Below are 57,671 nucleotides of genomic sequence, written 5' to 3' on the forward strand. Positions count from 1 at the left end.
GGGTCGGGTCGGTGGTCGTCGATGGGCTGGAGGGCGTCGGACCAGGAGTCGAGGCCGAGGTCGCTGAGCCGCTCCAGCTGGCGTGCGCCGTCCGGGCGGTGCTGCCCGACGACCAGGGTGAGCCGGAGCAGTCGCACGGTCTCGAGGGCCACCAGGTCGGGCAGCGGGTCCGGTCCGTCCACGACCTCGCGGTCGATCGACAGCCGGGCGTCGGCGTGGTCGACGCCGGCGACCCGGACGAAGACGTCGATGCCCGGGCTCGTCCCGAGGCGGAGCACGTCGCCGGGTCGCACACCTACCGTGGCGCCGGGGGCGAGGTCCACGGTCCCCGGTGCGTCGGCCGCCGGCCGCCGGTAGTCGCCGGCGACGGGGAGGAACTGGCCCAGCAGGTCGGCGCGGACCGTCGTGCCCGCCGACCAGGCCCCGGGCCAGGCCGACTCCACCAGGACGGGTGCCTCGGTGCCGTCGGGCTGGCGGACCCGGAGCCCGGGCACGGCCCACCGGGCCGGTCGCGCGCCGGGACCGGCGACGCGGACGACGTGGCAGCGGCGTCCGCCGTTCGCGAAGAAGGCTCGTACGGCGTCGGGCAGCTGGGCCCGGACCGGCACCCCCTCCTCCTGCGCGACCAGCAGGTCGCCACCGAACACGGCGGCGTACGCGAGCTCGTCCTCCACCGCGACCGGCAGGTCGAGCGGACCGCGCTCGGCCAGCCCGACGAACCCCGCCACGTCGAGCCGGACGGGCTGCTCGACGGGGGGCAGGGTCGGGTCGGTCGCGACCCCGGGGAGGCGACCTCGGAAGGTGAGCGTGCTGGTCATCGGCCGGTCGTCACTCGAGGACGAGGTCCTCGATCGAGAGCACCAGCTCCTCGATCGCGACGTCGGTCCCGGTCTTCGCGTTCAGCGACGGCGCGGTGTAGCGGATCGGCCGCGCGTTGGTGAGGATCCAGGTCATCACCGGGCCCTGGTGGGCCTCGTCCTGGAGGCTCACCGTCACCCGCGGGATGACCTTGTGCTGACCGGTGCGGACCGCGTCGACCCACTCGTAGAGGTCCATCGAGCCGATCAGGCCGCGCTTGAACGTCACGTCGCCGACCTTGTAGACGCCGTTCACCTTGACCGGGTGGTTGAAGGGCGAGTTGCCGTTGCGGTAGTCGGCCGAGGTCACCTCGATGTTCATGCCGCCGACCTCCTGGAAGCCGCCACGGACCGTGGTCGCGTCCCCGGTCGCGAAGTCGACGAGGAAGTTGAAGCTCCCGTACGGGTTGTCTCGTTGCGTTGCCATCACTGCTCCTGAGCTGGGTCGTGGGGGGGGTGCGGACGCACTCACGCGCTGGTCGTCGCGGTCATCTGGCTGATCCGGAAGATCACGAACTCGGCCGGCTTCGCGGCGCAGATGCCGACGATGCAGATCAGCCGGCCCTGGTCGAGGTCGTCGCTGGTCATGGTCGAGCTGTCGCAGCGGACGAAGAACCCCTCCGACGGCTTCGCGCCCAGCAGCGCGCCCGAGCGCCACTCGTTGAGGAGGAACCCCTCGATGGTGTGCCGCACGGAGTCCCACAGCGCCGGGCCGTTGATCTCGAACACCGCCCACTGGGTGCCCTCGTCGATCGACTTCTCGACGTAGTCGAAGTAGCGACGGATGTTGAGGTACTTCCACTCCGGGTCGTCGGAGATGGTGCGGGCGCCGTACGTGAGGAAGCCCGGGCCGGGGAAGAACCGCAGGCAGTTCACGCCCTCGGGGTTCAGCAGCGCCTGCTGCGCCTTGTTGACGCGGGTCTCCAGGTCGAGCGCCGAGCGAACCACCTCGTTGGCGGGCGCCTTGATGACGCCCCGGTCGTTGTCGGTGCGGGCCCACACGCCCGCCATGTACGCCGCGGGCGGCACGTCGATGCGCGCGTCGTCGACCGGGTGGGAGACCGTGATCCACGGGTAGTAGATCGCCGCGTGCGTCGACGAGCGCAGGTTGCGGAAGTCCAGGGCCTCGCCGGGCAGCAGTCCGGGCGGGGTGTCGAGCGAGGCGACGCGGTAGAGCATCTTCTCGCAGTGGGTGGACAGTGCGCCGTTGATCGCCTGCGCCGCCTGGGCGCGCGCGTCGGCGGTGCCGCCGACTCCGAGCCAGCCGGTCGAGGCACCGGGTGCGGCGACGATCGAGATGTCGTCGACGACCTCGAAGCCGAGCAGTCCGTTGAAGACCAGGTCGGTCGCGACGTTCTGGTAGTCCTCGAAGGTCAGCGGGTCACCTTCGTAGTCGCCGACCCCGGGCGCGTTCCCGTCGCTGCCGCCCGAGAGCATCATCGAGACCTGCCGGTCGGCCAGGACCGCGGTGGGGTCGGGGGCCGTGGCCAGCACGTCGGTGCCGAGCAGGGCCTCCGCGATCGCCAGCGGCAGGTCGTCGGCTGCGGTGCCCAGACCGTCGACGCCCTCGATCGCGACCGGGATCGCCAGCGCCTGGCCGCGGGTCGGCGGGTTGATCGCGAGCACCGTGCTCACCCCGGTGCCGATGGCACGGGGGTCGAATCCGAACTCGCCGAGCGCCACCTGGGGCCCGAGGGTCGGCAGGCCCTGGTTGTTGCGGGTCGGTCGCTGGGCCTCGACGACCAGGGTGAGCGGGTAGGCAGCGGTGACGTCCGCGAGGTCGGGTGCCCCGGCGCCGGCGAGCTCGAGGGCGCCGGTCCCGAGGTCGCGGCGTACGACGAACGCACCGGCCGTGAAGGCCGGGGCAGCCGAGTCCGGCTCGACCCACACCAGGTCGTACTCGTGGACGCGGGTCAGCAGCACGCCGGCGTCCGTGCTGGCGAGCACGTTGTTGCCGACCTTGAGGGTGAACGCGACGCGCATCCGACCCGCGGCGCCCGGGAACCGGGCGCGGATGGTGAGGCCCGGGTCGGACGGGGTGGACCCGTCCAGCTCGAATGCCGCGTGGTCCTCCTCCGGCCCGTCGCCGGTGAAGGAGAACGTGCGCATCACGTAGAGGCTGGTGCCGCCCTCGTCGAAGAAGCCCTTCACGCCGAGCGCGAGGTAGTTGGGGACGGCACCGGTGTCCTCGAGCTCGAGGTCGACGGCGTCGCCGAAGATCCGGGCGAACTCCAGGTACGACGTGAGCAGCTGGGGCCGGCCGCTGGTGGGGCCGTAGCGGCACGGCCCGACGAAGGCGGCCGTGCTCGTGCCGACGGCCTGGATGGTGCGCGGGCCGGGGATCTCCTCGACGTACACACCTGGCGCTAGGTACTGGGCCATGGTTCTTCTCGCTTCCACATCTGCTGGACTGGATCGGACTTGAGTTCGGCTGAGCTCGCCTGAGCCCGAATCTGGGGGGACGGGACCGGTCAGGTCGGGACCGCCGTGAGGGTCAGCACGAGAGGCGCGCCGAAGCGCAGGGACTCGGTGAGGTCGGGGTGGGTGCCGCCCTCGACGAGGTCGGCGAGGCTCTGGCCCGTGATCGACGCGAGCTGCGGCGGCTCGCCCGGGTGTGCGCCGGGCGACCAGACGAGGGCGTCCGGCTCGGCGCGGACCGACACGGTCACCGGCCAGCTGACGGCCGAGAGGCCGGGCCCGGCAGGCGGCGAGCCGAGCAGCGCCGGCAGGGCCTCCGGGTAGGGGACGTGCAGCCGGAACCGCCCGCGGTCGTCGGCCACCGTCTGGTAGGTGTCGGTGTCGGTCGCGACGCGCACCAGCGCCCACGCCATCGGCTCGTCGGTGCCGTCACGGTGCACCTCGCCGCGGATCACCGCCGTCGCGGCACCGGTCGTCCGGGTCGGACCGGAGGACAGCGGGACCCGCACCGGTGTGGCGACCGGGACGTCGACCGCCATCGAGACGGGCAGGTAGCGGCCGCCGAGGTCGCGGACGAGCAGGCAGTAGGCCTCGACGTTCGGAGCCGGCCAGGTCAGCGGCTCGCCCGGACGGACCCGGGTGTGCGTCGACTCCCACTGCCGGGGGAGCGCGCCGAAGCCGAGGATCGTGCTCACGGGGGAGCGCCGCGCGGTGAAGCGGACGTCCGGGTCGACCTGGCGCCAGACCTCCGCCACCAGCCCGTCGCCGACCGGCGCGCCGGTGACGCCGTCCTCGCACTGCACCGCGAACGGCGCGCGGTAGCCCAGCCGCTCGACGACCCGGATCTCGGGTTCGCTCGAGACGCTCATGGGGTGAGCACCCCCAGGTCGAGGATGCGCTCGCCGACCGGTGCCCCGACGGGCTCCACGACCTCGGACTCGATCCGGATCACCCGCGCGACGTACGGGACCGAGAGCTGGAGGCTGCTCGGCAGCACCTGCCAGAGCTGGAAGATCTCGTCGTTGGAGAGCTCAGCGGGCGTCAGGTCGACGGTCTCGTCGACCGCGAAGACGCCGGCGGTGCTCGCGTTGAGGAAGCCGGCGGAGAGGTTCGGGTAGTCGGCGATGGCGCGCATCGCCCAGCCGAGCAGCGCGTGCTCGCTGGACGCGTCCTTCGCCCAGGCGGTGAGCAGCAGCGACATCCGCACCGGCAGCGGACGCTTGTGGTCGGGCAGTGCCGGTGGCAGCGTGCGCTGCACGGTGTCGACGCAGACCTGGTAGACGAACACGGAGACCCCGGCCGCCATCGGGGTCGAGAAGTCCTTGCCGTGGTAGACCTCGAACTGCGGCTCGATGCCGCTGAGCAGGTCGGCGTGCCAGGACTGCTCGAGCAGCCGGGTGACCGCCTCGGCCACGGCTCCGATCGCCTGATGGTTCGCCACGACGAGGACGTTCCAGGACCGTCGTGATCCCGGCGTCCCGGCCACGTGCCGGTGTCGTCACCGGCCCGTCACCGCCCGGCGTCCTACGATGCGTGCATGGCGGGAGTGGGGGCAGCGCCGGGACCTCGGGGACGGCCGCCGAGCATGGCCGACGTGGCCGCCCTGGCGGGCGTGTCCCACCAGACGGTGTCGCGGGTCCTCAACGACGCCTCCCTCGTGAAGGAGGCGACCCGCACCCGCGTCCTCGACGCGATCCGGGAGCTCGGCTACCGCCGCAACTCGGCGGCCCGGTCGCTCGCGACCAACCGGTCCGGACGGATCGGGATGATCTCGGCGCACCTCGCCCTGCACGGCCCCAGCATGATCGCCGTCGCGGTGCAGGAGGCCGGTCACGACGCGGGGTACGACGTGTCGCTCGTCGGCGTCTCGGACTTCGCGCCGGAGTCGCTCCAGGGGGCGGTGGACCGGCTGCTCGACGAGGCCGTCGAGGCGCTCGTGGTGGCCGTCGCCCACCGCGACGCGAGGGAGCGGGCGCTCTCGCTCGACCTGCCCGTCCCGATGGTGCTGGTCCAGGGGGTCAGCGCCGGGCAGGCCCTCGCCGCCGGCATCGACCAGGAGGCCGGCGCGCGGCTGGCCACCGAGCACCTCCTCGACCTCGGGCACCGGCACGTCGCCCACGTCACCGGCCCCCTGGCGTGGGTCGAGGCCGGGCAGCGACGGGCCGGCTGGCACCAGGCCCACGAGCGTCGCCAGCTGCTCCCCGGTCCGGAGCTCGCCGGTGACTGGTCGGCGGGCAGCGGCTACCGCGCCGGGCAGCGGATCGCGGAGGACCCGGAGGTGACCGCGGTCTTCGTCGCGAACGACGCGATGGCCCTCGGCGTGCTCAAGGCGCTGCACGAGCACGGGCGCGCGGTGCCGGGCGACATCAGCGTCGTCGGCTTCGACGACGTGCCCGAGGCGGCGTACTTCTGGCCCGGGCTGACGACGGTCAGCCAGGCCTTCTCCGAGCTCGGCCGCAGCGCGGTCGCGCTGGCGCTGCGGGCCCTGGGCGGGGAGTCCGGACCGGCGACGCAGCTGCTCGAGCCGACCCTCGTCGTCCGCGGCTCGACGGGGTCCCCGCCGACCCGGTGATGTTAACGTTCACATCATGACGCAGGTGCCGACCGGACGCCGCTACGACCGACTTCCGGACGGCCGGGAGGTGCACCTGCTGAGCATCGGATCGGCCCCGGGGCCGGTGCTCGAGGTGCTCACCCTGGGCGCGACGGCGCACCGTCTGGAGGTGGCCGGCCGGGACGGGCGGCGTCGCAACGTGGTGCTCGGGCACGCGGACGCGGCCGAGCGGCTCGCGAGCTCCGACTACGTCGGCGGCACCATCGGCCGCTACGCCAACCGCATCGCCGGTGGGCGGTTCGTGCTCGACGACCGCGAGGTCGTGGTCGGCGTCCACGACCGCGGCAACAGCCTGCACGGCGGGCCGGACGGCTTCGACCGGCGGCTCTGGGACGTCGTCGAGCACGGGCCGGACCGGGTGGTGCTCGCCCTGGTGAGCCCGGACGGCGACCAGGGGTTCCCCGGGGAGGTCAGGGTGCTGGTCCGCTACCAGGTCAGCGGCGACCGGGTGCGCATCGAGATGGAGGCCACCACCGACGCGCCGACCGTGCTGAACCTGACCAACCACGCCTACTTCAACCTCGACGGCGAGGGCGACGGCACGGTCGACGACCACCTCCTCATGGTGGCGGCCGACGAGTTCACCCCGGTCGACGCGACCGGCATCCCGCTCGGCGGGCACGCGCCGGTGGCGGGGACGCCGTTCGACTTCCGGGACCCGGCGCCGATCGGCCCCGCCGTACGCGCGGAGCACCCGCAGGTGGTCGACGCCCGGGGCGTCGACCACAACTACGTCGTCCGCGGGGAGGGCCTGCGCACGCACGCCGTCCTGGTGTCGCCTCGGTCGGGCATCCGCCTCGAGCTGCGCTCGGACCAGCCGGGGCTGCAGGTCTACACCGGCAACGTCCTCGACGGCACCCGGCGCTCGACGCGGGGCGGTCGCTACCGCCAGGGCGACGGGATCGCGCTGGAGCCCCAGCTGTTCCCCGACTCCCCGAACCGCCCCGGGTGGCCGTCGGCGCGGCTCGGGCCGGGGGAGACCTACCGGGCCTGCCTCGAGTGGGGCTTCGCGGCGTTGGATCGTTCCGATCCCGCGCCCGGGAAGTGAGCGTTCACATTTCTTGGTCGCAATCTGGTCACAAGGGTTGACGGGCCGGAATGTTAGCGCTCACACTCATCGCTCAGTGACACCGGTCACAGGGTGGAGAGCCCGACGATCTGGAGGAAAACCAGTGCTGAAGAAGACCCTGATCGCGGCGAGCGCGATCACCTTGAGCGCATTCGCGTTCACTGCTTGCGGCAGCGACTCCGAGGGCGGCAGCTCGACGGCCTCGGACGACGGCTCGATCACGATGGGCTTCGCCCAGGTCGGCGCCGAGAGCGGCTGGCGCACCGCCAACACCAAGTCGATCCAGGAGTCCGCCAAGGACGCCGGCATCGACCTGAAGTTCACCGACGCCCAGGGCAAGCAGGAGAACCAGATCCAGGCGATCCGCTCCTACATCCAGCAGAAGGTCGACGTGATCGCCTTCAGCCCCGTGGTCGAGACCGGTTGGGACGCCGTGCTCAACGAGGCCAAGGCCGCCGGCATCCCGGTGATCCTGACCGACCGGGCCGTCGACTCCAAGGACACGTCGCTCTACAAGTCGTTCCTCGGCTCCGACTTCGTCGTGGAGGGCCAGAAGGCAGGCCAGTGGGTCGTGGACAACGCCGCCGACGCCGACACGGACGGCGACGGCGCCATCAACGTCGTCCAGCTCGAGGGCACGACCGGAGCGGCACCCGCGATCGACCGTGGCGAGGGGTTCGCCGACGCGATCTCGGCCGATCCCTCCATCAAGGTGGTGGCCTCCCAGACCGGTGACTTCACCCGCGACGGCGGCAAGCAGGTGATGGAGTCGTTCCTGCAGTCCGGCGACCACATCGACGTGCTGTTCGCCCAGAACGACGACATGGGCCTGGGCGCGATCGAGGCGATCGAGGCGGCGGGCCTGACGCCCGGCAAGGACATCAAGATCATCACGGTCGACGCCGTGCACGACGGCATGCAGGCGCTCTCCGACGGCAAGATCAACTTCATCGTCGAGTGCAGCCCGCTCCTCGGGCCGCAGCTGATGGACATCGCCAAGAAGGTCCTCGACGGCGAGGACGTCGAGCCGCGCATCCTCACCGAGGAGACGACCTTCGACCAGGCGCAGGCCACGGAGGCCCTGCCCGACCGTCAGTACTGATCCACCGACGCCGCGACGACGTCGTACGACGACGCACCGTCGCCGCGTCATCGGGCCCGTCCGGTCACCTCCGGGCGGGCTCGATGACTCAGCGGGTGGGTCCCGCCCGGGTGGACCATGCAGCATGGAGAGGAACGAGATGACCCAGATGGACCTCGAGTCGTCCGCGTCGGGCACCGTGGTGCCGGCCGACCGGGCCCCGGTGATCGAGATGCGCGACATCTCCATCACGTTCGGCCGCGTGCGCGCGCTGGACGAGGTCTCGCTGCGGCTCTACCCCGGTGAGGTGCACGCCCTGATGGGCGAGAACGGCGCCGGGAAGTCGACCCTGATCAAGGCGCTCACCGGTGTCTACAGCATCGACTCCGGCACCGTGCTGGTCGGCGGCGAGGAGCACCTGTTCGGCTCGCCCGCGGCCGCCCAGGCCGCCGGCATCAGCACGGTCTACCAGGAGGTGAACCTGCTGCCGAACCTCACCGTCGCCGAGAACATGCTCCTGGGGCGCGAGCCGCGGCGGTTCGGCTCGATCAACGTCCGGGCGATGAACCGGCGGGCGAAGGACCGGCTGGAGAGCCTGGGCATCGACATCGACCCGACCTCGGACCTCGGCGAGCACCCGATCGCGATCCAGCAGCTGGTCGCCATCGCCCGCGCGGTCGACGTCGAAGCACGGGTCCTGATCCTCGACGAGCCGACCTCGAGCCTCGACGCCGACGAGGTCGCGAAGCTCTTCGAGGTGATGCGGCGGCTGCGCGACCAGGGCGTCGCGATCGTCTTCGTCTCCCACTTCCTCGACCAGGTCTACGAGATCGCCGACCGGATGACCGTGCTGCGCAACGGCGCGTTGGTCGAGGAGCGGATGGTGGCCGACACCAGCCAGCTCCAGCTGGTGAAGCTGATGATCGGTCGCGAGCTGGAGGCGCTGGAGCGGCTCGACCGCGAGGTCAGCGCCACCGACGCCGACGAGTCGGGCACCCCGGTGCTGCGGGCGATCGGCATCGGTCGCAAGGGCTCGCTCGAGGCGACCGACCTGGAGGTCTACGAGGGCGAGGTGGTCGGACTCGCCGGCCTGCTCGGCTCCGGTCGCACGGAGCTCGCCCGGCTCCTCTTCGGCGCGGACACCGCCGACACCGGCGAGGTGGCGATCGGGTCGTCCCGTCGCAAGCTGCGCAGCCCCCGGCACGCCATCGACCGCAACGTGGCGTTCTCCAGCGAGGACCGCAAGGCCGAGGGCGTGGTCGGTGACCTCACCGTCGGCGACAACATGCTCCTGGCGCTCCAGGCCTCGCGCGGCTGGCTGCGGCCGATCCCGCAGGCGACTCGGACCCAGCTCGTCGACCAGTACATCCAGGCCCTCGACATCCGACCTGCCGACCCGACCGCCCTGATGCGCAACCTCTCCGGCGGCAACCAGCAGAAGGTGCTCCTCGCGCGCTGGCTGATCACGCAGCCCGAGCTGCTCATCCTCGACGAGCCGACCCGAGGCATCGACATCGGTGCGAAGGCGCAGATCCAGGCGAAGGTCGCCGAGCTCGCGGCCCAGGGCATGGCGGTCGTCTTCATCTCCGCCGAGCTCGAGGAGGTGCTCCGGCTCAGCGACCGCCTGGTCGTGATGCGGGACCGCCGCAAGATCGACGAGCGGGCCAACCGGGACGTCAGCGTCAGCGACGTCCTCGAGATCATCGCGGGCGAGGCCCGCTCCGAGCAGTCCGAGCAGTCCGAGCAGGAGGAGGGCGACCGTGCCTGAGACCGCCACCCTCACCCAGCGCGTGCTGCGCCACCCGCTCCTGTGGCCGGTGCTGGCCCTGGTCGTGCTGCTGCTGATCAACGTGGTCGTGAAGCCGAACTTCTTCGACATCCGGATGCAGGACGGGCACCTCTACGGCAACCTCGTCGACATCGTGCGCAACAGCGCGCCGGTCCTGCTGGTCGCCCTGGGCATGACCCTGGTCATCGCCACCCGCGGCATCGACCTCTCCGTCGGTGCGATCGCGGCGATCTCCGCCGCCGTCGCCTGCACCCGGATCGTCGGGGCCGGCGACGAGGCCGCGCTGACGACGGCGGTGCTGGCCTGCACCTACGCGCTCGCGGTCTGCATCGTGCTCGGCGCGTGGAACGGCTTCCTGGTCTCGGTCGTCGGCATCCAGCCGATCATCGCGACCCTGATCCTGATGGTGGCCGGACGCGGCATCTCGATGGCGATCACGGACGGCCAGATCACCACGGTCCGCAACGGCTGGTTCAGCGACCTCGCCTCGGGCTACGTGCTGACGCTGCCCCTGGCCTTCATCATCGCGCTCGGGGTCTTCGTCCTCACCGCGATCCTCACCCGTCGTACGGCGCTCGGCATGCTCATCGAGGCCGTCGGCATCAACCCGGAGGCCAGCCGGCTCGCGGGCGTCCGGTCCCGCACGATCATCTGGACCGTCTACGCGTTCTCCGGCTTCTGCGCGGGCGTCGCCGGCCTGGTGATCGCGGCCAACACCAACTCCGTCAACGCCAACAGCCTCGGGCTCTGGATCGAGCTCGACGCGATCCTCGCCGTCGTCATCGGCGGCACGTCGCTGGCCGGGGGCCGGTTCTCGCTCACCGGCACGCTGGTCGGCGCGCTCTTCATCGCGACGCTGGCCCGCACGATCCCCAACATCGGCATCCCCTCGGAGCTCAACTACCTCTTCAAGGCCGTGGTCGTCATCGCCGTCTGCCTGCTCCAGTCGCCCAAGGTCCGCGCGCTGTTCCGGGTCCACCGGCGCGGCCCGTCCGTCCCCGTCCTCGCGAAGGGTTCCGCAGCATGAGCGCCTCGACCGCCACCGTGTCCGCCGGCTCGGTCTGGGACCGCGTCAAGGGCTACTCGCCGCCGTCGCGCTTTCTTCCCGTGATCGCGACCCTCGCCCTCTTCATCGGGCTGTTCGCGCTCGGCGGCGTGCGCTATGAGGGCTTCTCCGACCCGCAGGTGCTGCTCAGCCTGCTGATCGACAACGCCTTCCTGATCGTGCTGGCCGTCGGCATGACGTTCGTGATCCTCACGGGCGGCATCGACCTCTCGGTCGGGTCGGTCGTCGCGCTGTCGACGATGATCGCCGCCAAGACCCTGCAGATGGGGTGGTCGCCGTACCTCTCCATGGCCGCGGTCCTCGCGACCGGAACGCTGCTCGGCCTGCTGATGGGGCTGCTGGTCCACTACTTCGACATCCAGCCCTTCATCGCGACGCTGGCCGGGCTGTTCCTGGCCCGCGGGCTCACCTACCTGATCAGCGTCGAGTCCATCTCGATCAGCGACCCGACGTTCACCAAGCTGGCGTTCAAGACCGTCACCTTCGGCGACTACTACCTGAGGTGGACCGCGATCATCGCCCTCGTGACGGTGGCGATCGCCGCCTACGTGCTGGCCCGGACCCGTTTCGGCCGCACCGTCTACGCGATCGGCGGCAACGAGAGCTCCGCGATGCTGATGGGCCTGCGGGTGGCGTTCACGAAGGTCGGCGTCTACGTCATCAGCGGCTTCTGCGCATCGCTCGGCGGCCTGCTGTTCTCCTTCTACATCCTGTCCGGCAACAGCCTGCACGCGATCGGCACCGAGCTCGACGCCATCGCCGCGGTGGTCATCGGCGGCACGCTGCTCACCGGCGGGCGCGGGTACGTCGTCGGCTCGCTGCTCGGCGTGCTCGTGCTCGGCCTGATCCGGGTGCTCATCTCCTTCGACGGCACGCTCAGTTCGTACTGGATCCGGATCATCACCGGAGCCCTGCTGCTGGTGTTCGTCGTCGTCCAGCGGTTCGCCACGCGGCGGCAGCCGTGACCGAGACCGCCCCGCGCCCGCCGGCCGAGAGGACGCCGGTGATGGCCGACGTCGCCCGCCTCGCCGGCGTCTCGCACCAGACCGTCTCGCGCGTCGTCAACGGGCAGACCAACCTGCGCCCCGAGACCCGCGAGCGCGTCGAACGCGCGATCCGCCAGCTCGGCTACCGGCCCAACAAGGCCGCCCGCGCGCTGGTGACGAAGCGGTCGGCGACGGTCGGCGTCATCGGGTCGCGCACCGGCTTCTGGGGGCCGAGCACCGTGCACCGGACCATCCAGTCGGCCGGTCGCGACGCCGGCTACTTCGTCAGCTCGGTCAACCTCCCGACCATGACCCGGGCCGAGGTCCTGGACGCCGTCGACCACCTGCACGACCAGCGGGTCGAGGGCATCGTGCTCATCGCGGCCAACGACGAGGCGCTCGAGGTCGCCCGCGCCCAGGAGGCGACCGGCGTCCCGATCGTGGTGGTCGAGGGCGACGACGCGACGACCCGGCTGACGGTCGGCGTCGACCAGGTGCGCGGCGCGGAGCTCGCCACCCAGCACCTGCTCGACCTCGGCCACACCGAGATCCTGCACCTGGCGGGGCCGCTGCCCTGGACCGAGGCTCGTGCCCGGCTGACCGGTTGGCAGCGGGCGATGCACGCGGCCGGGCTGCGGCCGCACCCGCACGTGCCGGGGGACTGGACCGCCAGCAGCGGCTACGCCGCGGGTGTCGAGATCGCGCGGCGGCCCGACGTCACCGCGGTCTTCGCCGCCAACGACCAGATGGCGCTCGGCCTCCTGCGCGCGCTCTCCGAGGCCGGACGGTCGGTGCCCGGTGACGTCAGCGTGGTCGGCTTCGACGACATCCCCGAGGCGGCGTACCTGATCCCGCCCCTCACCACGGTCCGCCAGGACTTCGCGGCGGTCGGCACCCGGGCGATCGAGATCCTGCAGGCGGCGATCGCGGGCGACCGTCAGCTGCCCGAGCGCCTGATCGACGCGGACCTGGTGGTCCGCGCCAGCACCAGCGAGAGGACCCGATGAGCACCCAGGACCAGTACGTGGTCGGTGTCGACTTCGGCACCCTGTCCGGCCGTGCCGTGGTGGTGCGGGTGGCGGACGGCGCCGAGCTCGGCAGTGCCACCCACGACTACCCGCACGGCGCCCTCGAGCGGGCCCTGCCGGACGGCACCGAGCTGGCACCCGACTGGGCGCTCCAGGTGCCGGAGGACTACCGCGAGGTGCTGCGGACCACGATCCCCGCGGCCGTCGCCGCGGCGGGGATCGACCCGGCCGACGTCATCGGCATCGGCACCGACTTCACGGCCTGCACGATGGTGCCGACCCTCACCGACGGCACCCCGCTCTGCGAGCTGCCCGAGTACGCCGGTCGCCCGCACTCCTACGTGAAGCTCTGGAAGCACCACGCCGCCCAGCCGCAGGCCGACCGGATCAACCGGCTGGCCGCGGACCGCGGGGAGGCGTGGCTGCCGCGGTACGGCGGCCTCATCTCCTCGGAGTGGGAGCTGGCGAAGGGGCTCGAGCTCTTCGAGGACGACCGCGCGACGTACGAGCGGATGGAGCGCTTCGTCGAGGCGTCCGACTGGATCGTGTGGCAGCTGACCGGCAGCTACGTCCGCAACGCCTGCGCCGCCGGCTACAAGGGCCAGCTCCAGAACCTCGACGGCCAGGGCGGCAGCTACCCGTCGGCCGACTTCCTCGAGGCGCTGGCTCCCGGCTTCGGCGGGTTCGTGGCCGACAAGATCGACCAGCCGATCGGCCAGCTCGGAGAGCGGGCCGGCACCCTCACCGCCGAGGCGGCCGCCTGGACCGGGCTGCCCGAGGGGATCTCCGTGGCCGTCGGCAACGTCGACGCCCACGTCACGGCCCCCGCCGCACAGGCCGTGGGACCCGGCCAGATGGTCGCGATCATGGGGACCTCGACCTGCCACATCATGAGCTCCGACATCCTGCGCGAGGTCCCCGGCATGTGCGGCGTGGTCGACGGAGGTGTCGTCGCCGGTGCCTGGGGCTACGAGGCCGGGCAGAGCGGCGTCGGAGACATCTTCGGGTGGTTCACCGAGACCTCGGTGCCCGCGGCGTACGCCGAGCGCGCCGCCGCCGCGGGCCAGAGCCTGCACGAGCTCCTGACCGAGCTGGCCGGACGCCAGGAGGTCGGCGAGCACGGGCTGGTCGCCCTCGACTGGCACAGCGGCAACCGCTCCGTCCTGGTCGACCACGAGCTCTCGGGGCTGGTGCTCGGCCAGACCCTGGCCACGCGTCCCGAGGACGTCTACCGCGCGCTGCTCGAGGCCACCGCGTTCGGCACCCGCGTCATCGTCGAGACGTTCCGCGACAGCGGGGTGCCGGTCGAGGAGTTCATCGTCGCCGGCGGGCTGGCGAAGAACCCGCTGCTCATGCAGATCTACGCCGACGTCACCCGGCTGCCGCTGTCGGTGATCGGCTCGGATCAGGGTCCGGCCCTCGGCTCGGCCATCCACGCCGCGGTCGCGGCGGGCGCGTACGCCGACGTGGCCACCGCCGCGAAGAGCATGGGCAAGGTCGTGCGGGACGCCTACCTCCCCGACGACGGCCGGGCGCGGGTCTACGACGACCTCTTCGAGGAGTACCTCCAGCTGCACGACCACTTCGGGCGCCGCGACCGCGCGATGCGCCGGCTCAAGGCGATCCGGCGGGCCGCGGTCGAGCGTCGTCGTACGGCGCCGGGACCGGGGGACGCGTGATGACCGCCGTCGCCGACACCCAGGCCACCATCGCCGCCGTCCGCCGCGACGTCGCCGCGCTGCACGCCGAGCTGACGCGCTACCAGCTGGTGGTGTGGACGGCCGGCAACGTGTCGGCGCGGGTGCCGGGGCACGAGCTGCTGGTGATCAAGCCGAGCGGGGTCTCCTACGACGACCTGACGCCCCAGAACATGGTCGTCTGCGACCTCGACGGGAAGGTCGTCGACGGCGAGCACGCCCCGTCGTCCGACACCGAGGCACAGGCCTACGTCTACCGCGAGATGCCCGAGGTCGGCGGCGTCGTGCACACGCACTCGACGTACGCGGCCGCGTGGGGGATCCGCGGCGAGCCGGTGCCGTGCGTCCTGACGATGTGCGCCGACGAGTTCGGTGGCGAGATCCCGATCGGCCCGTTCGCGATCATCGGCGACGACTCCATCGGCCGCGGGATCGTCGAGACGCTGCGCGGCAGCCGCTCGTCGGCCGTGATCATGCGCAACCACGGCGTCTTCAGCGTCGGTCCGACCGCTCGCAAGGCCGTCGCCGCCGCGGTGATGTGCGAGGACGTCGCCCGCACCGTGCACATCTCGCGCCAGCTCGGCGAGCCGATCCCGATCGAGCAGGCCCACATCGACTCACTCCACGACCGCTACCAGAACGTCTACGGACAGCAGAAGGATCGCCGATGACCACGAGTGCCGCGCCCGCCCCCGAAGTCTGGTTCCTGACGGGGAGCCAGAGCCTGTACGGGCCGGAGACGCTCGACCAGGTGGCCGCGCAGTCCCAGCAGGTCGCGCGCGAGCTCGGGGCCGCCCTCTCGTCGCTGGGCACGGTGCCGGTCGTCTGGAAGCCGGTGCTCCTCGACGCGGCCGCCATCCACCGCCAGATGCTCGAGGCCAACAGCGCCCCGGAGTGCGTCGGCGTCATCACCTGGATGCACACGTTCTCCCCGGCGAAGATGTGGATCGCCGGCCTCGACGCGCTGCAGAAGCCGCTGCTGCACCTGCACACGCAGGCGGGCATGGAACTCCCGTGGTCGACGATCGACATGGACTTCATGAACCTCAACCAGGCCGCTCACGGCGACCGCGAGCACGGCTACATCCAGACCCGGCTCGGCGTCGCCCGCAAGACCGTCGCCGGCCACGTCCGTTCGCCCGAGGTCGCCCGTCGTACGGCGACCTGGGCGCGCGCGGCGATGGGTCGCCACGAGCTGCGCCGCCTCGAGCTGGTCCGCTTCGGCGACAACATGCGCAACGTCGCGGTGACCGAGGGCGACAAGGTCGAGGCCCAGCGCCGCTTCGGGGTCGCGGTCAACACCCACGGCGTCAACGACCTGGTCGCCGTCGTCGACACCGTCGCCGACGGCGACGTCGACAAGCTCGTCACCGAGTACGCCGACTCGTACGCCGTCGCGCCCGAGCTGCTGCCCGGCGGCGACCGGCACGAGTCCCTGCGCTACGGAGCCCGGGTCGAGCTCGGCCTGCGGCAGTTCCTCACCGAGGGCGGGTTCCGCGCCTTCACCACGAACTTCGAGGACCTCGGCGGCCTGCGCCAGCTGCCCGGTCTCGCCGTGCAGCGGCTGATGGCCGACGGCTACGGGTTCGGCGGCGAGGGCGACTGGAAGACCTCGGTGCTGCTGCGCGCCGCGAAGGTGATGGAGGGCGACGAACCCGGCGGCAGCTCGTTCATGGAGGACTACACCTACCACCTGGTCCCCGGTGCCGAGAAGGTGCTCGGCGCGCACATGCTCGAGGTGTGCCCGTCGATCGCCGCCGGCCGGCCGAGCCTGGAGGTGCACCCGCTCTCGATCGGCGGCCGCGAGGACCCGGTGCGGCTGCGCTTCACGGCCGCGCCCGGCGAGGCCGTCGTCGCGGGGCTCTCGGACCTGGGGGACCGGATGCGGCTGACCCTCAACGAGATCGACGTGGTCGAGCCCGACGAGGCGCTCCCGCAGCTGCCCGTGGCGTGCGCGGTGTGGGAGCCGCGACCGTCGCTGTCGGTCTCCGCGGAGTCCTGGCTGATGGCTGGGGCGCCGCACCACACGGTGCTCTCGAAGGCAGTGCTCCGCGAGGTCTGGGAGGACTTCGCCGAGATGACCGGTGTCGAGGCGCTGGTGATCGACGCCGACACCACGACCCGCCGCTTCCAGCAGGAGCTGCGCTGGAGCGCGGCCTACCGGAGGCTCGCCGAGGGCCTCTGAGTTTGGGAGTCGGCGGGACGGGTTACTGCTCCTGTGCGTCGACGGTGACGCACCAACTGGAGGGAGCCCACTCATGCTGTGGACCATTCTGATCATCCTGGCGATCGTCGCCCTCGTGCTGTTCATCCTCGGCCGCGTGCGCGGCGGCCGCGGCGTCTGAGCGCCGGCTCTCAGAGCAGCGCGTCGAACTCCGCCGCCTGCCGGTCGGTCTCGGAGCGATCCGGGCCGGCCGGGGGCCGCGGCCTCGTCGCGTCCATCCGCTCCCGGGTCGTCGTGACCCGGTTGGCGTCGTCGAACGCCCGCACGTAGATCCGCTGCCCGACCGGGTCGGGCCCGGCGAGCAGGTCGAGCATCTCGGTGTCCCCGCCGGACGTCTTGGCGAGGAAGCGCTCCCCGGTCGCCTCCAGGCGACCCACCACGGTGCCGGAGCGCCGGTCGCCGGGCAGGAAGCGCACGGAGTAGGTCTCGATCGTCGCCCACCCCTCCGGGGTGTGTGAGTACGGCGTGGTCGGCCACGCGTCGATCTCCGCCTGCAGCTCGGCGCTCCGATCGGGCCGCCACTCGACCGGTCGGGCCGAGTAGAGGCCGACCGAGTACTTCGACATGGTGCCGCCGTTGGCGCCGACCATCCCGAGCTCGTCGCGGTGCGCCCGGCAGCGCTGCACCGTCTCGGCGATCGCGTGCATCGAGTAGTTGTTGCCCGAGCCGCCGAAGAACGGCAGGCCGCCGGTCAGCGTCAGTCCACGTGGGTCGTCCGCGGTCAGGTCGAGCGCGTCGAGCACGACCGACACCGCGACCGGGAAGCACGAGTAGAGGTCGAGGAAGTCGACGTCGTCGAGCTCGGCGCCCGCGACGTCGAGCGCATGCCGCACGGCCAGCTCGGCGACCGGGTAGCGGCTCAGGTCGTCGCGCTCCAGGAGCTCGGCACTGCGCAGGTCCGCGTGGCCGTGCAGGAAGACCCAGCGATCCTCCGCCACCCCGAGGCGACGGGCCGCGGCCACCGACATGAGCAGCACCGCCGCCCCCTGGTTGACCTGGTCGCGGGCGACCAGGAAGCGCGGGTAGGGGTCCACGATCGGTCGGTTGCGCTCGGTCGGCGTCACCAGCTCGGCGGCGGTCCGCTCGGTCGGCGCCGCGGCCAGCGGGTTGGTGGCCGCGACCTTCGTGAACGGGGCGAACAGCTCGCCCATCTGCTCGTCGTACGCCGCCCGGGACAGGCCGAGCCGGGCCCGTCGGGCGTTCTCGAGCATGGCGTACTGCACCGGGGCGCCGATCAGGCCGTGGGTGACGGTATGCCACGAGACCAGACCGCGGAGCCCGGCGCCGCGGTCGTCGAGCTGGCCGCCGACGGTCTCGGTGAAGTCGGGCCGGTCGTCCCGGCCGTCGAAGTGCCGTGCCGTCGAGATCGCCTCGGCGCCGGCGAGCAGCACGACCTGGCGCCGACCTGCCGCGATGTCGCCCGCCATCTCCGTCACCAGCCGCTGGGGCGCCTGGCCGCCGGCGACCTCGAGGATCGCATCCGCCGGGTCGGCGCCGACCCGGGCGGTCACGGCGCGCGGGAAGTTGTCGGCCGCGCCCAGGGTGACCTCGATGCCCGGGCCGGAGATCTCGAACTGGCGCACGCCGGCGACCGTGTCGACCGCCGCCGCGAGGGCGACGACGTCCGCGCCGGTGTCGCCGAGAGCGGCTGTCGCCGCGCGAGCGGCCAGGTCGGCCGCGGAGAGCGCCTCGTACCCGTCCTGGTCGATGCGCTCGGCGTACTGGCCCACGCCGACGAGCACGGGCGTGGTGGGGTCGAGGTCGCTGGCAGGCATGGCGTGACGGTAGTCGCGACGGCCACGTTCACCCGGTCCGGGTGACGCGGTTCACAGCGTCCAGGTGGTCTGCTGAGGGCCATGTCTGACAGTGCGCCCGCCGGTGCAGGACCGGCCACGAGCAACGACAGGGCGGTCCGGGTCGTCGGGATCGTCGTCGCCGTCCTGGGAGCCGTCTTCCTGGTCGCCGGGATCGTCACCTACGCGGTCGTCTCCAGCACCCTCGCGGACCAGAACATCACGGTGTCCGACGACGCCGCCCACTTCGCGGGCAAGGACGTGAAGGGGCCGTTCACGGCGTACGCCCAGGCCGACATCATCAACAAGCACGCGCTGGAGATCGGCGGCGGCAAGACCTACGCCGAGCTCCCGCAGGACGACCCCAACCGCGACACGGTGATGACGGCGTCGTTCCTGCAGGCGAGCCTGTTCACCTCGGTGGTCGCCTTCGGCGTCGCTGCGTTCGTGTCGGTGATCGGCGTGGTGCTGATGCTGCTGGGCTGGGTGCTGATCCGGCTCGCGCGCCGGCCGGTCGTGGCCTGACCCGTCGTCGGGTTCAGCCCGGTCAGGCCTCGTCGCGCTCGGCGAGGAGGACGGACTTCTGCGTGCGCGTCCGCTGCAGGTCGAGCATGGCGGCGGCCGCGGTGGCGACCGCCTCGGCCTCACGGGCCTCGGCCTCCGCCTCGGCGACCGGGTCCGACCCGGCGACCGCCTCCAGCGACCGCGCCGCCTCCTCCCGCACCCGGCGGTCGTCCCGCACGGCCTTCTTCACCTGGCGGCGGGTCTCCTTCAGCGAGGCGCGGAGGGCGCGGGTGCTCATCGTCTCGGCCAGCTGACGGCGCTGGGCCTCGGGGTCCCACCGGACCGTCGGCCACTCGGGGTCCATCTCGATCAGGGTCTGGGCGAGGATCTCCGTGATCGCCAGCCGGGCGTACCACTTGTGGTCCGCCGGGATGACGTACCAGGGCGCGGCCTCCGTCGACGTACGCCGGAAGACGTCGGCGTACGCCTCCTGGTAGTCGTCCCACTTGCGCCGGGTGGGCACGTCGTTCTTGCTGTACTTCCAGCGCTTGTCGGGTCGGTCGAGGCGCTTCATGAGCCGGAGCCCCTGCTCGTCGTGGCTGACCATGAGGCCGAACTTGAGCACGGTCGTCCCCGAGGCGACGAGCTCCGCCTCGAAGTCGTTGATCTCGTCGTAGCGCTTCTCCCACACGTCCGGGGCGACCAGTCCGTCGACCCGGGCGACCAGCACGTCCTCGTAGTGCGAGCGGTCGAAGACGCCGATGAGGCCGGGCCGCGGCAGCGCCTTCCTGATCCGCCACAGGAAGTGGTGCTCCTGCTCCTCGTCGGTCGGTGCGCCGAACGAGCGGAGCGCCACGCCCTGCGGGTCCACCTTGCTCATCACGTGGCGGGTGACGCCGCCCTTGCCGGCGGTGTCGAGCCCCTGGACCACGACGAGCAGCGACCGCTTGCCGCCGGAGCGGCCCTCGGCGAAGAGCCGCTCCTGGAGCTCGCTCAGGAGGTCGCCACGCTCGCCGCCGAAGCGGCGCGCGTCCTTCTTGCCCGAGGTCCAGCCGGGCGTGCCGCCCCGGTCGAGGTCGTCGAGGTCGAAGTCCTCGTCCGCCCGCAGCTCGTCGCGCGGGTCGGCACCCCACAGGTCGCCGTCTCGTCTGCTCATCGTCAGCTCCCTTGTCCTGGACGCGGTCGTCCGTCCGGGTCGAACACCAGGTCGTACAGGCGCGGCGCCCACACCAGCTGCGCGCGGGTGAGCTCGGGGGTCGACAGTCGCCGGAGCCGGCCGGGTGGCCGCTGCTGCTCGCGCGCGACCGCGGCGTACGCCGTGGCCCGGTCCAGCACCCGGCGGCGCCGGTAGGCGTGCCCGGGGAGGTTGCGGCTCACCGACTGCGGCACCGGCACGGGCCGCCGCGGTCGCTTGTCGGCCAGCCGCCCGCGCACGCCCGTACGGCGGTCCGGGTCGCCGTCGCCGTACCAGTCGTCGAGCGCGTCGGCGCACGACGTCATCGCGTCGAAGAGGTCGTGCGGGTCCTCCGGGACGTCGGCCTCGTCGCACCCGAGGTGCTCGGCGACCAGCGTCCGCAGCAGCACGCGCGGGAAGGAGTCGCGGGGCGCCGGGTCGTCGGCCTCGCCGCGGTCGTCGACCACGGCGCAGGCGATCTCGCTGTCACTCGTCCAGGACCGGCGGTTGAGGTTGTCGGAGCCGACGCTCGCCCAGCGGTGGTCGATGATGCAGGTCTTGGAGTGCACGTAGACGGGCATGCCGTTGTCGTTGGTCAGCCCGAAGATGGCGACCCGGTCGCCGCCCGCCTCGATGATCTTGCGCATCGCCAGGGACCGGCCGTAGAGCTGCGGCAGCTCCACCGCCGCACCCTCCCGGTCGGGCACCATCGGCAGCACGATGATCAGGCGGAGGTCGGGCTTGGCGCGCAGCGCGCCGGCGAAGTGGTCGCCCACCTCCTCGGACCACAGGAACTGGTCCTCGACGTAGACCAGCCGCTCCGCGTTGGCGATCGCCTTGGCGTTGCCGAGCATCACCGACCGCTCGCCGTCCGGCGCGAAGTCGTAGGACTTGGGATAGATGACCGGGAAGGTCCGCATGACCTGCACGACCTCGTGGCCGCCCTCCCTGGCCGGTGGAGGTGGGGCCTGCTCGCCCAGGGGCTCGGGGGAGAGGTCCTCGCGGTGCACGAAGCTGGACAGCAGGCGTCCGGGGTTGAGGGTCAGTGGGGTGCTGTCCTCCCACCGCTCCCGGAAGGTCGTCTCCACGTCGTGGACCGCAGGACCCTGGATCGCCACCTGGACGTCGTGCCAGGCGGGGGTGGGGCCGTACGCGCGCGCCATCTCGACCGGCTGCCGGTCGCCCTGGTGCTTCGCGTCGTCGCGGCGCCCGTGGCACAGGTCGATGCCGCCGACGTACGCCACGTCGCGGTTCGGGTCGTCGCCGTGGCGGATCACGACGAGCTTCTGGTGGTGGGCGCCGCGGGTGCGGACCCGCATGTCCCGCAGGCACTGACCGCCGGCCTCGCCGATCTCCTCGCCGAGCTGGCGGTGCCGGTGCGCGCTGAAGCCGAGCCGGTGCCAGTGGGAGCGCCACAGCAGCCCGCGGACGTCCACCCCTCGGCGTACGGCGTCGATGAGCGTGTTGTTGAGCGTCGACCGGGGGTCGTCGGTGAGCTGCTGGTCGGGGTCGCCCTGCCAGTCGGCGAAGTAGAAGCGGTCGCCGGGGCCGAGCGCGCAGATGCGCTCGTGCAGCTCCGCGAAGTAGTCGCGACCATGGACCAGCGCGCGCACCGAGTTGCCGCTGCTCCAGGCCGTCCCGTCGCCGCGCACCGCATCGATCGCGGTGTGCGGGTTCTCCCTCTCCTCGCTGCCCAGGAGCCACTCCCTCACGTCCACGGCGGGCATTCTGCTCGTCCTGCCGAGGTCGCAAACAACCACCCGTTCGGTGCGTTTGGGCCGGCGGTGCGCTGCGCAAGATCCGTTGCATGGGAGGCATGGAGGGGCACCCGGGTCGAGCGCGCCGTTTGACCCGCGCCGTCGTGTACGCCGTCGTCGTGGCGGTGCCGATCGCCGTGCTCGCCTTCCTGGTCCGCTCGAAGTTCGACCCGCTCGCGGACCTCGACCAGGCGGTCAGCCTCCGGGCCACGGACTTCACCCGCGCGCACGACGGCTTCCGCTCGGTGGCCGAGACCTGGGAGCTGATCAGCCAGCCCTGGGTGATGTACGCCGTGGTCGGCATCCCCCTCTGCCTGCTGGCCTGGTTCCGGCTCCACCTGCGCACGCGGGCCATGTGGGCAGTGGCGACGATGGCCGCCGGGTGGCTCCTTGCCGTGCTCCTCAAGATGCTGGTGCAGCGGACGCGGCCGGTGATCGAGGAGCCGTTCGCCGTGCACCACGGCTACTCGTTCCCCTCGGGCCACGCGACGAACAACGCGATCGTGATCACGGTCGTCCTCCTGCTGCTGCGCCCGGTCCTGGGTGTGGCGGCTCGGCGCGTGCTGCTCGCGGTCGGTGCCGGGTGGGTACTGCTCACCTGTGCGGATCGCATCTTCATGGGCGCGCACTTCCTCTCCGACGTGACTGCCGGCGTGCTGCTCGGGGTCGGCTTCTGCGTCGCGTCGTACGCCGGCTACGTGGGCTGGAGCCCACCTGCGCCTACTGACACACACCTGAAGGAGTCCGCAGATGACGATGCTCACGAGATGGCATGACGACCAGTCACGCCCGACCCTGAAGGAAGCGGGCCGCGACCTCGCCGTACGCGTGCTCGCACCGCTGCTGGTGTGGTGGCTGGTCGTGCTGGCGATCGGCTGGATGTTCGCGGACGGCCCGCTGAAGGACCTCGGGATCTCCGAGGAGAGCGTCAACAAGTCGCTCGAGTCGTCGCGGACCGACTTCTTCAACAACGTCACGTTCGTCTTCTCGTGGACCGGCGCGACGGTGAGCATCATCGGGCTCTGCCTGGTCGTCGTGGCCGTCGTGTGGTGGCGCACGCGCCAGTGGTGGTACGCCGTCGTGCCGCTCATCGCGATCTCGGCACAGGCCCTGGTCTTCTTCCTCACCACCCTGCTCATCGACCGCCAGCGGCCGGACGTGGAGAAGCTCGACGACTCGCCGCCGACCTCCAGCTTCCCCAGCGGGCACACCGGTGCGGCCACCGGCCTCTACTTCACGCTGGCCCTGATGGCGCTGCGGATCCGGCAGCCGGCACTGCGCGCCGTCGTCGTGACGGTCTGCCTGCTGGTCCCGTTCGCGGTGGGGTCGGCTCGGATCTACCGCGGCATGCACCACGTCAGCGACGTCGTCGTCGCGATCTTCAACGGCCTCGTCGCGTGCCTGCTGGCCTGGCACTGGCTGCGCCGGGACCCGGCACGCGGGACCGGCGAGGGCGAGGAGCCTGCGGTCGCAGGCATGCCGGCGCGGCAGGGCGGGTAGGTCTTCCTACGGGGACGGGAGACATGAGGGAGACCATGACCAATCAGGACATGTCGGCGCAGGTGGGACGCGCCACGACTGCCGCCAAGGGAGCCGCCGCGCAGGCGGGGGACAGCAAGGTCGTCGAGTGGGGAGCTCGGCTGGGGTACGCCGCGAGCGGGGTGCTCCACCTCGTGCTGGCGTGGCTCACCGTCCAGATCGCGCTGGGCGAGGGCGGCCAGGCGAGCCAGTCGGGAGCACTGGGCACCGTGGCACAGCAGCCCTTCGGGATGTTCCTTCTCTGGGTGCTGGCCATCGGCTTCACCCTGCTCGCGCTGTGGCAGGTGACCGAGGTGCTCACCGGCCGCGAGGCCTTCGACAAGGCCAAGGCGGCGGGCAAGGCGGTGCTGTACGCCGCGCTCGCCTACACCGGCTTCGTGTTCGCGCTCGGCGGTCGCACGTCCAGCAACAAGCAGACCAAGGACTTCACGCGGACGCTGATGGAGGCACCTGCCGGGCGGGTGCTGGTCGGGCTGCTCGGCCTGGGCATCGTCGGGGTCGCGCTCTACCACGTCTACAAGGGGTGGAAGAAGAAGTTCCTCGACGACCTGCAGGAGCACCCCGGCCAGTGGGCGGTCGTGGCCGCCCGGGTCGGCTACATCGGCAAGGGCATCGCGCTCGTCGCGGTCGGCGTGCTCTTCATCGCCGCCGCGTTCCAGCAGCACCTGGGGAAGACCACCGGTCTGGACGGGGCGCTGAAGTCGCTGCGCGACCTACCCGCAGGCACCGTGATCCTGATCGGCATCGCGCTCGGCCTGGCGGCGTACGGCGTCTACTCGTTCGCCCGGGCTCGCTATGCGCGCGTCTGAGATCGTCGTCGTCGTCAACCCGACCAAGGTCGACGTCGACGAGGTCCGCGAGACGCTGGAGAAGGTGGCCGAGGAGGCGGGCGCGCCCAGGCCGACGATCGTGGAGACGACCGAGGACGACCCCGGCTTCGGCCAGACCCGGGACGCGGTGGAGGCCGGTGCCACCGTCGTGTGCGCCCTCGGCGGCGACGGGACCGTCCGCGCGGTCGCGCAGGAGCTCGTGGGCACCGGCGTCCCGATCGGACTGCTGCCCGGCGGCACCGGCAACCTCCTGGCACGCAACGTCGGCGGGCGGGTCGACCCGCTGGAGGACGCCGCGCGCGTGGCGTTCGCCGGGCAGGACCGCACGATCGACGTCGGGTGGCTGGTGCTCGACCCGACCCCCGACCAGCTCGAGGGCATCCCGGACGCCGCCGACAACGTGCACTGCTTCACCGTCATGGCCGGAGTCGGCTTCGACGCCCAGATGATGGCCGACGCACCCGAGGGTGTGAAGGACAAGGTGGGCTGGGCGGCCTACGTCGCCAGCGGCGGCAAGCACCTGACCGACCCGCCGTTCTCCCTCGACCTCGTGGTCGACGGCGAGCCGTCCGCGGCCCGCAAGGCGCGGACCGTCGTGGTCGGCAACTGCGGCGAGCTCACCGGCGGGATGGTGCTGCTGCCCGACGCGCTGTTCGACGACGGCAAGCTCGACGTCGCGACCGTCGGCCCGGAGAGCCTCACGCAGTGGATCGGTGTCGCGGCGCGCGTGCTGGCCAACCGTGACGACGGCCCCGCGCTCGAGCGGACCGCGGGCGGCGACATCACGCTGACCGTCGATCCACCTCAGCTGTGCGAGGTCGACGGCGACGTGCTCACCGAGGCGTCCACCGTCCGGTTCGTCCTCCAGCCGGGCTCGCTCGTCGTGCGGGTCGCAGACGACGGCTGACCATCGGGGACGTCGCCGTTCCGAGGCGGGACGTCAGAGGTCGGCGAGGTGGAGCTCGGTCACCGCCCCGACGAGCGAGGGCCCGTACCAGGTGATGTCGCGGCCGCTCACCAGCATCGTGGGCGTCCGCGTGAAGGCCTCCGGCCCGTCGTCGGCCGAGAAGACGTACGGCTCGTCGGGCAGCAGGACGAGGTCGGCCCCGGCGCCGTCCAGCTCGTCGATGCCGACGTGCGGGTAGCGCTCGGGGCTCTCGGCGAAGACGTTCTGCCACCCCAGGCGCCGCAGCAGGTCCCCGGTGAAGGTGTCGCGGCCGACGACCATCCACGGGTCGCGCCAGATGGGGACGACGACTCGGGCCGTGACCGGTGGCAGCGGACCGCACCACCGCCGGGCGGCCTCGCCCAGCCAGGCCGGCCGGGGCCAGCCGAGCGCGTCGTCGAAGAGCCGGCCGATCGAGCTGATCGCCTGGGGGACGGTCGTGATCTCCGTGACCCAGACCGGGATGCCGGCGGCTCGGAGCCGGCGTACGTCGAGCTCGCGGTTCTCCTCCTTGTTGGCGACGACGAGGTCGGGTCCGAGCAGCGCGATCTTGTGGAGGTCGGGGTTCTTGGTCCCGCGGACCCGCGCCGCGTCCAGGCCGGGCGGGTGCGAGCACCAGTCGGTGACCCCGACGAGGGCCTCGGGGCGGGACATCGCCATCGCCTCGGTCAGCGACGGCACGAGCGAGACGACCCGACCGGCGATGCCGCTGCGGGCGAGGGGCGTCCCGAGGTCGTCTCGTGCCGCCACGGTCACACGTTGCGTCGGTACTGGCCGCCGACCTCGAAGAACGCCTCGGTGACCTGGCCGAGGGTGCAGACCCGGGCAGCGTCCATGAGCACCGCGAACACGTTCTGATCGGTGATCGCCGCCTCCTTGAGGCGCGCGATCGCCTCGGCGGCCTCGGTGCTGTGGGTCTTCTGGAAGGCGTGGGTGCGTTCGAGCTGCGACTGCTTCTCGTCGTCGGTGGCGCGGGCGAGCTCGATGGTCTGCGGGGTGCCGTCGGCGTCCTTGCGGCGGAACGTGTTGACGCCGATGATCGGCAGGCTGCCGTCGTGCTTGCGGTGCTCGTAGAGCATCGACTCGTCCTGGATCCGGCCACGCTGGTAGCCGGTCTCCATCGCGCCGAGCACGCCGCCGCGCTCGCTGATCGCGTCGAACTCGGCGAGCACGGCGGCCTCGACGAGGTCGGTGAGCTCGTCGATGATGAACGACCCCTGGAGCGGGTTCTCGTTCATCGCGAGGCCCCACTCGCGGTTGATGATCAGCTGGATCGCCAGCGCCCGGCGCACCGACTCCTCCGACGGGGTCGTCACGGCCTCGTCGTAGGCGTTGGTGTGCAGGCTGTTGGCGTTGTCGTAGATCGCGATCAGTGCCTGCAGGGTGGTGCGGATGTCGTTGAAGTCCATCTCCTGCGCGTGCAGGGACCGACCGGAGGTCTGCACGTGGTACTTCAGCTTCTGCGAGCGCTCGTTCGCGCCGTACTTCTCCTTCATCGCGACCGCCCAGATCCGGCGCGCGACCCGGCCGATGACCGAGTACTCGGGGTCCATGCCGTTGGAGAAGAAGAAGGACAGGTTGGGCGCGAAGTCGTCGATGTCCATGCCGCGGGCGAGGTAGGACTCGACGTACGTGAACCCGTTGGCGAGGGTGAAGGCGAGCTGGCTGATGGGGTTCGCACCGGCCTCGGCGATGTGGTAGCCCGAGATGCTCACCGAGTAGAAGTTGCGCACCTGCTGCTGGATGAACCACTCCTGGATGTCGGCCATGCACCGCAGCGAGAACTCGGTGGAGAAGAGGCAGGTGTTCTGACCCTGGTCCTCCTTGAGGATGTCGGCCTGCACGGTGCCGCGGACGTTGGCGACGGCGTACGCCGCGAGCATCGCGCGCTCCTCCTCGGACGGGTCCCGGCCCTCCTTGTCGCGGAACGCGTCGACCTGCTGGTCGATGACCGTGTTGAGGAAGAAGGCCAGCACCGTGGGAGCCGGGCCGTTGATCGTCATCGAGACCGACGTCGACGGGGCGACGAGGTCGAAGCCGTCGTAGAGCACCTTCATGTCGTCGAGGGTCGCGACGCTGACGCCCGAGGTGCCGACCTTGCCGTAGATGTCGGGGCGCTCGTCGGGGTCGCGACCGTAGAGGGTCACGGAGTCGAACGCCGTCGAGAGACGCTTGGCGTCGCCGTCGGCGGACAGGATCTTGAAGCGCCGGTTGGTGCGGGCGGGGTCGCCCTCGCCGGCGAACATCCGGGCCGGGTCCTCGCCGTCCCGCTTGAACGGGAACACCCCGGCGGTGAAGGGGAAGTAGCCCGGCAGGTTCTCGCGGCGCCAGAACCGCACCAGCTCGCCGTGGTCGGTGAACCGTGGGAGCGAGACGCGCGGGATCTTGTTGCCGCTCAGCGACTCGCGGGTCAGCCTCGTGGTGATCTCGCGGTCGCGGACCTTGGTGACCTGCTCGTCACCGGAGTACGACGCCACCACCGAGGGCCACTGCTCGATCTGCTTCGCGGTCTCGCGGGGCAGGTCGAGGCCTGCCTTCTCCAGCAGGGCGCCGACCTCCTCGTTGCCGTCCAGCTCGGCCGCCACCGCGGCGACCCGCTGCACCCGGCTCGCCGCCTCGGCGAGCCGCTCGGTCTCCGCGTGGTAGTCGCGGACGGTCTCGGTGATCTCCGCGAGGTAACGGACCCGGTCGCCGGGCACCACCTGGCGGATGCCGGACGAGTGGCGCACGTCGACCTCGGGCAGCGCGCCCTCGCCGAAGGTCATGCCCTTGTCGGTGAGGATGCCGCGCAGGTGCTGGTAGAGCGCCGTCACGCCGTCGTCGTTGAAGGTCGCCGCGGACGTGCCGAAGACCGGCATGTCCGCGGGCTGCTTGCCGAACGCCTCGCGGTTGCGGACCAGCTGGCGGCCGACGTCGCGCAGGGCGTCCTTGGCGCCGCGGCGCTCGAACTTGTTGATCGCCACGACGTCGGCGAAGTCGAGCATGTCGATCTTCTCCAGCTGCGAGGCCGCGCCGAACTCGGGCGTCATCACGTACATCGACGCGTCGACGAACGGCACGATCGCCGCGTCGCCCTGGCCGATGCCGGGTGTCTCCACGACGATCAGGTCGAAGCCGGCGGCGCGGACCGTGTCGACGACGTCGTCGAGGTGGTCGGGCAGCTCGTGGGCGCCGCGCGTCGCGAGGCTGCGGAAGAACACGCGGTCGCCGTCGAGGGAGTTCATCCGGATCCGGTCGCCCAGCAGTGCACCACCGCCGCGACGGCGGGTCGGGTCGACCGCGATCACCGCGACCCGGAGCTTGTCCTGCTGGTCGACGCGGAAGCGACGGACGAGCTCGTCGGTCAGCGAGGACTTCCCCGACCCGCCGGTGCCGGTGATGCCGAGGACCGGTGCGTGGTGCCGGCTCGCGGCGTCCTTGATCGCGGCCAGGGTCTCGGCGGGGAGCGACCCGGTCTCGGCGCCCGTGATGGCCCGGGCGATCGCGAAGCGGTCGCCGCTGATCACCTGCTCGGCGCTCACCTGCTTGCCGGACCACAGGTCGAAGTCGCAGTCGGCGACGACCGAGTTGATCATCCCGACCAGGCCCAGTCGCTGCCCGTCCTCGGGGGAGAAGATGGTGACGCCGGAGCGGCGCAGCCGCTCGATCTCCTCGTGCACGATGACACCGCCGCCACCGCCGACGACCTTGATGTGGTCGGCGCCCTGGGCGCGCAGCGACTCGACGAGGTACTCGAAGTACTCGATGTGCCCGCCCTGGTACGACGACACCGCGACGCCCTGCACGTCCTCCTCGAGAGCGGCGTCGACGACCTCCTGCACGGACCGGTTGTGACCGAGGTGGATGACCTCGCACCCCTGCGACTGGAAGATCCGTCGCATGATGTTGATCGACGCGTCGTGCCCGTCGAACAGGCTCGACGCCGTGACCAGGCGGACCGGGTTCGCGGGCGTGTGCAGATCAGACACTGGGTACCTCGAAAACTAGTTGGACGTCCTACTAAATCAAATACTAGGACATCCAACTAAATCTGACGAGCGGGTGGCTCGGGTGCTCGGTGCCTCTGGGATGCTGGGCGTCGGCCCCCGCACAGCGCCCGCGACCCGGAGGAGATCCCGTGGCGAACCGCCTCACAACCGCCACCTCGCCGTACCTCCTCCAGCACGCCGACAACCCGGTCGACTGGTGGGAGTGGGAGCCGGCCGCGTTCGAGGAGGCGCGGCGCCGCAACGTGCCGGTGCTGCTCAGTGTCGGGTACGCCGCGTGCCACTGGTGCCACGTGACGGCGCGGATGCTCATGGGTTCGCCCTCGGAGGCGATTCACGCTCAAACTAGCGTCAATCGGCACCGTTTTGTATCGCCCGGCTCCGCTACTTGACGCCAATTCCGGGGCTTCGTGTATCACTCTCGTGTATCACTCGGCGCTGGCCGGCCTGAGTGCTCTGGGCGTCTGAACCCGACCTATGCGCAGTCGAGGCAGTGGTCAGGTGATCCCGCCGCGAGTTGCGACCGGTGGTTGATCAAGAAGCAGCTCATGCAGGTGAACTCGTCGGCTCGCTCCGGTGCGACCTCGACCTCGAGCTCGACGCCCGAGAGGTCGGCGCCGGGCAGAGTGACACCGTCGTCCAGGTTCGGCTCGTCGTCGACCTTGTCGCCCTTGGGGGCAACTTTGGCCCGCGCTTCCTCAAGCGCTTCGTCCGGTGCCTGCTCCTCGGGCTTCACCCGAGGGGCGTCATAGTCAGTGCCGGCCACGTCACCTCCTGTCGTAGCTCCCGATCTCCGGCCGGCCGCGTGCGGCTAGCAGGGTTGACGATGCACTACCGCCCAACTGAGACACGTTCTAGCCCGGAGGCTGGACAGCGACGGCACCTCCTCTCGCGCGCAAGTTCTTGCCGGACGAAGCACGCCTGGGTGAGCCAATGGCGCCGTCGCCGGGCACGGGGTCCGGCATCCCAGGACGGGGTGCCTCAGTGCAGACCTTCTTCCGAGCTCCAGTGCAAACTTTCCTTTGTCTTCTCACAATATTTGTGTAGGATCACATTATGAGTAGCACTCCCTTTCAGGACGAAGCATGCCTAGTTGCGCGTCGGTACGGCTTCGACTACGCGCGGATGCAGGTTGAATCGCAATCGGCGAGATCGCACGCCTGGTGGCGGAACCTGACCATGCATGGAGCATGGAGGGGTCCAGGAACCACCCGGGTCGGGCCACCGACCCCCGAAGCGATCCCTGGCATCGCGGCTCTCTTTGGCACCACGGCCGACCAGGTCGCGACGATGATCGCCGCTGACTGGTACGGCGTGAAGCCGGACAGCGATGTGTCTCCCCGAGTTCAGAAGATCGCCGCCGCCCTGGATGATCTCAACGATGACGATCTTGATCTCATTGAGACGTTCATTACCCGCCTTCGTCCAGAGCCCAAGGTTCCGGCAAAGAAGTCGCTAAAGAGGGTCAAGGCCAAGCGGAGCAACCACAGGGTTGCGTAACGGATACCCTAGGACTAGCGCCGAGGGAAGAGGGCCCAGCGAGACAACCTCAGACCTTCGACTAGCCAACCCATCGCGTTTGTCCATTCGGCAGGAGATCGAGCTTGGGTAGTTGCAGCGCGTGGCTGAACACCGCGTACTCAGTGCCAACGTGCTGAACCTGAGCAGTGTGAGCGATATTGAACTGCACCGTTCGGAGGCCCTCGTACAACTCGGTCGTGACCCGTTCGTGCGTGTCGTAGGTCAGGAACCAACGAAGGTCCGTCTTGGACAGCCGCGCCGCCAAGTCCGCGTGATCGTGGGCGCTCAAGGAGTCCATGTACAGGCCGTCTCCCTGAATGAGATATGGCGGGTCTACGTACACGAGCGGGTCTACTTTGTCGGCTTCAAGACGACCTATGAAGTCTCGAGCGTCGAGCTGCGTCACTCGGACGCGATCGCGGTACTGCGACAGGAATCGGACTCGCTGAGCCAGGCTTTCTCGGTTGAATCTGGCGTCGATCTTCCAGCGTCCGGTTTGCTCCAACCCGCCAATGGGTCGTGCGGACAGAATCCCTGATCTGTTGCAGCGGTTTAGGAAGAACGTGGCGAATCCGAGGTCCAAATCATCGTCCTCGCCGCCGGCTTCGTAGATCTCGCGTTGCCGATGCCAGTTCTCTAAGGTGACATCATCTCGTTCAATCCTCGACACGAATGCTTCGGTCTCGAAGAACACGCACCGCCATAGCGCCGCAATGCCTGGGTTGAGGTCGTTGATGTGAACGGCTCTGACATGCTCGTCAATTAGCAGTCGGAGTGCCGCTCCAGCGCCACCTGCAAACGGCTCGGCATACTCGCGAGGACGAGGCGCCTGGGACCGGATGAGCTCGGCGATGAAGGGGGCGAGGCGTCCCTTGCCCCCGGGGTAGCGGAGAGGACTGAGATATCTCACTTGTCAGGTGCCTGGGCTAGCAGCGCGTCGGTCCGTTCCAGCAAGGGCCGGAAGGTGCGGCTGAGCTCCCGCACCTCGCCGACGGTCGGATGAGCCATGACGTTGTGAACGAAGGAGTTCATGGCCTGTACCGCCACTCCCGCGGTGGCGTCCTGGCTGCGGATCCACGCTTGTTTCAGTTCAGGGTCGGCCTTCATCGGATCAACGATCTGCGGGTCCAATTTCCTCAGCACGACCGCGATCTTTGCACGGAGTTTGTCCCCCTCCTGACCCAGTCCAAGTCGAACGACGGCCTCGGTAACGGTGAGTTCGATGACGACCCGTAGCGCTACAGCCGCGATCGCCGCCGACGAGACAAGGTCGACCTTCTGTGCCTGCTCGAGGAACTTAGAAGTCCGTAGATCGACGTACCTCAATTTCAGGCCCTTGAAGATCGCGGTCTCTTCGCGCGGCATACTCCTCCGCATCGTCGGTCCGGGACCGCCCGCCGATTCAGAAGCCGGTTGCACTCGGTCTCCCGGCGCGCCAGCGGCCCGGGGAGCCTCGCGGCGCTGTTCACGAGGTGGGAGCGTCCGTGACTCGGCCGCCTTTTTGATGTACTCAGCTCGCTGAGCCTTGCTCTTGATCTGCGAGACCCCGACCTGGCCCGCGAGGTCGCCGAAGATTTTGCGCACTCCGTCGAGAATGTGTTCCCGGTCAAAGTGGAACTCGACGCCGTCCTCGACGAAATCGAATCCGAAGTTCTGGCGCACGTCGGGGTCGGCTACGAGGCGCCCAAGTGTGGTCAGGCGCTCGCGCTTGACCGTCTCGATGTCAGCGAGGAGTTCCGGCTCGTCGGGAAAGTCTGATGCCACGGCCGAACAGAAGATGTCGGCTCGGTCAGCCTGTGACCCCGGGCGACGTCGAAAGTTGTTGGATTGCCAGGTCTGCCACTCGACCACACCAACGCCTTCGTTCTCGCCGGTGTGCCGGAGCTCCAGCCAGTGTCTCGCAGCATCTCGGTTTTCGGCCTGATAGCAGTGAACGCTCTCCGGGCCGAAACCTCGCTCAGCGATCTTTCGAAAACGTGCAACGGTCGACTTGTCCTCGGCCAGATCGGGGTTACGCAGAAGTTTGAGTGCGGCCAGCCGGCGATTCCCCTCAATGACTACTAGTTGCCCATCTTCCTCGACTAAAACCGGGAGTTCAGTCGGGTTGATGGAGGTCTGAGTCGAGATGTCCTCGGCGAGCTTTTCAAGCTTCCGGGGCGCGTCCGCGAGGAGCCGGTTGACAGCGTCCCGCTGACTTGACGCTTCTCCATCGAAACGAGGATTTCGCTCGTCCAGAAGGAGACTTGCCACGAGATGGTCGCCGTACATGACCGGGACGATGCCACAACCCTGGGTTCCGGGCAGGGCTTCGGAGAGATGGGTAGCGGCCAGATGAGACCAGTTTCCGTTCCCCCAGACCCACAATCGCTCACTTGCCGACACTCGTAGACATAGGCGCGCATGCCCTCGAACTCATAGAAGGACATGAGCTGCTTCGCCCACGCTGAGCGTCGAACGGATCAAGCACGACCGCGGAGCAGCGCTGTGAGCGCGTTCTTGCAGAGCGGCGACGGTCGCCTCTGCGCGCGTGCACTGAGGCGCACCGTCAAGCCGCATCCGTCCGCTCTTCGGCACGCGTCTTGACGCCGCTCAGCGGAAGCCGACGAAAGCGCTCCTCGAGCTCGATTTTCGCGCATAGCGACCGGGCGTCCCTGAAGTGTAGGTGCGCTCGTGAACAATCGACTCATGGACGTAGACCTTTCGAGACTGCCACCCGGAACCGCCGGGTGGCTTGCCCTGGCCGACCACGCGTTGGCGCTGGGCGATCTCTCGGAGGTGGACTACCTCGAGCTGAAGGGGACACTCCCGTTCAACGAGCGCCAAGACCGCAAGCGCTCCGCTGTCGTCCTTAGCCGCGCGATCCTCGCCATGGCTAATCGGATGCCAGATGCTGCAGAGAGGCATCTGGGTGGGTACAGCGTCGTGCTTGTGGGCATCGACCAACAGGTCGTGGTCGGCGCCGAGCAGGTCGACGGGGCAATCCTGCGCGACGCAGTTGAGCCATACGTCGGCGAAGACGGGCCCCGATGGGATCACCAATTCATCGACCACCCGAGCGGCCTGGTTCTAGCTGTGATCATCGACCCGCCGCAGTGGGGCGACCGAATCCACGCATGCCGCAAGGAGTACTCGGACCACGCGTCGGGCCTCGGGGTCCGCGACGGTGATGTGCTCGTGCGGGTGCCCGGCCAGACCCGTCACGCAACGAGTTTTGATCTGGCGCAGCTGGAGCTGCGGCGCTCTCGGGCGCCGCACACCGGTGCCCAAGTGCGTGTGACTTACTTAGGCGCCTTCGACCGAACGAGCAGGTCCAACGTGCACGAGCTTATCGAAGGCATGGTGGAGGAAGTCGCCGACGAGTTACTGGACGGAATCCCGGAGCCGGTTGCGCGCGGCCCCTACAGCGTGGGCGTACAGGCCATCCTTGAGCAGACGGCGACGCGTGGGGACAAGCGCTCCCCCGACCGCTTTCGCGACGACGTCGAGGAGTGGCGGTACGCCTGCAGGGAGGCACTGCACCGCGTCGTCACTGAGTTCCTGCGCCACACCTTGGAGCACGGCACGTTTATGATCGAGAACGAGTCGGACCGCTACTTGGAGAACGTGCGGGTGACAATCACGTTCCCATCTGTCGCCACCGTGCTCATGGCATCAGACACCGACTACTGCGACCATGGGGGCCAGTTCCGTCCGTTTGAGATGCTGCCCGACAAGCCAGCGAAGTACGGCGACCTCAAGCCGTACGCCCTTGGCGACTACATCTTGCCTCGGGTCAATCCGATCCTGCCTGACCTCCCCGCGCTCAACGTCGATGTCGGGCAGTTGGACGACGAGTACGTCGTGTCGTGGTTCGTCGGCGATCTACCGCCGCGTGGGCGGAGCAAGGCCGACGAGGAGTTTGCGGCATTCACCGACGAAGACCTCCACGAGCACCCCGACGCAACCCCCGACGGACACCACCCGATGATCACCGAGGTCACCGCCACTTGGCAGGTCACCGCGCGCGGCGTCGACCACGTCTTCCAAGGCGAACTGGCACTGCGCTGCCGCCAAGAGCCGGGCCAGGTTGCAACCTGGGGGCGCCGCGAGCCTTGAGTCCCGAACAAGCCACAGTCTTTGGTCAAACCCCGGGATCGACCGGCCGGGTCTTTTCGCCGCGACAGCGACCACGTCTAACCGTGCGTCGGCGCAACTCCAATCATCTGCTCATGGCCGATGAGGGTGCGTGTTGGCGTCGAGCCCAGCGACGCAGAACCCGGTCGACCTTGGGACGGCACCGGCCCGCTGGGTCTCATCGTTGCTGCGACTCTTGGCGTGCTCGCACCTGCGGACGGTCGACGGAGGTTGATCGCTTGTCTAGTTGCGGTCGCCTCCTGGCACTCTGTGGCGGGGGTCGGAATCGACCAGATCATCGTAAAGTTGCGGCCAACCGGTCGAGAGGGTTGCCGTTGACATGCGGGCCATCACCGCGGCAACTGCGATAGCGACGTCGGGCGCGGTTGTCTCCAAGTCTCGAAGTGTCGCGAGGGCTGCCCGTAGGGCGGCGGCAGGACGGGCCGGAAGTCGCCTGAGTACCGCGATCGCAAAGGGGTCGTCCAAACCAGGTATCGCTTCGACGAGGCTGACCAGTTGCGGAGTTGACGCGGAGTGGAAAACGCGGCCCATGACTTCACGCCAGGCGGCTGGCACGTCACGGCGGGCGCTTCGCGGCGTACCTGGAACGGTCAGCCGGCGACCAACGGTTGCGATAAGCCCAAGCTTGTCATCAACGGAGATGTGCGCGCGGTCTGCGGACGGGTTGAGGTAGCCGACGAGCTCGGTCACCTTGCCTCCATCGACCGGATCGTGGAACGCCGTTTCAACCGCCGCGGTGATGGTGGACGCGTTGCCGGTTCCGGCAAGCAGCCGAATGTAGTTGAGCCGGAGGGGTGCGTGTTTGTCGACGGGTGATGCGTTCCACCAGGGCGCGAGCATGTCTGCAGCAAGGTCGGGGGGATAGGTCCCTCGTATCGCCTCGCCTGCGATGAGGAATGACAGCTCGGACCTGAAGTTGGCGTCCGCCGCGGTCGTGAGCTCGCGGATTCGTGCCCAGGGCGGCGCTGGAACTAGGCGGCTTTGAACCGCGGCGACCAGCAAACGCATTGCGCGACAGCGTTCCTTCCATGAGCCGGTGGAACTTGCCTGGAGAAGTTGGTCTTTGAGGTCGGCAGCGGCGTCCTCGTTCCACGGCAGATCTGGGATTCGGTCGATGAGTTGGAAGAGTTCAACAAACGCCGATCGCGATATGAGGAACTTCAGGACGTCTTGGGTTCCCGGCCGGGCAGCGTTCAACGTCTGTCCCTGCTGCACGATGATCCGTTCGTCTGCCTCGTCAAGCCGGAACTCTCCAGTGGTCAACCTCTTCAGGAGGCCCAAGGTTGTCGTGTGTCCAGCGTTGGCTAGGGCTAGAAGGGGCCAGAGGAGATGGTCCCGAGTGAGCCAGAGCTCTTCGGCTGGCGTACCTGGCAGGCCCTCGGCGGCCTGGGCCGCCGTTGTTACCAGCGGCTCGGCCTCGACATCGGGGCGGCACAGGGTTCTGCGAACTGTATCGGCCCAGCGTTGTTCCAGCGTCGCTGGCGAACGTCGGGACGCAGGGAGTCCGTCGATGAGAACTTGTGCGAGCCGACTCTCGATCTGAGCGAACTGGTTCAGGGGGGCGATGAGCAGTCCGTGGTGCAATTGCTCGTGCAGTTCGGGAGCATTGACCGTCAGCATTCTGTCGAGCACTTGGAGAAGTAGCTCGGGCGCGTCGATACGCGTGAGGTGCTGGACAAGCGCCCACACCCACGCGACCTGTGACGTACTTGCGATTCCCGAGCTGGATATCTGATCGAGTATCGCCTCAAGGCGAGTGAGCGACCGAGCGCCGGTTTCACCAGTCCAGTTGGACCTCATTGCTAGTTCCTGTAGCCGAGCAAGGGCGGGGACGACAGTCGTATCTGCTCGGCCAGTTGTGTTCATGGTCTTGTCGTCGGCCCAGGCTGCGACCGATGGTGAGTGGACGCTGGCGTCTTGAGCGATCGCCTCGAAGAGCCGAGCCATGCGCGTGGATCCTTTGGCGAAGGTCTTGCCTGCGCCGAATGCGTCCAGTAGCTCTAGAGTGCGTAACGGTTCATGCCTTACGAGTGCGCCGACCAGCTCTCTGACCTCTATTCGGTCAATGCCTTCGTCATCGAAGAAGGTGCGACCGCTCGCGTGCGCTATCGCCTGGGTGACCGTCATCCCGACGGCGGGATCAAGTGCGGTCTGTCTCCGTAGAACGTCGATGACGAGATCGCGTCCGGCGTTGCCTGACTGCGAGTGGAGGTTCGTTAGGAGGTCAGTGTCGATAGGCTGCCACGGAAGTCCGGGTCGCGGGATCTGCTTGAAATAGTCCCTCGCGAGTGAAAGTCCGCCGTCCGCTAGCCGTTCCTGCAAGACGGCCGCTAGCTCGTCTGGGACAGGCACCTGGGCCAGCACGAGGATGCACCGCTTGCTATTCAGTAAGGTCGAGGGCGTCGCGAGTTCGCGCTGGGCGGCAATCGAGGCTTCCGCGGCTCGCTCGGCACGCAGCCACCCCAGGACCCAGGCTTGCTCGACCACAGCCGCAAGAAAATAGTCGTCTGGCTTCTCGTTGGACCGCGTGATGGCCGCAGTGAGCCCACCTTCGTGGTCCAGCAACAACAGCGCAGCTGCGAACTCAAAGAAGGTCTGGTGAAAGAACCGGAAGGCGCCTTGCTGGGTCATGGATCCGACGCCCCGGCCGCATAGCTCGTCGACATCTTCCTGACGGACTGGTTGCGGGAAGTTGAGGATCTGCGCAGATGCCAGTCGGACCTCTGGAACTCCTGCTCTGAGCATTCCTGCCGCCAGCGTCAGGCACGCACCAGTTAGATCGTGCCCGACGTGGTGTCCCTTAGGCGTCCATGTTCGGCGGTCGGTCATGACACGGTCGGTCCAGTAGCGCTGGTACAACGTCGTGGCGCTGATGGTTACCGGAACGGTCGACGGCGCGTAGAGCTCGAAAAGCATGCGGAGGGCGAGCGGGAGCTTGGCCATTTCGCCTAGCGGTTGTTGACGGATTGCTGAGGTAAGGAGCTGTTCGGCCAGTTCACTGGTCTCGCCGGGCGCGCGGCAATAGGCAAGAGCGTGGCTTCGGACGGCCCGCACGAACTCGCTCTCGTGTTGGCCCACTCGAGGCGTGAGCGAGTATGCGCTCAGGGTGAGTGGTGCGTCGGTCCCGGTTGCTATGAGCGCAGCCTCAGACGGACGCGACGTGATGATCACTCGTGTGCCAGCAAGGCGGAGTGCCTCGACGAGATTCATGAAGTTGTCGAAGAGCGACTCGTCGTTGACCAGGAGGTCTGCGGTGTCGATGAGGACGCTGGCCTCGGCGTGCGCTGCGCGTTCTGTGATTGCATGGGTGAGGTTGTCGACGGTGACAAGGGCCTGCCCCCCGTCGTCTGGCGCTGTCAGGTACGAAGCTTTGATGAAGTACGTGTCGTGGTTCTTCCCGGCGCCGATTAGCCGGTTCGCGAGTCCCCAGAGTAGGGAGGTCTTGCCGGTACCGGCCTCGCCGCTGATAACCACTAGGTCCCGAGTTTCCAGCTCCCTTAGGACCTTGTCTTCGAGGTCCCGCCGAACGTAGAGACTGGGGCCCTCGACCTCGTCGAACGTGCTCGCGCCGACGTGGCCTGCCTCGCGAAGCGCTTGGTTACTCAGCCGTTGAAGTCGTGGCACTGAGGTGCACGCTGGGTCGTAGGTCAACGACGCGCGGGCGAGGTTGAGTTGCACGCCCAGCTTCTGCGACACGCCGAGCAGGAGTGCATTCGCTGCTTCGTCGCTCGAGACGGTGCGGCCGTCGATAGTGACGCTGCCGTCCGACCCGAGTAACACCGCTACCTCATCGGTCGTAGAGGCGCTCGAGTCGGTAGTGCCGACCGGGGTGGAGTCTTCTTGCTCATCGGTCGACGTGGTGGTGTCTGCATCGGGAATGGTGCTGGTTTCCTCGGCGCCGATCATGACCTTCGCCGCTGCAAGCTGATGGAATCCCTCGGTACCGACATTGATGCCGTGGTGCTGCAGCACCCAGCGCGCCCATTGCGTCCATCGTCGAAGAGTTCGAAGCTGCGCCGCGGATGCATCATGTGGTGTGTCTTGGCAGAGCGTGACATTGAGTCCTTGCAGCGAGGTTTGAGGGCGCATCTCCTCGTGGGCAACGCTCGGCGGGGCCAGCCCATCGCCCTGATTGGTCAGCTGTGCTAACTGCTCGGCAATCGTCCTCTGGCCGCGAAGGAGCTGGCTCACTCCAGCCTGGGTCGCGATCGACTGGCCCGCCGTCGTTTGGGTGTACCAGTCGACCACGAACTGCGACACCGCTTCGGCCAAGCCGTTGAAGTAGCTTGGAGCCTGGGCGGACCAGCCGGTCCATTCTGGGTCACGTAGGAAGCTTTCGATGAGGTCCGCTAGCTCCTCGCTCCCCATCAATGCGCTGAGTGGAACGTTCGCGCCGCCGGTCGTTCGCAGGCGGGCGGCCTCGGAGAAGCAACGTACAAGCTCAATTTCGATCGCTTCTCGCTCATCGATCGACCCATGCCACTCGTATTCGTGACCTTGCTGGGACTCGAAACGTGCGCGTTGCTTCCTGACCAGCCGCGCTATGCCCTTTCGGTCGATCCCGGTCAGGTCAGCGATGGCGTCGGCGAGATCGGCTCCTCCGACCAAGCGCAACGCCGCTTTGGCGAGCCCCACCCCGATCGAGGCGCCGGAGGTCGATCCCGGGAGTGCGTCCTTCATGGCGGCCATCATGTCGTGAAGTTCTCGTTCAAGCTGGCGGCTTCGAGGGGAGTTAGGTGTCTATTGGCGTGGGTCATGCGCCGGCCAGCCCATCCCTAGCCGATCGGCACCCGGGCGACCCTTGCCCCTAGCACTAAGACAGCTCGCATTACCTGCCGTCGATCGCCGGCCGTGGCCGCACTTCGGCCCAGATGCGCAGGGTGCGTTGGCAGCTGGTCGCCTCGAAGGAAGTTCTTTGGTCCAGACCGGTGGGCGTCGAATGAACTTGTTCTATCGGACGCCTCGAGGCCCTATGAGGTATCTCTCCTACCCGTCAGTCACTAGGCCGTTCTTCCTAGACTCCCCGAGCCGCTGGCGGCACAGAGACCCGAGCCTGGGTCGCCTGCGGCTGCAAATGCACCGGCCGACACGATTCCCCTCCCTCCTCGAGTCGCCGGTGCCGTCCTGTCGAAGGTCTGTCGCCCGACGACACGGACGACAACTCGCCCGATATGCCTCCTGGCCAGGGCGACTACCGGTCTCGCCGTCGGGTGCAGTCAGCGGGACCGGTAGCACCCGGCCCGACAAGCAACGCGCTGCACCGTTGACCCGGTCCGACTTCCGCCGTTCGTTCCATCTCGTCCACCAAACCACCACGCACAGCAGTACCGATTGCCGAAAACTCAGACGAAAGGGCAGCCTTGTCCAACGGAAATGCGCAGCCCCAGTCGATCGGACGCTGACCAAACTCGGGAGAAGGTCATGAGCAACAACGCAAGCACGTACGGAGACCGGACTTCGAACATCGGCGAAGACGCCGGCGCCAACAGGTCCTTCCCGCCGCCCCGGAGCCGCGCGGACGACGGCCAGGACGGTTCCCAGGCGGCGGCTCGCTTGCTGGCGATGACCGCACGTGAGACCGACCAGTGGCGCTCCGAAGCACGGGACGAGGCTGCGTCCATCGTGGCCGCCGCCCGCGAAGAGTCCGCCGAGCTCGTGCGCGCCGCCAAGGCGGAAGCCGAACGCCTGGTGTCGTCGGCCCGGGAGACGGCTGCGCAGACGACGAACGACGCTCGTGTCGAGGAGTACCGGGTTCGGGAGGCAACGACCGAGCTCCGCAACCGCGTCAACGAAGAGGTCGCTCAACTACAGCAGATGGCAACCCAACATCGAGAGCAGCTGCGGCAGCACCTCACTGAGATGCTCGACCGCGTCGACGCCGCGCCCGGTGACAGCACCCAGTAGAGCCGTTGCGACCACCGGGCTCGAACACAGAGCCGCTCCGCGCTTACTCCGCTAATTGGGGCCGAACTGCGGCGAGAAAAGGCGAGCAGGCGAGGTAATCTCGAAGCGAAACAAGCACCGATGACGGATGTTTGCCCAGGTCAGAGCGGATCTCGTCGAGATTGGTCGAGATTCGCGCGAACATCGCGGCAGCCAGCTCGCCTTGAGAAGGTCAGGGGTTCGAATCCCCTCAGCTCCACCAGCACCAGGACCGCCCCCGCCGGCAGCGATGCCGCGGGGGCGGTTCTGCGTCTCGGGCGAGGTGGACGCGACGCCTGGCAAGTTCACCCGCATCGGGCCAGTCAGGGCGCCCTGATCGTGCTTACCATGCGGGAATGCTGCGTACGCCGGGCGCTCGGGCCCGACTCCACGGTCGTCCTCGTCGTGCTCGCGTGAGCGTGCTCGCGGTCGCGGCCCTGGTCGCCTCGGTGCTGGCGGTCGTCCCGCTGCCGCAGTCGCTCACGCCGTCCGCCGAGGCCGCCGCGAGCGTCCAGGTCAGCCAGAGCATCCCGGGCCAGACCCTGATCGGGTCGGAGACGCCGGTCGAGGTGACCTTCCAGAACTCCGGGGACTCGACCGCCTTCAACATCGCGTTCTCCGTCACCCTTCCCCCGGGTGTCTCCGTGTCGTCGTCCGACCAGGCGCCGGCTAGCACGATCGTCGAGACCGACGCCGCCGGGAACGTCGTGGACACCGTGGTGGCCTGGGAGAACCTGGTCGACCTCCGCGCGGGCATCGTCTACCGCTTCCACTACTCGCTCCAGCACGACCTGGGCTCCGGCGACGACCTGTGGGAGGTCGGCGAGACGATCAACGCCCCGGTCGACACCTACTACAGCGACGACGACGCCACGGTGCCCCACTTCCAGGCGAGCGGGAGCACGGACCCCGTCACGGTCGTCCCGCCGAGCGGCGCGGGCATCTCCTCGGTGCTCGACACCGCGGGGTCGACCGTTCTGGTGCCGGTCCTGCTCACCAAGTCGGAGCCCTCGCCCGAGGGCGAGCTGATGCGTGGTGTCCACGACCACCAGACGGTCTTCACCCTCACGGGCAGGACCGGCAGCCAGGGCGGGGTCGGCGTCACCACGCTCGAGGACTGGATCCCAGCGGGTCTGGAGTTCCTGGGCTGCGGCACCGAGGACAACTCCGCCGGTGAGGAGTACCCCGGGTCGGGGCCGCTCAACCCGGGCAACGCACCGGCGCTCGGCGGTGTGACGTGCTACGAGCCGACGTCCGTCGAGACCACGTCGTCCGTCCCTCCCGGTGTGCCTGCCGGGGTCTACACCCACGTGGTCTGGGACTTTTCGACGATCCTGCCCGGCGGCAGCAACACGATCCCGCCGGACACCACGATCTCGATGGCGTACGTCGCCGGCATCCCTCAGCGAGAGAACACCCTGGCCTGGCCGGGGACCGCGCCGACGCCGGCGTCGGGCAACCAGGCGTCCAACCTCGACAACAACACCGGTGCCCTCACCACCCAGGGTGGCGCCAACCCCGACGACGGCAAGCCCTACACCAACTACGCCCGGGCGAGCACCGACTTCCAGGGCGCGACCACCGTCGTCGACGCCCAGGAGACCGTCCGCGCGATGGACCTGTCGGTCTACAAGACCGTCGACACCCCGACGATCCAGCAGGGCGGCATCTCGACGTGGACGCTGCACCTGCGCACGTCGGAGTACGTCACCGCCGGTGGTGTCTCGGGCCTGAGCGTCAGCGACACCACACCCGACGGGACCTGCCCCATCCTCAGCTCCGACCCGGAGTGCGCGAGCACCACGGCGCCGCCGCCCAACCCGGCGTACAGCTCGACCGCCTACGACCCGAGCACCGGGGAGACCGAGCTGACCTGGGACCTCGCTGGCTCCTTCGGCCCGAACGTGAACGACCAGATCACGTTCAGCACGCTGGCCCTCACCAACTACCCGGGCAAGGGTCACCCGGTCTCAGCCAACGACAGCTGGACCAACACCGCCGACCTCGACGCCGACGTGACCACGTTCGGACCGCTCGGGCCCGACCGTCCGGCCGGCTTCGACCAGAACCCGGTCACCGACGACACCAGCGCCGACCAGTCGGGCACCGCGATCACCTTCCGCAAGGACGTCGGCGTGCCGGCGGACGGCGAGGAGTGCGGCGACGGCTCGGCCGTGTCCTGGGACCCGGACGTCGCCGCGGGCGTAGGACCGGGCGACCGGGTCTGCTTCCGCCTGACGGCGAAGGCGCCCGACCTGCTCAACACCCGCGACGTGTCCCTGGTCGACTTCCTGCCGCCGGGCATGGCGTACGAGGCCGGGTCGAACGCGCCCGGCACGGAGAACGAGGTGCTCCCGGCGGAGGTCCTGTTCGGCGGCGCCAGCGGCACCCCGGCCACCGGGCAGCGGCTCGACTGGCGACTCCTCCCGGGCGACACGCTGCGCCCGGCCCGGACCGCCCAGGTGGTGTTCGCGGCCGTGGTCACGGACGACACCACGCCGGACACCGTTCCCGACGTCGGCACCTCCGGCGACACCCTGACCAACAGCGCCCGGTTCTCCTTCCAGAACACCAACGGCGAGGTGTTCGTCCAGCCCGACACCGCGGGCGTGGAGTTCTCCGAGGCGCACCTGACGCTCGACAAGACCATCGGCGAGATCAACGGCACGCCGTACGACGCGGACCCGCTGCGCAACGCAGTCGCCGGCGACGAGGTGACGTACGCGGTCACGGTCCACAACGACGGGACGCGGGCCGCCCACGACGTGTCCGTGTGGGACCTGCTGCCGCGCAACGTGACCAACCCCGGCCTGGACGCCACCTGCGCCCAGATCGATGTGCCCGCCGCCGACTCGGGCACCTGCGTGCCCGACGACCGGATCACCTGGATCATCCCGACCATCGCTCCTGGTGCCGACGTGGTCCTGCACTACACCTGGGCCGTCGACACCGCGCCGCTGGCGACCCAGTGGACCAACCACGCCGGCATCGTCGAGTACCACTCGGACACCAACCAGGGGGGCGCGACGTTCGAGTACGTGCCCCGCGACAACATCGACCCGTCGCGCAACCCGGACGCCAACACCGACCCGGCCGACGACACAGCGGACGTCTACAGCCCCGGCATCACGCTGACCAAGACCCGCACGACCGACGTCACCGAGCCCGGCAACGCAGCAGCCGACCAGGCGACGATCGGCGAGGTCGTCCACTACACGCTGGAGAGCCGCCAACCCGACGGCACCGTGGTCGACGCTTACCACCTCGTCGACAACCTGGCCGGCACCGGCCAGACCCTCGTGGACGACTCGACGCTGATCGCGGTCAACGAGGTCGCGCCGGGCAGTCCCTGCACGTACGGCGCCCCCGTCGACGGCACCGGCCTCGAGTCCGGCAACGGACTCGACTACAACGATCCCGGGCCCTTCGAGCCGACCGGGGTGGACTACTGCATCCGGATCACCTTCGACGCCGTGGTCGACGACGTGCCCGCGAACGTGCGGCCCGGCAGCGTCACCAACACGGCGACGGTCGAGTACGAGTTCGACGACGACGGCACCGGCCCGGACCCGTCGGTCACCGGCAACGCGACCGGGTCCGTGAGCACCCAGGTCGTCGAGCCCGACATCAGCATCGTGAAGACGTCGACGGCGACCGATGTCGTGCAGCCGGGCAGCAACGTCACCTACAACCTGCTCGTCACCAACAACAACGGCACCCAGGTGTCGACCGCTCACGACGTCCACGTGGTCGACGACCTCGGCGACATCCCGTACGCCGCCATCGTCGACGCCGGCGGCGGCTCGGTCAGCGGCAGCACGATCGAGTGGGACATCGCCTCGCTCGCGCCGGGCGCCTCGACGACCCTGACCTTCACGGTGCGACTGCAGAGCCCCTTGACGGCGAACTCGACGTTCACCAACGACGCCGACGTCACGACGACCTCGCTCGCCGGGTCGCCCGCAGGGGAGCGGACTGCCGGCTCGGGCTGCTCGCCGGCGACCTGCCCCGGCTACGAGGACACCGACTCGGTGACGCTCAGGGTCGCCGGTCCCCAGTTCGACAAGGTCGCCGACACGTTCGTCACGACGATCGGCGACGAGGCGCGCTACACCGTCACGGCGACCTTCTTCGCCGGGCTCAACTACGGCGCGACGACGATCTCCGACGACCTCGCCCCGGTGGGCGGCACCAACACCACGACGTACCTCCGCACCGTCAGCGCCCACTGCACGAACTGCGACGCCGACGACATCGCCGACTTCACGACCCCGGAGGACAACGGCACCGGGACGACGACCACCCCGACCTGGGAGCTCGGCACCATCGAGGCGAGCCCGTTCACCCGCATCGTCGAGATCACCTACGCCGTCCGGGTGCGGAACCTGACCGCTCCCCAGCCGAACGGCACGTACGACGGCGACACCCTCACCAACACCGCGACCCTGTCCTTCAACGGCGGGGCGGACACCCTCACCGACCCGGCCACGGTCGACATCGCGGAGCCGCACCTCACCCTGACGAAGCGCGTGGCGACGCCGGCGACCGGGATGGGCCCGACCACGCCGGCCGACCCGGCGATCGGCGTCGTGGGCGGCACCATCACCTACGAGCTGCGGATCACCAACGACAGCGACCGGACGGCGTACGACGTCCCCGTCCAGGACGAGCCCGACAGCTCGCACACCTCCGGCTGCACGGACACCCCGGGGCTCGAGGTCGCGACAGTCACCAGCGGCGACGGCTACGAGGCCGTGGATCGCACCCTGGGGACGGGTGACTCCTGCCTCGGGTTCGAGATCCCGACGATCTTCCCGGGCCAGACGATCGTGATCACCTACCAGCTGCTGGTGCCCGAGGACTACCTCGACGACCACACGCTCGACCCGGGTGCCGACTTCGACAACACGGCCACCGTCGGGACCTACTACGGCCTCGTCGCGGCGGACCGTGCCGGCAACCCGGACGTGCGCGCCTACACCGGGGACACGGCGCACGGGTACGTCGACCTCGCCGGCGGCGAGATCGGCGACACGATCTGGCTGGACGTCGACGCCGACGGCGTGCAGGACCCCGACGAGCCCGGCATCCCCGACGTCGACGTCGCGGTGAGGTGGGCCGGACCGAACGGGACGTTCGGCGACGGGGACGACGCGGTCTTCAACCGCACGACCGACGCCGACGGGAAGTACTCCACCAACGACGCCACCGTGCCTCCGCCGAACCTGGTCCCGGCCGGCGACTACCGCGTCACCGTCGACACGAGCACCTTGCCCGCCGGGCTGACCAACACCGGCGACCCGGACGGCGGCAACGACAGCACGTCGGAGCTGACGCTCGCCGAGAACGAGACGAACCTCGACCAGGACTTCGGCTATGCCGGCACGGGGTCGCTCGGCGACACGGTCTGGTACGACGTCGACGACGACGGCACGCAGGACGCCGGCGAGCCGGGCATCCCGGGCGTCACCGTCCAGCTGACCTGGAGCGGCCCCGACGGCAGCCTCGCTACGACGGCCGACAACGTCGACTACGGCACCCAGGTCACCGGCCCCAACGGTGGCTACCTCTTCGAGGACCTGCCCGCCGGTCCCTTCCGGGCCTCCGTGACCTCGGGTGTGCCCGCCGGCCTGACCGCGTCGTACGACCTGTCCCCACCGCCGAACGGCGTGGCGACCCGGACGCTCGCGGCGAACGAGGACGCGACCGACGTCGACTTCGGCTACACCGGCACCGGCAGCGTCGGCGACACGGTGTGGTTCGACACCGACAGCGACGGCACCCAGGACGCCGGCGAGCCCGGCCTTCCCGACGTCGACCTGGACGTCACCTGGTGGGGCTTCGACGGCGCCTTCGGTGGCGGGGACGACGTCACGGTGAGCGTGACGACAGGCAGTGACGGCACCTACCTCGTCGACCACCTGCCGGCCGGCCAGGTCCGGGTGACCGTCGATCCCGGCACCCTGCCCGGCGGCCTGACCCCGACGTACGACCTGGACGGGATCGGTACGCCGCACACGGCGGTCCGCACCCTCGCCGCGGGCGAGGACGCCCGCGACGTCGACTTCGGCTACGTGGGCACGCACGAGATCGGCGACATGGTCTGGCTGGACGTCAACGGCGACGGCGACGGACCGCGCACTCCTGGCGCCCCGGGCGAGCCGGGCGTGCCCGGACAGCGGGTGCGGGTCACCTGGGCCGGGCCCGACGACACGCTCGGGACCGCGGACGACGTCGTGCTCGGCACCCCGCAGACCGGCGCGGACGGCGGCTGGAGCCTCGACAACGTGCCCGACGGCCGGATCCGCGCTGCGTTGCTCGGAGCACCTGCCTCGACGTTGCGTGTCAGCTTCGACCGCGAGGGCGCCCTCGACGGCGTCGGCATCGCGACGGTGACCGCCGACGACCTCGACTTCGACTTCGGCCTGGCCGGCACCGGGTCACTCGGCGACACGGTGTGGCTCGACTTCAACCGCAACGGGACCGTCGACGACGGCGAGCCGCGCATCCCCGGCGCCGACGTCGACGTGACGTGGGCCGGCTTCGACGGCGACCTGTCGACCACCGCCGACAACGTCGACCTCGGGACGTACACGACCAATGCCAACGGCCTCTACCTCGCGGAGAACCTGCCGCCCGGCCGCTACCGGGGCACGGTCGACCCGGGCAGCCTGCCCGCTGGCGTCGTGCCGGCGTACGACCTCGACGGCATCAGCACCCCGCACACCGCGCAGCGGGTCCTCGCGCAGGCGGAGGACGCGCGCGACGTCGACTTCGGGTACGCCGGCGAGGGTCGGATCGGCGACTTCGTCTGGTGGGACCTCAACGGCGACGGCGTCCAGGACCCCGACGAGCCGGGCCTCGCCGGGGTGCGTGTGACGTTGGACTGGGCGGGCTTCGACGGCGTCTTCGGCAACGGGGACGACGGGCGGCTGACGCAGCAGACCGATGCCGACGGCGGCTACCTGTTCACCGGCCTGCCGGCGGGTGACTACCGCGTCTCGATCACCCAGGCCGACCTGCCGGCCGGCGTCACCCCGACGTTCGACCCCGACGGCGGCGACGACTCGACCTCGGCGCTCACGCTGGCCGGCGGGGCGAGCAACCTCGACCAGGACTTCGGCTACGTCGGCGACTCGGAGATCGGCGACCTGGTCTGGCGTGACACCAACCGCGACGGCGTACGCCAGGCCGACGAGGAGGCTGTCTCCGGCGCCCGGGTCACCGTCACCTACCTCGGGCCGGACGGCGTCGCGGGCGGCGGCGACGACGTGTCGATCTCGCAGCGGACCGGCAACCCGCCGGTCGCCTCCGCGCGGGCCGCCCGCTACGGCGGCGCGCCGACCGGCGACGACCCGTTCTACCTGGTCAGCGGTCTTGCGCCCGGCAAGTACGTCGTCACTCTCGACGGCGACACGATCAAGGCGCCGGACGCGCCGATCTCCGACCTCGACGGCGGCGACCCGACCGTCACGCGGCTGACGCTGACCGACGACCCGCAGCTGGACGCCGACTTCGCGGTGTTCCAGAACGACGTGCCGACGTTCGACGGCGGCGGAGCAGCCGGCGCCGGCATCTCGGTCGAGTGCGACGGCAGCGTGCGGATCGACCCGTTCGCCTTCGTGACCGATGTCAACGGTGACCGGTTGCGGGTCGTAAAGGGCTCCATCGACGTGCCCGCCGACGTGGCCGCGAGCCTCGACGCCAACGGCAGGCTCGTCGTGTCGACCACCGGCGACGAGGACTTCACGGTCCGCTACCAGGTCGCGGACGGACGCGGCGGCGTGGTGGACGTCGCCATCCCGGTCGAGGTGACGACCAGCTGCGGGAACGGCGGCGGCGGCGGTGGCCTGCCCGGCACCGGGTCCGAGGTGCCGCCGTGGCTGCTCGGGCTGGCGCTGGGTCTGCTCCTGGGCGGCGCGGCCCTGACCGTCGCGGCCCTGCGGCGTCGCCGTGTCGACCACTGAGGTGACCGACGGGCCCCGCCCTGTCAGCAAGCGGCGCCGATGGCGGTGGTTGCTCGGCACCGGCGTCGCGCTGATGGCGGCGGGGGCCCTGCTGCTCGGCTACATCGCCTGGCAGTACGTCGGCACGAACTGGGTGTCGCACCGCCACCAGGCCGAGGTCGTCGACCGTCTCGAGCGCGGCTGGGAATCGGGACAGGAGCGGGTGCGCACCTCGTACGGTGACGCCGAGGCCGTCGTGCGGATCCCTCGCTTCGGCGCCGACTACGAGATGCCGGTGCTGGAGGGCACCTCGGACACGGCACTCGCCGCCGGCTTCGGTCACTTCGACGGCTCCGCAGGTCCGGGCCAGGTCGGGAACTACGCGCTCGCCGCACACCGAGTGACCCACGGCGAGCCGCTGCGCGACATGCCGGACCTGGAGGTGGGGGATCAGGTCGTGGTCGAGACCGCGGGCGCGACGTACACCTACGAGCTCGTCACCGCCGGGGATGCGTTGACCGTGCCGTTCGACACCACCTGGGTGGTCGACCCGCTGCCGACCAACCCCGACCCCCAGGGCCCCATGCCACCGCAGGACCCGGGCGAGCGGCTGCTGACGATGACGACCTGCTCCGAGCTGTTCCACACCGACGACCGGCTGGTCGCGTTCGCCGTCCTGACGAAGACCGTTCGACGCTGAGCTCAGCGGCCGACCATCCCCGCCTACTCGTCGTCGGACACGGCGCGTTCGCGACCGAGGAGGCGCTCGAGCAGCCGGGGGTCGGTCGGCCAGGCCGCGAGCAACGTGTCCCGCGGGATGCTCCGCGCGGCGTACCGGAGCAGCAGGATCACGGCGACGACGTCGTCGAGAGGACCGATGACCGGCAGGAACTCGGGCAGCAGGTCGATCGGGGAGACGACCCAGAGGACTGCGACGAGGAGGGCGACCTTCGCCCGGCGGGGCACGGCCGGGTCCGTGCGGAGGGTCCGCGCCGCGGTCACGCACGAGGGCAGGAACTCCGCGACCTGGCGCATCAGCCCGTCGGGCAGGCGTGAGGCGAAGAGCACCATCAGCAGGCAGCTGAGAGCCCACAGCGCGAGCCCCGCGCCGGCCAGGACGAGGAGTCGCTCCACCTCGTCGACCCTACGGCGTGCCTCGCCGCCCGGTCCCGGTCACGGGCCCTGCACGGGGAGGGTGACGGGCTTCGGCGGCCCGGCGCCCGTGTCCACCCGCACGGAGAAGGTGACCTCCGACGTGCCGGCGGGGACGGCGGCCGGAAGCGGAAGCGTTGCGGTGGACTCCTCCGCGAGCCGGAAGGGGATCGTCCCGAGCTTCGTGTCCCCGGCGCTCACGGCGACGGAGCCTGCGCACCCCTGGTCACCGCTGCCGCAGGTGACCTGGAGCCCGGCCCTGCCGTGTGCGTCCGGCGTGACGACCGTGCTGGCGACATTGAGGAGTGACGGGAAGACGACGCCGGTCGGGGTGTTGGAGCTGTGGGGGTCGAAGCAGCCGTCGAACTCGAAGGCGGGGTTGGTGACGGTGCGCCCCCTGGCGTCGGTCATGGTGAGGAACCCGGTGAGCTTGCTGGGTCCGGCCGCGGTGTAGCAGTCGTTGCTGTGCACGTTGAGCTCGAACTTGCCGTAGCCCTCGGGCGGCATGGGGACCTCGGGGTCGGTCCAGCTCATCAGGCAGTTCCAGTCGCCGCCGGGGCCGACGTCCTTGTTCTCGGCGCCGGCCTTGTCGCACATGGCCTGGGCGTGCAGGGACGCTGGCGTGACGCCGGTGCGCCCCTGGATGCGGGCCTGCTCGGCGTACACGTTGGCGAAGGTGGTGGTGAGTGAGCGCTCCAGGCGGGGCCGGGTGACCGTGCTGCTGTCGCCGCTGGTGGCGATGACGGCCGAGCCGAGGGCGACGACTGCGACCAGGGCCGCGAGGATGACGAGGATGGTTCGACGCATGGTGTTCAGCCTCCAGTGATGTCGCGTCGGCGGAGCATGACGTAGGCGGCTCCGAGGGAGATCGCGCACCAGACGGCGCTGGTGATGAGCCCCTCGGTCAGCGGCCCGGTGAAGTGGGGATCGGCGAAGAAGCCGTGCCAGGCCTCGAACGGTGTGGTGAGCAGGAACGGGCGGATCGCCTCGACGCCGCCGAGGGCGCCGACGAGCTGCATGACCATGCCGATGACGACCGGTGCCGCGATGCCGACCGCGGGGTTGCGGGACCACACCGAGAGCAGGATCGCCAGGCAGGTGAAGCCGAGCATTGCTGGCAGCATGCTCGCCCAGCTCGCGGCCACCAGACGGAGTGCCTCGCCGGCTGGGATGGTCTGCCCGGACAGGCCGATCAGCGGCTGGTGCCCGACGATGAGCAGGCTCGAGACGATGGTGGACGCGGCCAGCACGGCCAGCACGAGGACCGCGAACCCGGACGCGGTCAGCGTCTTGGCCCAGAACAGCTGGCCGCGGCTGGTCGAGCGCGTCAGCACGGTCTTCCAGGTGCCGTGCTGGTCCTCGCTGGCGAAGACGTCGCCGGCGACGACCGCGGTCAGCAGGGGCAGGACCCACTGGGCGGCGAAGCCGAGGACGAGCAACGCCAGGGCGAACCCGTTCACCGTCGCGAACCGGCCGAAGAGCGTGTCCTTCGGCGGGCGGGACTGTCCGTGGATGACGACCACGACGATCACGGGGAGCACGAGGGCGCCGATGAGGACCGCCTTGGCGCGGACCTGCGCACGCAGCTTGCGGACCTCCCACCGCAGCGGGGCGAGGAGTCCGGGGCGCCGCCGGGGAACGGACCGACTCCCGGTCGGCGCCGGCTGGGCGGTGAGGGCGCTCATCGGGCGACCTCGGCGACCTCGGCGAGCTCGGCCGGACGGTCGAGGGTCTGGTGGGTGGTGTCGTCGGTCAGCATGAAGAACAGCGCCTCCAAGGGTGTCTGGGTCTGGTTGAACGCGACCAGGCCGATGTCGGCGCGCACGATCGTCGCGACGTACGCCGCGACCTCCGGCTGCGGCCCGGTCACGGTGAGAGGTACGTCGGGGGCGCGCGCCACGTGGAGCGCGGGATGCTGCGCGGCCAGCGCGAGGGCGCGCTCGTCGTCCGTCGTGGCGAGGACGTGGCCGGGGTCGGGTGCCATCGTGCGCAGCTTGGCGATGGTGCCGTGGAACGCGACCGTGCCGCGCTTCATGATGGTGACGTTGTCGCAGATCTCCTCGACCTCGGCCATGTCGTGCGAGCTCAGCAGCACGGTCAGCCCGCTGTCGGCCAGGCGTTTCACCAGAGCACGCATGTCGCGGATGCCCGCGGGGTCCAGGCCGTTGGCGGGCTCGTCCAGGACCAGCAGCTGCGGCTCGCGCAGCAGGCTCGCGGCGACGCCGAGACGCTGGCGCATCCCGTAGGAGTAGCCGCCGACCTTCTGGTCGGCCCGGTCGGTCATCTCGACGAGCTCGAGCAGCTCCTCGAGGAGGCCGGGTCGGGTGCGACCGTCCAGCAGTGCCAGGCCTTCGAGGTTCTGCCGGCCGGTCAGGTACGGGTAGAACCTCGGGCTCTCGATGAAGCCGCCGACACCGTCCAGGACGCCGACGCCGTCGTCAGCCCAGGTCCGCCCGAGCACCCGGATGGTCCCCGCGTCGGGCCGGATCAGCCCGAACAGCATCCGCAGGAAGGTGGTCTTGCCGGCGCCGTTGGGCCCCAGGACGCCGTACACCTCGCCCGCGGCGACGCGGACGGTCACGTCGTCGACCGCACGGACCGAGCCGAAGGACTTGCTCACTCCGACCGCTTCCACTGCCAGTAGCTCGTTCATGCGCCGCACGGTAGGAGTTGCCACATGAAGGGACGATGAACCCGGGCGCGAGGGTGCAGGGTGGGACGCGACGACGACCCGACGAGAGGAGCCGGAGTGCGGGTGCTGGTGGCTGAGGACGACCGTCGCCTCGCCGAGCTCCTGGCCCAGTCGCTGGCTGAGGCGGGGTGGGAGGTCGAGGTCGTGCACGACGGGACCGCTGCCTACGGCCGCGCCCTCCCGGACGGCCTCCCGTACGACGTGCTGCTGCTCGACTGGATGCTGCCGGGCGCCGACGGCATCAGCGTGTGCCGGCGGCTGCGGGCTCTCGGGGTCACCACACCCGTACTGATGCTGACCGCGCGCGGAGATGTCCGCGACCGGATCGACGGTCTCGATGCCGGCGCCGACGACTACCTGCCGAAGCCCTTCGACCTCGACGAGCTGCTGGCCAGGCTCCGTGCGCTCGTGCGGCGCTCGACGTACGGCGAGCAGGAGGTCGTCGAGGTCGACGACCTGGTCGTCGACCCCGGTGCCCGGCGCGTCTCGCGGGCCGGCACCGAGGTCGACCTCTCCGCCCGCGAGTTCGACATCCTGCACCTGCTCGTCTCGAGGGCGGGCCGCGTCGTGAGCCGCTACACCATCCTCGACGAGGTCTGGGACGGTGAGACCGACCTGAGCAGCAACGTCATCGACGTCCACCTCGCGTCGATCCGCGCGAAGATCGACCGCCCGTTCGGGACCAGCACCATCACCACCGTCCGGGGTGCCGGCTACCGCGTCGACCCCGCGGACGGATCCGCTCCGTGAGCCGGCTGCCGCTGCGGGTGCGGCTCGTGGCCGGGTTCGTGGCCGCGATGCTCGTGCTGCTGACCGCCGCCGGGGCCTTCGTCTACTGGCGCGTCGAGTACGCCCTCGACCGCGGCCTGGACACCGAGCTCGACCAGGCCACTGCCGTCATCACGCCGCTGGTCGACGCCTCGGGTCAGGTCAGCTTACCCGAGGCGGCGAACGCGACCGGTGCCGGGTGGCAGGTGCTCGACGAGACCGGCGCGGTGCTCGACTCCGGGGGGACCGCCCCGGCGGCCGCGCTCGTGACGTCGTCAGACCTCGACCGAGCCGGCTCCGGAGCCTTGACCCGAGACATCGGCAAGCTGCTCCCCATCGCGGACAAGCCCTACCGGGTCCAGGTCACCGCCCTGGCGACTCCGGGTCACTTCCTGGTCGTCGGCGTGCGGCGCGACCACCGCGACGAGGCGCTGCGCGAGCTGCTGCTGCAGCTCGCCCTCGCCGGCGCCGGCGCGCTGGCCGTCGCCGCGATCGTCGGCGACGTCCTGGCCCGCGCCGCCCTCCGACCGGTCGAGCGCTACCGGCGCCGCGCCGCCGAGATCGCCGGCGGGGCCGACGGGCTGCGTCTCGACGTACCCCCCGACCGGGACGACGAGGTCACCCGTCTGGGGCACACCCTCAACGACATGCTGGCCGCCCTGGAGCGCTCCCTCGAGCAGGAGCGCCGCTTCGTCAACGACGCCAGCCACGAGCTCCGCACGCCGCTCACTCTCCTGAAGAGCCGCATCCAGCTGGCCCTCCGCCGCTCCCGGACCGTGGCGGAGCACGAGGCCGTCCTCGGCGAGCTCGCCGTCGACGTCGACCGCCTGACCCACCTCGCCAGCCAGCTCCTCGCCCTCGGCGAGGCGTCCGGCGCCGGCACCGCGGACGTCGACGTCGACCAGCTCGTCCGGGCCGTCGTCGCGGACCGGATGCATGTGCACCAGGACGACGCGGACCAGCTGACCGTCGACCTGCCGGAAGCCTCGGCGCACGCCGCGATCGACCCGCACGCGCTCGCCCGGATCCTGACCAACCTGATCGACAACGCCGGTGCGCACGGCGCGCCGCCGGTGCACCTCCGGGTCCGGACGGCGGCCGCGGACGACTCGTCGTACACGGTCATCGAGGTCACCGACGCCGGCCCCGGGATGACGCCCGAGCTGATGGACCGTGCCACCGAGCGGTTCAGCCGATCAGCGGAGGCGAGGGCACGACCCGGTGCCGGCCTCGGTCTGTCGATCGTCGAGGAGCTCACCCGGCGCGCGTACGGTCAGCTGCGCCTGTGCTGCGGGGACCGGCACTCGAGCCACGGCGATCCGCACCCGGCGATCGCGTGCGACCACACCGCCGCCATGACGGCGACGGTGATCCTGCCGCAGCCCGGCTGAGCCGCGGCCGCCACACGTTTGGTCACCAAGCGTGCCTGGGAGCGCTCCCGACCTGCGCTTGGTGACCAAACGTTGCTCAGGCGGCGGCGGACGACCGGTCGAAGACCCTGGTCAACAGCGAATAGTGCTAGTACTATTAGCACCATGCGATGGATCATCGACCACTCCTCGGAGCAGCGCCTGCAGGACCAGGTGGCGGCGTCGGTGGTGCGCGGCCTGCACAGCGGGGAGCTGGTGGTGGGGGAGCAGCTGCCGCCGGCGGCCGAGCTCGCCGCCGCGATCTCGGTGGACCGCAACACCGTCCTGGCCGCCTACCGGCAGCTCCGCGACGCGGGCGTCCTCGAGTTCCGCCGCGGGCGCGGTGCCCGGGTCGCGGCGACCGCCGACGCCGGCGATCTCGTCCCGGTCCGGCAGGCCGTCCAGGCGGCCATCGACCTCGCCCGGCGCTACGGGCTGGACTCGTCCGACGTCATCACCCTCGTCAAGGAGCTGTCATGAACACGACTGTCTACACCGGCCGCGCGACCAACTGGACGAGCGTCGTCATCAGCGGGCTCCTGCTCGTGCCCCTGATCGGGCTGGCCAGCTCGTCCGGCTCGATCGATCGGTCAGTCGTCCTCCTCGCGGTGCTCGCCCTGGTCGGTCTGCTGGCCGAGGTCGCGACCGCGTCGGACGTCCGCGCCTCCAGCGGCTCCCACGGCGTGAGCATGCACTGGGGTGTCCTCGGCTGGCCGCGGGCGACGTACGCGCTGGGCGACATCCGCGAGGCCTCGGTCGTCGAGGTCCCGTGGTGGGCGGTGAGCTACGGGTTCTGGTGGACCCCCTGGCGGACGGTGTGCACCGTGCGCACCGGCCCGGCCCTGCGGCTCCGGCTGACCAACGGTCGCACGGTGACCATCACCGTCCCCGACCCCCACGCGGCGCTGGCCGCGCTGCGCGCGGCTACTCCGCCGGCCACGCCTTGACGGCGTCGAGCGCCTTCTTCACCTGGGCGTACTGAGCGCCGGACACCGCCTGCCGGGGTCCGTCCTTGCCGACCTTGAAGCCGGCGTTGTTGAGGTCGACGGCACGGCCGAGGTGGACGTGGAACTGGACCGGAGCCAACGCCCGGTTGGGGTCCGGGCGGGCGAAGATGAACTTGCCGCCGTTGGTCGAGGTCGCCTTCGCCTTGCGGTACTCCTGGTACTGGCCCTTGATGCGGCCGGCCGTGACCTGGGCGCAGATGCCGTCGAGCGCGCCGATCGTGGCGGTGATCTTCGCGAGCCCCGCCCAGGCCGCGGAGACCGCCAGCGCCTGGGCGACGGTGGTGGCGGCGACTCCGCCCGGAGCGCCGTTGCCGTAGATGAAGGCCTCGAGGGCGACCTCGTCGGACTGGAGGAGTGCGAGCACCTGGGCCGGGGTGCGGGCGGACTCGCTCGCGGCGGCGGCCAGGAAGAACCAGGCGCTGCGCTCGGTGTCCTTCATCTTGGCGTTGGCGAGCAGGCCCTTGAGGTCGGCGTCGACGACCGGGTCGTAGTTGGCGATCGCGGTGGTGACCGTCGCCTGGACCTCGTCCTTGCGCTTCGTGGCCGCGGCGGCCTTCGCGTCGGCCGCCTTGCCTTCCTTGAGCTCGGTCACGCGCGCGTCGATGAGGGCGACCAGGTCGTCCTCGTCCCAGCTGGCCTTGGCCTTCCACGCTGCGAGCACCTCCGGCGAGGTCTCCGCCTTGATCCGGGCCTCGTCGACGTCGGCGTCGGCCGGGGTGCCGTCCTTGAGCCGACGGATCGGCTGGACGGAGGGACTGTGCTGGAGCGTGTGGGCGAGCTCGTGCGCGACGACCCGCTGACCGTCCGGGGTCGAGGTGTCGGGCACGCCGTCGCGGAAGAAGACATCGCGACCCACCGTGAAGGCGCGGGCGCCGATGCTGCGGCTGCCCGCGTCGACGTCCGGCCCCGTGTGCACCCGCACGTGGCCGAGGTCGGCGCCCATCGCCTCCTCGAAGGACCGACGCACCTGGCCCGAGAGCTCGTGCCCGGTGCTCCCGGCGCGGGCGACGAGGCGGTCCACCAGCTCCGGTGCCTCCCCGCCGGCGGCACCGACGCGCACCGCCGGTCCGCCCGACGCCGCTGACTCCGCCGACGGCAGTCGGCGCAGCGTGGCGAGCGGGTCCCCGAGCGCCGCGACGACGTCGGCCGCCACCCGCTCGGCCTCGTGCTCGTGCGGATCGTCGCAGGCACCCACCTGCAGCGAGCGTCGTACGGCGGGCAGCGGCAGCGGTCCAGGCGGAGCCGAGCCGGGCTGATCGACCTCGGGCACGGCCTCGACCTGGGGATCGTCCTGGATGGCGATGTGCTCCATGCGTGCTCCCGAGTCGAGCCCTCACGCTACGCACGCCACGGCGGTGCCGCCCAGACCCGCATGTGCCCTCGGGCGTGGTCAGTCCGGGCTATCTCGGAGGAACGTCCGGACCATCGGGCCGACGACGTCGGGCCGGTCGCTGGCCACCAGGTGACCAGCGGCGGGAACGATCGCCAGCTGGGCGCCGGGGATGCTCCGGGCGATCGTCAGCGTGTGGTCGGCCCGGACCATGTCGTGGTCGCCCGCGACGACCAGCGTCCGCGCCCGGATCGTCGTCAGCACCTCGGGGGTGATCCGAGGCTCGTTCAGCCACATCCGGGTGAGCTTCTCGATGACGACGGGCCCGTGCTCGGCGCCGTCGGGCGAGAGGTCGGCGTACTCCCGGTCGAGTCGGGCGGCGGCCTCCGCGCTCATCGTGTGCTCGGCCTCGTCGTCGGAGACGAAGCCGCT

Annotated in this window: 43 protein-coding genes and 2 pseudogenes (2 of these 45 cut by a window edge); 25 read left to right on the forward strand and 20 right to left on the reverse strand. The window is 70.1% G+C overall.

The window, feature by feature from the left end:
* The 5 genes from ASC77_RS11590 to ASC77_RS11610 form a co-directional block, all read right to left on the reverse strand.
* On the reverse strand, window positions 1-818 hold the beginning of the coding sequence (locus ASC77_RS11590) for a phage tail sheath C-terminal domain-containing protein (protein ID WP_056152487.1). 1,327 nt of this gene lie to the left of the window's left edge; the window shows 818 of its 2,145 coding nt (coding positions 1-818); the start codon lies at window positions 816-818; the stop codon falls past the left edge of the window.
* A gap of 10 nt (window positions 819-828) precedes the next feature.
* A complete protein-coding gene (locus ASC77_RS11595) occupies window positions 829-1,284 on the reverse strand; it encodes a phage tail protein (RefSeq protein ID WP_056152490.1) in 456 nt (151 codons plus the stop codon).
* 41 nt (window positions 1,285-1,325) lie between these two features.
* A complete protein-coding gene (locus ASC77_RS11600; protein ID WP_056152493.1) occupies window positions 1,326-3,239 on the reverse strand; it encodes a phage tail sheath subtilisin-like domain-containing protein in 1,914 nt (637 codons plus the stop codon).
* A gap of 89 nt (window positions 3,240-3,328) precedes the next feature.
* The gene (locus ASC77_RS11605) at window positions 3,329-4,144 is read right to left on the reverse strand and encodes a hypothetical protein (protein ID WP_056152496.1); all 816 of its coding nucleotides are present in this window, start codon (window positions 4,142-4,144) and stop codon (window positions 3,329-3,331) included.
* On the reverse strand, window positions 4,141-4,716 hold the full coding sequence (locus tag ASC77_RS11610) for a DUF4255 domain-containing protein (protein WP_056152499.1): 576 nt from the start codon (window positions 4,714-4,716) through the stop codon (window positions 4,141-4,143). The genes ASC77_RS11605 and ASC77_RS11610 overlap by 4 nt, the downstream gene beginning before the upstream one ends.
* A gap of 153 nt (window positions 4,717-4,869) precedes the next feature.
* On the opposite strand from ASC77_RS11610, the gene ASC77_RS11615 reads away from it, so the two are divergent.
* From ASC77_RS11615 to araA, 10 genes are all read left to right on the forward strand, one after another.
* Entirely contained in the window at window positions 4,870-5,847 is a 978-nt protein-coding gene (locus ASC77_RS11615) for a LacI family DNA-binding transcriptional regulator (protein WP_200944961.1), read from the forward strand.
* Between the two features lie 16 nt (window positions 5,848-5,863).
* The gene (locus tag ASC77_RS11620) at window positions 5,864-6,937 is read left to right on the forward strand and encodes an aldose epimerase family protein (RefSeq protein WP_056152503.1); all 1,074 of its coding nucleotides are present in this window, start codon (window positions 5,864-5,866) and stop codon (window positions 6,935-6,937) included.
* Between the two features lie 124 nt (window positions 6,938-7,061).
* On the forward strand, window positions 7,062-8,060 hold the full coding sequence (locus ASC77_RS11625; protein ID WP_056152505.1) for an ABC transporter substrate-binding protein: 999 nt from the start codon (window positions 7,062-7,064) through the stop codon (window positions 8,058-8,060).
* Window positions 8,061-8,184: 124 nt separating this feature from the next.
* Window positions 8,185-9,807 (forward strand): sugar ABC transporter ATP-binding protein, encoded by a 1,623-nt coding sequence (locus ASC77_RS11630; RefSeq protein WP_235547595.1) that lies wholly within the window; start codon window positions 8,185-8,187, stop codon window positions 9,805-9,807.
* Window positions 9,800-10,855 carry an ABC transporter permease gene (locus ASC77_RS11635; protein WP_200944962.1) on the forward strand — a complete coding sequence of 352 codons (1,056 nt, stop codon included), beginning with the start codon at window positions 9,800-9,802 and terminating at the stop codon, window positions 10,853-10,855. The genes ASC77_RS11630 and ASC77_RS11635 overlap by 8 nt, the downstream gene beginning before the upstream one ends.
* Complete coding sequence (gene yjfF, locus ASC77_RS11640; protein WP_056152508.1) at window positions 10,852-11,859, forward strand: galactofuranose ABC transporter, permease protein YjfF; 1,008 nt, start codon at window positions 10,852-10,854, stop codon at window positions 11,857-11,859. The genes ASC77_RS11635 and yjfF overlap by 4 nt, the downstream gene beginning before the upstream one ends.
* Window positions 11,856-12,887: a LacI family DNA-binding transcriptional regulator gene (locus tag ASC77_RS11645; RefSeq protein ID WP_235547598.1), complete on the forward strand. Its 1,032-nt coding sequence runs from the start codon at window positions 11,856-11,858 to the stop codon at window positions 12,885-12,887. The genes yjfF and ASC77_RS11645 overlap by 4 nt, the downstream gene beginning before the upstream one ends.
* Window positions 12,884-14,587 carry a ribulokinase gene (gene araB, locus ASC77_RS11650; protein WP_056152510.1) on the forward strand — a complete coding sequence of 568 codons (1,704 nt, stop codon included), beginning with the start codon at window positions 12,884-12,886 and terminating at the stop codon, window positions 14,585-14,587. Before ASC77_RS11645 ends, araB begins: the two co-directional genes overlap by 4 nt.
* Window positions 14,587-15,276: an L-ribulose-5-phosphate 4-epimerase gene (locus ASC77_RS11655; RefSeq protein ID WP_056152512.1), complete on the forward strand. Its 690-nt coding sequence runs from the start codon at window positions 14,587-14,589 to the stop codon at window positions 15,274-15,276. Before araB ends, ASC77_RS11655 begins: the two co-directional genes overlap by 1 nt.
* Window positions 15,273-16,790, forward strand: coding sequence for an L-arabinose isomerase (gene araA, locus ASC77_RS11660; RefSeq protein ID WP_056152515.1), 1,518 nt, complete (start codon window positions 15,273-15,275; stop codon window positions 16,788-16,790). Before ASC77_RS11655 ends, araA begins: the two co-directional genes overlap by 4 nt.
* A gap of 170 nt (window positions 16,791-16,960) precedes the next feature.
* Here the strand turns inward: araA and ASC77_RS11665 are convergent, their stop codons facing one another.
* Window positions 16,961-18,604 carry an acetyl-CoA acetyltransferase gene (locus ASC77_RS11665; RefSeq protein ID WP_082574644.1) on the reverse strand — a complete coding sequence of 548 codons (1,644 nt, stop codon included), beginning with the start codon at window positions 18,602-18,604 and terminating at the stop codon, window positions 16,961-16,963.
* A gap of 81 nt (window positions 18,605-18,685) precedes the next feature.
* On the opposite strand from ASC77_RS11665, the gene ASC77_RS11670 reads away from it, so the two are divergent.
* Entirely contained in the window at window positions 18,686-19,147 is a 462-nt protein-coding gene (locus ASC77_RS11670) for a hypothetical protein (RefSeq protein ID WP_056152518.1), read from the forward strand.
* Window positions 19,148-19,427: 280 nt separating this feature from the next.
* Here the strand turns inward: ASC77_RS11670 and ASC77_RS11675 are convergent.
* Together ASC77_RS11675 and ASC77_RS11680 are read right to left on the reverse strand one after the other, a co-directional pair.
* A pseudogene (locus ASC77_RS11675) lies at window positions 19,428-20,282 on the reverse strand (PPK2 family polyphosphate kinase); the annotation flags it as partial.
* A gap of 2 nt (window positions 20,283-20,284) precedes the next feature.
* Entirely contained in the window at window positions 20,285-22,018 is a 1,734-nt protein-coding gene (locus tag ASC77_RS11680; protein WP_162249820.1) for a phospholipase D family protein, read from the reverse strand.
* An 89-nt stretch (window positions 22,019-22,107) separates the two neighbouring features.
* Between ASC77_RS11680 and ASC77_RS11685 the strand changes: the two genes are divergently transcribed.
* The 4 genes from ASC77_RS11685 to ASC77_RS11700 are packed head-to-tail and all read left to right on the forward strand — an operon-like array spanning window position 22,108 to window position 25,333.
* Window positions 22,108-22,833 carry a phosphatase PAP2 family protein gene (locus ASC77_RS11685; protein ID WP_200944963.1) on the forward strand — a complete coding sequence of 242 codons (726 nt, stop codon included), beginning with the start codon at window positions 22,108-22,110 and terminating at the stop codon, window positions 22,831-22,833.
* Window positions 22,808-23,557, forward strand: coding sequence for a phosphatase PAP2 family protein (locus ASC77_RS11690; RefSeq protein WP_056152526.1), 750 nt, complete (start codon window positions 22,808-22,810; stop codon window positions 23,555-23,557). Before ASC77_RS11685 ends, ASC77_RS11690 begins: the two co-directional genes overlap by 26 nt.
* A gap of 35 nt (window positions 23,558-23,592) precedes the next feature.
* Complete coding sequence (locus ASC77_RS11695) at window positions 23,593-24,405, forward strand: DUF1206 domain-containing protein (RefSeq protein ID WP_200944964.1); 813 nt, start codon at window positions 23,593-23,595, stop codon at window positions 24,403-24,405.
* Entirely contained in the window at window positions 24,392-25,333 is a 942-nt protein-coding gene (locus ASC77_RS11700) for a diacylglycerol/lipid kinase family protein (protein WP_056152531.1), read from the forward strand. The genes ASC77_RS11695 and ASC77_RS11700 overlap by 14 nt, the downstream gene beginning before the upstream one ends.
* Before the next feature lie 33 nt (window positions 25,334-25,366).
* Here ASC77_RS11700 and ASC77_RS11705 read toward each other — a convergent pair whose 3' ends face one another.
* Both ASC77_RS11705 and icmF read right to left on the reverse strand, forming a co-directional pair.
* Window positions 25,367-26,122: a helical backbone metal receptor gene (locus ASC77_RS11705; RefSeq protein ID WP_056154052.1), complete on the reverse strand. Its 756-nt coding sequence runs from the start codon at window positions 26,120-26,122 to the stop codon at window positions 25,367-25,369.
* 2 nt (window positions 26,123-26,124) lie between these two features.
* Window positions 26,125-29,340: a fused isobutyryl-CoA mutase/GTPase IcmF gene (icmF, locus tag ASC77_RS11710; RefSeq protein WP_056152534.1), complete on the reverse strand. Its 3,216-nt coding sequence runs from the start codon at window positions 29,338-29,340 to the stop codon at window positions 26,125-26,127.
* A gap of 149 nt (window positions 29,341-29,489) precedes the next feature.
* Here icmF and ASC77_RS11715 point away from each other — a divergent pair.
* Window positions 29,490-29,660 (forward strand): annotated as a pseudogene (locus ASC77_RS11715) (DUF255 domain-containing protein); the annotation flags it as partial.
* 173 nt (window positions 29,661-29,833) lie between these two features.
* On the opposite strand, the gene ASC77_RS11720 reads toward ASC77_RS11715, so the two are convergent.
* Window positions 29,834-30,124 carry a DUF4193 family protein gene (locus ASC77_RS11720; RefSeq protein ID WP_056152539.1) on the reverse strand — a complete coding sequence of 97 codons (291 nt, stop codon included), beginning with the start codon at window positions 30,122-30,124 and terminating at the stop codon, window positions 29,834-29,836.
* A gap of 290 nt (window positions 30,125-30,414) precedes the next feature.
* Here ASC77_RS11720 and ASC77_RS26605 point away from each other — a divergent pair, with 290 nt between their 5' ends.
* Complete coding sequence (locus ASC77_RS26605) at window positions 30,415-30,858, forward strand: hypothetical protein (protein ID WP_156391038.1); 444 nt, start codon at window positions 30,415-30,417, stop codon at window positions 30,856-30,858.
* Window positions 30,859-30,919: 61 nt separating this feature from the next.
* Here the strand turns inward: ASC77_RS26605 and ASC77_RS11730 are convergent, their stop codons facing one another.
* Window positions 30,920-31,789 carry a DNA adenine methylase gene (locus tag ASC77_RS11730; protein ID WP_056152544.1) on the reverse strand — a complete coding sequence of 290 codons (870 nt, stop codon included), beginning with the start codon at window positions 31,787-31,789 and terminating at the stop codon, window positions 30,920-30,922.
* Entirely contained in the window at window positions 31,786-33,147 is a 1,362-nt protein-coding gene (locus tag ASC77_RS26610) for a hypothetical protein (protein WP_156391039.1), read from the reverse strand. Before ASC77_RS26610 ends, ASC77_RS11730 begins: the two co-directional genes overlap by 4 nt.
* Before the next feature lie 402 nt (window positions 33,148-33,549).
* On the opposite strand from ASC77_RS26610, the gene ASC77_RS11740 reads away from it, so the two are divergent.
* On the forward strand, window positions 33,550-34,974 hold the full coding sequence (locus tag ASC77_RS11740) for a hypothetical protein (protein ID WP_156391040.1): 1,425 nt from the start codon (window positions 33,550-33,552) through the stop codon (window positions 34,972-34,974).
* A gap of 261 nt (window positions 34,975-35,235) precedes the next feature.
* Here the strand turns inward: ASC77_RS11740 and ASC77_RS11745 are convergent, their stop codons facing one another.
* A complete protein-coding gene (locus ASC77_RS11745; RefSeq protein WP_156391041.1) occupies window positions 35,236-39,693 on the reverse strand; it encodes a hypothetical protein in 4,458 nt (1,485 codons plus the stop codon).
* Between the two features lie 741 nt (window positions 39,694-40,434).
* Here ASC77_RS11745 and ASC77_RS11750 point away from each other — a divergent pair.
* The 3 genes from ASC77_RS11750 (at window position 40,435) to ASC77_RS11760 (ending at window position 49,581) form a co-directional block, all read left to right on the forward strand.
* Window positions 40,435-40,917, forward strand: coding sequence for a hypothetical protein (locus ASC77_RS11750; RefSeq protein ID WP_056152556.1), 483 nt, complete (start codon window positions 40,435-40,437; stop codon window positions 40,915-40,917).
* 431 nt (window positions 40,918-41,348) lie between these two features.
* Window positions 41,349-48,902 (forward strand): SdrD B-like domain-containing protein, encoded by a 7,554-nt coding sequence (locus ASC77_RS11755; RefSeq protein ID WP_056152559.1) that lies wholly within the window; start codon window positions 41,349-41,351, stop codon window positions 48,900-48,902.
* A complete protein-coding gene (locus ASC77_RS11760) occupies window positions 48,889-49,581 on the forward strand; it encodes a class E sortase (RefSeq protein ID WP_156391042.1) in 693 nt (230 codons plus the stop codon). Before ASC77_RS11755 ends, ASC77_RS11760 begins: the two co-directional genes overlap by 14 nt.
* A 23-nt stretch (window positions 49,582-49,604) precedes the next feature.
* Here ASC77_RS11760 and ASC77_RS11765 read toward each other — a convergent pair whose 3' ends face one another.
* Genes ASC77_RS11765 through ASC77_RS11780 form a run of 4 tightly spaced genes read right to left on the reverse strand, consistent with a single transcriptional unit; the run spans window position 49,605 to window position 52,686 of the window.
* Complete coding sequence (locus tag ASC77_RS11765; RefSeq protein ID WP_056152564.1) at window positions 49,605-50,015, reverse strand: YkvA family protein; 411 nt, start codon at window positions 50,013-50,015, stop codon at window positions 49,605-49,607.
* Between the two features lie 39 nt (window positions 50,016-50,054).
* Window positions 50,055-50,840, reverse strand: a complete 786-nt coding sequence (locus tag ASC77_RS26615) for a hypothetical protein (protein ID WP_056152567.1) — start codon at window positions 50,838-50,840, stop codon at window positions 50,055-50,057.
* Window positions 50,841-50,845: 5 nt separating this feature from the next.
* Window positions 50,846-51,718: an ABC transporter permease gene (locus ASC77_RS11775; RefSeq protein ID WP_056152569.1), complete on the reverse strand. Its 873-nt coding sequence runs from the start codon at window positions 51,716-51,718 to the stop codon at window positions 50,846-50,848.
* The gene (locus ASC77_RS11780) at window positions 51,715-52,686 is read right to left on the reverse strand and encodes an ABC transporter ATP-binding protein (protein WP_056152573.1); all 972 of its coding nucleotides are present in this window, start codon (window positions 52,684-52,686) and stop codon (window positions 51,715-51,717) included. The genes ASC77_RS11775 and ASC77_RS11780 overlap by 4 nt, the downstream gene beginning before the upstream one ends.
* A gap of 60 nt (window positions 52,687-52,746) precedes the next feature.
* On the opposite strand from ASC77_RS11780, the gene ASC77_RS11785 reads away from it, so the two are divergent.
* The 4 genes from ASC77_RS11785 (at window position 52,747) to ASC77_RS11800 (ending at window position 55,849) form a co-directional block, all read left to right on the forward strand.
* Window positions 52,747-53,475: a response regulator transcription factor gene (locus ASC77_RS11785; protein WP_235547600.1), complete on the forward strand. Its 729-nt coding sequence runs from the start codon at window positions 52,747-52,749 to the stop codon at window positions 53,473-53,475.
* Complete coding sequence (locus ASC77_RS11790; RefSeq protein ID WP_235547602.1) at window positions 53,472-54,884, forward strand: sensor histidine kinase; 1,413 nt, start codon at window positions 53,472-53,474, stop codon at window positions 54,882-54,884. Before ASC77_RS11785 ends, ASC77_RS11790 begins: the two co-directional genes overlap by 4 nt.
* A gap of 144 nt (window positions 54,885-55,028) precedes the next feature.
* Window positions 55,029-55,382 (forward strand): GntR family transcriptional regulator, encoded by a 354-nt coding sequence (locus tag ASC77_RS11795; RefSeq protein WP_082574647.1) that lies wholly within the window; start codon window positions 55,029-55,031, stop codon window positions 55,380-55,382.
* Window positions 55,379-55,849, forward strand: a complete 471-nt coding sequence (locus ASC77_RS11800) for a hypothetical protein (protein WP_056152582.1) — start codon at window positions 55,379-55,381, stop codon at window positions 55,847-55,849. The genes ASC77_RS11795 and ASC77_RS11800 overlap by 4 nt, the downstream gene beginning before the upstream one ends.
* On the opposite strand, the gene ASC77_RS11805 is transcribed toward ASC77_RS11800, so the two are convergent.
* Both ASC77_RS11805 and ASC77_RS11810 read right to left on the reverse strand, forming a co-directional pair.
* Window positions 55,827-57,221 carry a DUF4157 domain-containing protein gene (locus ASC77_RS11805; RefSeq protein WP_056152585.1) on the reverse strand — a complete coding sequence of 465 codons (1,395 nt, stop codon included), beginning with the start codon at window positions 57,219-57,221 and terminating at the stop codon, window positions 55,827-55,829. The genes ASC77_RS11800 and ASC77_RS11805 overlap by 23 nt on opposite strands.
* A 78-nt stretch (window positions 57,222-57,299) precedes the next feature.
* Window positions 57,300-57,671: the 3' portion of an alpha/beta fold hydrolase gene (locus ASC77_RS11810; RefSeq protein WP_056152588.1), read on the reverse strand. Its footprint extends 366 nt past the window's final position; the window shows 372 of its 738 coding nt (coding positions 367-738); the start codon falls outside the window, past its right edge; the stop codon is at window positions 57,300-57,302.

It is taken from the genome of Nocardioides sp. Root1257, from assembly GCF_001425175.1.
Classification (GTDB): domain Bacteria; phylum Actinomycetota; class Actinomycetes; order Propionibacteriales; family Nocardioidaceae; genus Nocardioides.

Coding starts and splice junctions, on each gene's coding strand:
- ASC77_RS11595 (WP_056152490.1), bottom strand. CDS start 1,284: ATGGCAACGCAACGAGACAACCCGTACGGGAGCTTCAACTTCCTCGTC.
- ASC77_RS11600 (WP_056152493.1), bottom strand. CDS start 3,239: ATGGCCCAGTACCTAGCGCCAGGTGTGTACGTCGAGGAGATCCCCGGC.
- ASC77_RS11605 (WP_056152496.1), bottom strand. CDS start 4,144: ATGAGCGTCTCGAGCGAACCCGAGATCCGGGTCGTCGAGCGGCTGGGC.
- ASC77_RS11620 (WP_056152503.1), top strand. CDS start 5,864: ATGACGCAGGTGCCGACCGGACGCCGCTACGACCGACTTCCGGACGGC.
- ASC77_RS11630 (WP_235547595.1), top strand. CDS start 8,185: ATGGAGAGGAACGAGATGACCCAGATGGACCTCGAGTCGTCCGCGTCG.
- yjfF (WP_056152508.1), top strand. CDS start 10,852: ATGAGCGCCTCGACCGCCACCGTGTCCGCCGGCTCGGTCTGGGACCGC.
- araB (WP_056152510.1), top strand. CDS start 12,884: ATGAGCACCCAGGACCAGTACGTGGTCGGTGTCGACTTCGGCACCCTG.
- ASC77_RS11655 (WP_056152512.1), top strand. CDS start 14,587: ATGACCGCCGTCGCCGACACCCAGGCCACCATCGCCGCCGTCCGCCGC.
- araA (WP_056152515.1), top strand. CDS start 15,273: ATGACCACGAGTGCCGCGCCCGCCCCCGAAGTCTGGTTCCTGACGGGG.
- ASC77_RS11665 (WP_082574644.1), bottom strand. CDS start 18,604: ATGCCTGCCAGCGACCTCGACCCCACCACGCCCGTGCTCGTCGGCGTG.
- ASC77_RS11670 (WP_056152518.1), top strand. CDS start 18,686: ATGTCTGACAGTGCGCCCGCCGGTGCAGGACCGGCCACGAGCAACGAC.
- ASC77_RS11685 (WP_200944963.1), top strand. CDS start 22,108: ATGGGAGGCATGGAGGGGCACCCGGGTCGAGCGCGCCGTTTGACCCGC.
- ASC77_RS11690 (WP_056152526.1), top strand. CDS start 22,808: ATGACGATGCTCACGAGATGGCATGACGACCAGTCACGCCCGACCCTG.
- ASC77_RS11695 (WP_200944964.1), top strand. CDS start 23,593: ATGACCAATCAGGACATGTCGGCGCAGGTGGGACGCGCCACGACTGCC.
- ASC77_RS11700 (WP_056152531.1), top strand. CDS start 24,392: ATGCGCGCGTCTGAGATCGTCGTCGTCGTCAACCCGACCAAGGTCGAC.
- ASC77_RS26605 (WP_156391038.1), top strand. CDS start 30,415: ATGAGTAGCACTCCCTTTCAGGACGAAGCATGCCTAGTTGCGCGTCGG.
- ASC77_RS26610 (WP_156391039.1), bottom strand. CDS start 33,147: ATGTACGGCGACCATCTCGTGGCAAGTCTCCTTCTGGACGAGCGAAAT.
- ASC77_RS11745 (WP_156391041.1), bottom strand. CDS start 39,693: ATGAAGGACGCACTCCCGGGATCGACCTCCGGCGCCTCGATCGGGGTG.
- ASC77_RS11750 (WP_056152556.1), top strand. CDS start 40,435: ATGAGCAACAACGCAAGCACGTACGGAGACCGGACTTCGAACATCGGC.
- ASC77_RS26615 (WP_056152567.1), bottom strand. CDS start 50,840: ATGCGTCGAACCATCCTCGTCATCCTCGCGGCCCTGGTCGCAGTCGTC.
- ASC77_RS11775 (WP_056152569.1), bottom strand. CDS start 51,718: ATGAGCGCCCTCACCGCCCAGCCGGCGCCGACCGGGAGTCGGTCCGTT.
- ASC77_RS11780 (WP_056152573.1), bottom strand. CDS start 52,686: ATGAACGAGCTACTGGCAGTGGAAGCGGTCGGAGTGAGCAAGTCCTTC.
- ASC77_RS11795 (WP_082574647.1), top strand. CDS start 55,029: ATGCGATGGATCATCGACCACTCCTCGGAGCAGCGCCTGCAGGACCAG.
- ASC77_RS11800 (WP_056152582.1), top strand. CDS start 55,379: ATGAACACGACTGTCTACACCGGCCGCGCGACCAACTGGACGAGCGTC.
- ASC77_RS11805 (WP_056152585.1), bottom strand. CDS start 57,221: ATGGAGCACATCGCCATCCAGGACGATCCCCAGGTCGAGGCCGTGCCC.